The organism is Dyella flagellata (assembly GCF_030160275.1).
GTDB classification, from domain to species: Bacteria; Pseudomonadota; Gammaproteobacteria; order Xanthomonadales; family Rhodanobacteraceae; genus Dyella_B; species Dyella_B flagellata.
Map to the genome: position 1 here is coordinate 1 of NZ_BSOA01000050.1, position 56,439 is coordinate 56,439.

The 56,439-nt window shown below is 60.8% G+C and carries 55 protein-coding genes and 1 pseudogene (1 of these 56 only partly in view); 40 read left to right on the plus strand and 16 right to left on the minus strand.

The window, feature by feature from the left end:
* The first annotated feature begins 359 nt into the window (after positions 1–359).
* Positions 360–1,844, plus strand: a complete 1,485-nt coding sequence (locus QQJ96_RS21345) for a RimK family protein (RefSeq protein WP_284334057.1) — start codon at positions 360–362, stop codon at positions 1,842–1,844.
* Between the two features lie 162 nt (positions 1,845–2,006).
* Here QQJ96_RS21345 and QQJ96_RS21350 read toward each other — a convergent pair whose 3' ends face one another.
* Positions 2,007–2,264 carry a hypothetical protein gene (locus tag QQJ96_RS21350; RefSeq protein ID WP_284334058.1) on the minus strand — a complete coding sequence of 86 codons (258 nt, stop codon included), beginning with the start codon at positions 2,262–2,264 and terminating at the stop codon, positions 2,007–2,009.
* 355 nt (positions 2,265–2,619) lie between these two features.
* Between QQJ96_RS21350 and QQJ96_RS21355 the strand changes: the two genes are divergently transcribed.
* From QQJ96_RS21355 to QQJ96_RS21370, 4 genes and pseudogenes are all read left to right on the plus strand, one after another.
* On the plus strand, positions 2,620–5,079 hold the full coding sequence (locus QQJ96_RS21355; protein ID WP_284334059.1) for a TonB-dependent receptor plug domain-containing protein: 2,460 nt from the start codon (positions 2,620–2,622) through the stop codon (positions 5,077–5,079).
* An 83-nt stretch (positions 5,080–5,162) separates the two neighbouring features.
* Entirely contained in the window at positions 5,163–5,999 is an 837-nt protein-coding gene (gene aroE, locus QQJ96_RS21360) for a shikimate dehydrogenase (protein ID WP_284334060.1), read from the plus strand.
* Between the two features lie 8 nt (positions 6,000–6,007).
* A pseudogene (locus QQJ96_RS21365) lies at positions 6,008–6,097 on the plus strand (YkgJ family cysteine cluster protein); the annotation flags it as partial.
* 395 nt (positions 6,098–6,492) lie between these two features.
* Entirely contained in the window at positions 6,493–7,002 is a 510-nt protein-coding gene (locus tag QQJ96_RS21370; RefSeq protein WP_284334061.1) for a hypothetical protein, read from the plus strand.
* A gap of 375 nt (positions 7,003–7,377) precedes the next feature.
* On the opposite strand, the gene QQJ96_RS21375 is transcribed toward QQJ96_RS21370, so the two are convergent.
* Positions 7,378–7,692 carry a helix-turn-helix domain-containing protein gene (locus tag QQJ96_RS21375; protein WP_284334062.1) on the minus strand — a complete coding sequence of 105 codons (315 nt, stop codon included), beginning with the start codon at positions 7,690–7,692 and terminating at the stop codon, positions 7,378–7,380.
* A 175-nt stretch (positions 7,693–7,867) separates the two neighbouring features.
* Here QQJ96_RS21375 and QQJ96_RS21380 point away from each other — a divergent pair, with 175 nt between their 5' ends.
* Complete coding sequence (locus QQJ96_RS21380) at positions 7,868–8,110, plus strand: hypothetical protein (protein WP_284334063.1); 243 nt, start codon at positions 7,868–7,870, stop codon at positions 8,108–8,110.
* A gap of 39 nt (positions 8,111–8,149) precedes the next feature.
* Entirely contained in the window at positions 8,150–8,683 is a 534-nt protein-coding gene (locus tag QQJ96_RS21385) for a hypothetical protein (protein ID WP_284334064.1), read from the plus strand.
* 159 nt (positions 8,684–8,842) lie between these two features.
* Here QQJ96_RS21385 and QQJ96_RS21390 read toward each other — a convergent pair whose 3' ends face one another.
* Complete coding sequence (locus QQJ96_RS21390) at positions 8,843–9,811, minus strand: toll/interleukin-1 receptor domain-containing protein (RefSeq protein WP_284334065.1); 969 nt, start codon at positions 9,809–9,811, stop codon at positions 8,843–8,845.
* Between the two features lie 120 nt (positions 9,812–9,931).
* Positions 9,932–10,498 carry a recombinase family protein gene (locus tag QQJ96_RS21395; protein WP_284334066.1) on the minus strand — a complete coding sequence of 189 codons (567 nt, stop codon included), beginning with the start codon at positions 10,496–10,498 and terminating at the stop codon, positions 9,932–9,934.
* A gap of 151 nt (positions 10,499–10,649) precedes the next feature.
* Here QQJ96_RS21395 and QQJ96_RS21400 point away from each other — a divergent pair, with 151 nt between their 5' ends.
* The 3 genes from QQJ96_RS21400 to QQJ96_RS21410 are packed head-to-tail and all read left to right on the plus strand — an operon-like array spanning position 10,650 to position 12,900.
* Entirely contained in the window at positions 10,650–11,447 is a 798-nt protein-coding gene (locus QQJ96_RS21400) for a TIGR04255 family protein (RefSeq protein ID WP_284334068.1), read from the plus strand.
* Entirely contained in the window at positions 11,399–12,025 is a 627-nt protein-coding gene (locus QQJ96_RS21405; RefSeq protein ID WP_284334069.1) for a hypothetical protein, read from the plus strand. Before QQJ96_RS21400 ends, QQJ96_RS21405 begins: the two co-directional genes overlap by 49 nt.
* Positions 12,022–12,900: a hypothetical protein gene (locus QQJ96_RS21410; protein ID WP_284334070.1), complete on the plus strand. Its 879-nt coding sequence runs from the start codon at positions 12,022–12,024 to the stop codon at positions 12,898–12,900. Before QQJ96_RS21405 ends, QQJ96_RS21410 begins: the two co-directional genes overlap by 4 nt.
* 28 nt (positions 12,901–12,928) lie before the next feature.
* On the opposite strand, the gene QQJ96_RS21415 is transcribed toward QQJ96_RS21410, so the two are convergent.
* Positions 12,929–14,674: a recombinase family protein gene (locus tag QQJ96_RS21415; RefSeq protein WP_284334071.1), complete on the minus strand. Its 1,746-nt coding sequence runs from the start codon at positions 14,672–14,674 to the stop codon at positions 12,929–12,931.
* Positions 14,675–15,004: 330 nt separating this feature from the next.
* On the opposite strand from QQJ96_RS21415, the gene QQJ96_RS21420 reads away from it, so the two are divergent.
* The 3 genes from QQJ96_RS21420 (at position 15,005) to QQJ96_RS21430 (ending at position 17,856) form a co-directional block, all read left to right on the plus strand.
* Entirely contained in the window at positions 15,005–16,777 is a 1,773-nt protein-coding gene (locus QQJ96_RS21420) for a peptide-N4-asparagine amidase (protein ID WP_284334072.1), read from the plus strand.
* 105 nt (positions 16,778–16,882) lie between these two features.
* The gene (locus tag QQJ96_RS21425) at positions 16,883–17,167 is read left to right on the plus strand and encodes a hypothetical protein (protein ID WP_284334073.1); all 285 of its coding nucleotides are present in this window, start codon (positions 16,883–16,885) and stop codon (positions 17,165–17,167) included.
* Between the two features lie 173 nt (positions 17,168–17,340).
* Complete coding sequence (locus QQJ96_RS21430) at positions 17,341–17,856, plus strand: hypothetical protein (protein ID WP_284334074.1); 516 nt, start codon at positions 17,341–17,343, stop codon at positions 17,854–17,856.
* Positions 17,857–17,890: 34 nt separating this feature from the next.
* Here the strand turns inward: QQJ96_RS21430 and QQJ96_RS21435 are convergent, their stop codons facing one another.
* Together QQJ96_RS21435 and QQJ96_RS21440 are read right to left on the minus strand one after the other, a co-directional pair.
* The gene (locus QQJ96_RS21435) at positions 17,891–18,427 is read right to left on the minus strand and encodes a gamma carbonic anhydrase family protein (RefSeq protein WP_284334075.1); all 537 of its coding nucleotides are present in this window, start codon (positions 18,425–18,427) and stop codon (positions 17,891–17,893) included.
* Between the two features lie 10 nt (positions 18,428–18,437).
* Complete coding sequence (locus QQJ96_RS21440) at positions 18,438–20,249, minus strand: patatin-like phospholipase family protein (protein ID WP_284334076.1); 1,812 nt, start codon at positions 20,247–20,249, stop codon at positions 18,438–18,440.
* Positions 20,250–20,306: 57 nt separating this feature from the next.
* On the opposite strand from QQJ96_RS21440, the gene QQJ96_RS21445 reads away from it, so the two are divergent.
* Both QQJ96_RS21445 and QQJ96_RS21450 read left to right on the plus strand, forming a co-directional pair.
* Positions 20,307–22,364 (plus strand): M3 family metallopeptidase, encoded by a 2,058-nt coding sequence (locus QQJ96_RS21445; RefSeq protein ID WP_284334077.1) that lies wholly within the window; start codon positions 20,307–20,309, stop codon positions 22,362–22,364.
* Between the two features lie 156 nt (positions 22,365–22,520).
* Positions 22,521–23,393, plus strand: a complete 873-nt coding sequence (locus QQJ96_RS21450; protein WP_284334078.1) for a 2OG-Fe(II) oxygenase — start codon at positions 22,521–22,523, stop codon at positions 23,391–23,393.
* A gap of 26 nt (positions 23,394–23,419) precedes the next feature.
* Here the strand turns inward: QQJ96_RS21450 and QQJ96_RS21455 are convergent, their stop codons facing one another.
* A complete protein-coding gene (locus tag QQJ96_RS21455; protein ID WP_284334079.1) occupies positions 23,420–24,436 on the minus strand; it encodes a class 1 fructose-bisphosphatase in 1,017 nt (338 codons plus the stop codon).
* Between the two features lie 149 nt (positions 24,437–24,585).
* Here QQJ96_RS21455 and QQJ96_RS21460 point away from each other — a divergent pair, with 149 nt between their 5' ends.
* The 11 genes from QQJ96_RS21460 to QQJ96_RS21510 all read left to right on the plus strand — a co-directional run bounded on the left by QQJ96_RS21460 (position 24,586) and on the right by QQJ96_RS21510 (position 33,374).
* Complete coding sequence (locus tag QQJ96_RS21460) at positions 24,586–25,221, plus strand: DJ-1/PfpI family protein (protein ID WP_284334080.1); 636 nt, start codon at positions 24,586–24,588, stop codon at positions 25,219–25,221.
* Positions 25,218–25,466, plus strand: a complete 249-nt coding sequence (locus QQJ96_RS21465; protein ID WP_284334081.1) for a hypothetical protein — start codon at positions 25,218–25,220, stop codon at positions 25,464–25,466. The genes QQJ96_RS21460 and QQJ96_RS21465 overlap by 4 nt, the downstream gene beginning before the upstream one ends.
* A gap of 21 nt (positions 25,467–25,487) precedes the next feature.
* The gene (locus QQJ96_RS21470; protein ID WP_284334082.1) at positions 25,488–25,895 is read left to right on the plus strand and encodes a GFA family protein; all 408 of its coding nucleotides are present in this window, start codon (positions 25,488–25,490) and stop codon (positions 25,893–25,895) included.
* Between the two features lie 21 nt (positions 25,896–25,916).
* Positions 25,917–26,543 carry a glutathione S-transferase family protein gene (locus QQJ96_RS21475; RefSeq protein WP_284334083.1) on the plus strand — a complete coding sequence of 209 codons (627 nt, stop codon included), beginning with the start codon at positions 25,917–25,919 and terminating at the stop codon, positions 26,541–26,543.
* 74 nt (positions 26,544–26,617) lie between these two features.
* Positions 26,618–27,322, plus strand: a complete 705-nt coding sequence (locus QQJ96_RS21480) for a helix-turn-helix transcriptional regulator (protein ID WP_284334084.1) — start codon at positions 26,618–26,620, stop codon at positions 27,320–27,322.
* A 68-nt stretch (positions 27,323–27,390) separates the two neighbouring features.
* On the plus strand, positions 27,391–28,005 hold the full coding sequence (locus QQJ96_RS21485; protein WP_284334085.1) for a ParB-like protein: 615 nt from the start codon (positions 27,391–27,393) through the stop codon (positions 28,003–28,005).
* On the plus strand, positions 28,002–29,648 hold the full coding sequence (locus tag QQJ96_RS21490) for a SulP family inorganic anion transporter (RefSeq protein ID WP_284334086.1): 1,647 nt from the start codon (positions 28,002–28,004) through the stop codon (positions 29,646–29,648). Before QQJ96_RS21485 ends, QQJ96_RS21490 begins: the two co-directional genes overlap by 4 nt.
* A gap of 5 nt (positions 29,649–29,653) precedes the next feature.
* Complete coding sequence (locus tag QQJ96_RS21495) at positions 29,654–31,387, plus strand: DUF885 domain-containing protein (RefSeq protein WP_404649095.1); 1,734 nt, start codon at positions 29,654–29,656, stop codon at positions 31,385–31,387.
* A 95-nt stretch (positions 31,388–31,482) separates the two neighbouring features.
* On the plus strand, positions 31,483–31,878 hold the full coding sequence (locus tag QQJ96_RS21500; RefSeq protein WP_284334087.1) for an MbcA/ParS/Xre antitoxin family protein: 396 nt from the start codon (positions 31,483–31,485) through the stop codon (positions 31,876–31,878).
* A gap of 104 nt (positions 31,879–31,982) precedes the next feature.
* Positions 31,983–32,669 (plus strand): RES family NAD+ phosphorylase, encoded by a 687-nt coding sequence (locus QQJ96_RS21505; protein WP_284334221.1) that lies wholly within the window; start codon positions 31,983–31,985, stop codon positions 32,667–32,669.
* 42 nt (positions 32,670–32,711) lie between these two features.
* A complete protein-coding gene (locus QQJ96_RS21510; RefSeq protein WP_284334088.1) occupies positions 32,712–33,374 on the plus strand; it encodes an SGNH/GDSL hydrolase family protein in 663 nt (220 codons plus the stop codon).
* Positions 33,375–33,442: 68 nt separating this feature from the next.
* Here the strand turns inward: QQJ96_RS21510 and phhA are convergent, their stop codons facing one another.
* Positions 33,443–34,339: a phenylalanine 4-monooxygenase gene (gene phhA / locus QQJ96_RS21515; RefSeq protein WP_284334089.1), complete on the minus strand. Its 897-nt coding sequence runs from the start codon at positions 34,337–34,339 to the stop codon at positions 33,443–33,445.
* A gap of 137 nt (positions 34,340–34,476) precedes the next feature.
* Between phhA and QQJ96_RS21520 the strand changes: the two genes are divergently transcribed.
* A complete protein-coding gene (locus QQJ96_RS21520) occupies positions 34,477–34,956 on the plus strand; it encodes an Lrp/AsnC family transcriptional regulator (protein WP_284334090.1) in 480 nt (159 codons plus the stop codon).
* Between the two features lie 65 nt (positions 34,957–35,021).
* Here QQJ96_RS21520 and QQJ96_RS21525 read toward each other — a convergent pair whose 3' ends face one another.
* Positions 35,022–36,311: an MFS transporter gene (locus QQJ96_RS21525; RefSeq protein ID WP_284334091.1), complete on the minus strand. Its 1,290-nt coding sequence runs from the start codon at positions 36,309–36,311 to the stop codon at positions 35,022–35,024.
* 77 nt (positions 36,312–36,388) lie between these two features.
* Here QQJ96_RS21525 and QQJ96_RS21530 point away from each other — a divergent pair, with 77 nt between their 5' ends.
* From QQJ96_RS21530 to QQJ96_RS21545, 4 genes are all read left to right on the plus strand, one after another.
* Positions 36,389–36,985: a TetR/AcrR family transcriptional regulator gene (locus tag QQJ96_RS21530; RefSeq protein WP_284334092.1), complete on the plus strand. Its 597-nt coding sequence runs from the start codon at positions 36,389–36,391 to the stop codon at positions 36,983–36,985.
* Positions 36,986–37,070: 85 nt separating this feature from the next.
* Entirely contained in the window at positions 37,071–37,871 is an 801-nt protein-coding gene (locus tag QQJ96_RS21535) for a lysophospholipid acyltransferase family protein (protein ID WP_284334093.1), read from the plus strand.
* Positions 37,868–38,887 carry a YheT family hydrolase gene (locus QQJ96_RS21540; protein ID WP_284334094.1) on the plus strand — a complete coding sequence of 340 codons (1,020 nt, stop codon included), beginning with the start codon at positions 37,868–37,870 and terminating at the stop codon, positions 38,885–38,887. Before QQJ96_RS21535 ends, QQJ96_RS21540 begins: the two co-directional genes overlap by 4 nt.
* A gap of 103 nt (positions 38,888–38,990) precedes the next feature.
* Positions 38,991–40,559 carry an MBL fold metallo-hydrolase gene (locus QQJ96_RS21545; protein ID WP_284334095.1) on the plus strand — a complete coding sequence of 523 codons (1,569 nt, stop codon included), beginning with the start codon at positions 38,991–38,993 and terminating at the stop codon, positions 40,557–40,559.
* 69 nt (positions 40,560–40,628) lie between these two features.
* Here the strand turns inward: QQJ96_RS21545 and QQJ96_RS21550 are convergent, their stop codons facing one another.
* On the minus strand, positions 40,629–42,101 hold the full coding sequence (locus tag QQJ96_RS21550; RefSeq protein WP_284334096.1) for an AAA family ATPase: 1,473 nt from the start codon (positions 42,099–42,101) through the stop codon (positions 40,629–40,631).
* Between the two features lie 212 nt (positions 42,102–42,313).
* On the opposite strand from QQJ96_RS21550, the gene QQJ96_RS21555 reads away from it, so the two are divergent.
* The 5 genes from QQJ96_RS21555 (at position 42,314) to QQJ96_RS21575 (ending at position 44,851) form a co-directional block, all read left to right on the plus strand.
* Positions 42,314–42,469, plus strand: coding sequence for a DUF1328 domain-containing protein (locus QQJ96_RS21555; protein ID WP_284334097.1), 156 nt, complete (start codon positions 42,314–42,316; stop codon positions 42,467–42,469).
* Positions 42,470–42,545: 76 nt separating this feature from the next.
* Complete coding sequence (locus tag QQJ96_RS21560; protein ID WP_284334098.1) at positions 42,546–42,908, plus strand: ElaB/YgaM/YqjD family protein; 363 nt, start codon at positions 42,546–42,548, stop codon at positions 42,906–42,908.
* Between the two features lie 26 nt (positions 42,909–42,934).
* On the plus strand, positions 42,935–43,396 hold the full coding sequence (locus tag QQJ96_RS21565; RefSeq protein ID WP_284334099.1) for an ABC transporter ATP-binding protein: 462 nt from the start codon (positions 42,935–42,937) through the stop codon (positions 43,394–43,396).
* 1 nt (position 43,397) lies between these two features.
* Complete coding sequence (locus QQJ96_RS21570; RefSeq protein WP_284334100.1) at positions 43,398–43,706, plus strand: hypothetical protein; 309 nt, start codon at positions 43,398–43,400, stop codon at positions 43,704–43,706.
* On the plus strand, positions 43,703–44,851 hold the full coding sequence (locus QQJ96_RS21575; RefSeq protein WP_284334101.1) for an AI-2E family transporter: 1,149 nt from the start codon (positions 43,703–43,705) through the stop codon (positions 44,849–44,851). Before QQJ96_RS21570 ends, QQJ96_RS21575 begins: the two co-directional genes overlap by 4 nt.
* 106 nt (positions 44,852–44,957) lie before the next feature.
* Here the strand turns inward: QQJ96_RS21575 and QQJ96_RS21580 are convergent, their stop codons facing one another.
* The 4 genes from QQJ96_RS21580 to QQJ96_RS21595 all read right to left on the minus strand — a co-directional run bounded on the left by QQJ96_RS21580 (position 44,958) and on the right by QQJ96_RS21595 (position 52,381).
* Positions 44,958–45,908, minus strand: a complete 951-nt coding sequence (locus QQJ96_RS21580) for a zinc metalloprotease (RefSeq protein ID WP_284334102.1) — start codon at positions 45,906–45,908, stop codon at positions 44,958–44,960.
* Positions 45,909–46,294: 386 nt separating this feature from the next.
* The gene (locus QQJ96_RS21585; protein WP_284334103.1) at positions 46,295–47,731 is read right to left on the minus strand and encodes an efflux transporter outer membrane subunit; all 1,437 of its coding nucleotides are present in this window, start codon (positions 47,729–47,731) and stop codon (positions 46,295–46,297) included.
* 1 nt (position 47,732) lies between these two features.
* Positions 47,733–50,918 (minus strand): efflux RND transporter permease subunit, encoded by a 3,186-nt coding sequence (locus QQJ96_RS21590; RefSeq protein ID WP_284334104.1) that lies wholly within the window; start codon positions 50,916–50,918, stop codon positions 47,733–47,735.
* A 200-nt stretch (positions 50,919–51,118) separates the two neighbouring features.
* Positions 51,119–52,381 carry an efflux RND transporter periplasmic adaptor subunit gene (locus QQJ96_RS21595; protein WP_284334105.1) on the minus strand — a complete coding sequence of 421 codons (1,263 nt, stop codon included), beginning with the start codon at positions 52,379–52,381 and terminating at the stop codon, positions 51,119–51,121.
* Between the two features lie 324 nt (positions 52,382–52,705).
* Here QQJ96_RS21595 and QQJ96_RS21600 point away from each other — a divergent pair, with 324 nt between their 5' ends.
* Positions 52,706–53,686, plus strand: a complete 981-nt coding sequence (locus QQJ96_RS21600) for a LysR family transcriptional regulator (protein WP_284334106.1) — start codon at positions 52,706–52,708, stop codon at positions 53,684–53,686.
* A gap of 83 nt (positions 53,687–53,769) precedes the next feature.
* On the opposite strand, the gene QQJ96_RS21605 is transcribed toward QQJ96_RS21600, so the two are convergent.
* The gene (locus QQJ96_RS21605; RefSeq protein WP_284334107.1) at positions 53,770–54,567 is read right to left on the minus strand and encodes an undecaprenyl-diphosphate phosphatase; all 798 of its coding nucleotides are present in this window, start codon (positions 54,565–54,567) and stop codon (positions 53,770–53,772) included.
* A gap of 123 nt (positions 54,568–54,690) precedes the next feature.
* On the opposite strand from QQJ96_RS21605, the gene QQJ96_RS21610 reads away from it, so the two are divergent.
* The 3 genes from QQJ96_RS21610 to glnA all read left to right on the plus strand — a co-directional run.
* Positions 54,691–55,146 (plus strand): helix-turn-helix transcriptional regulator, encoded by a 456-nt coding sequence (locus QQJ96_RS21610; protein ID WP_284334108.1) that lies wholly within the window; start codon positions 54,691–54,693, stop codon positions 55,144–55,146.
* A gap of 27 nt (positions 55,147–55,173) precedes the next feature.
* A complete protein-coding gene (locus QQJ96_RS21615; protein ID WP_284334109.1) occupies positions 55,174–55,584 on the plus strand; it encodes a VOC family protein in 411 nt (136 codons plus the stop codon).
* Between the two features lie 270 nt (positions 55,585–55,854).
* Positions 55,855–56,439 carry the 5' end (the start) of a type I glutamate--ammonia ligase gene (glnA, locus tag QQJ96_RS21620; RefSeq protein WP_284334110.1) on the plus strand. It continues 825 nt past the right edge of the window, so only the first 585 of its 1,410 coding nucleotides appear in the window; the start codon lies at positions 55,855–55,857; its stop codon lies off the right edge, out of view.

The window sequence follows — 56,439 nt, forward strand, 5'->3', positions numbered from 1 at the left end:
GCGTCTGGCGGAGCGTAGGCTGGGATGGCAATCCCAGCACCGGGATGCCGTATGGAAGCTGGGATTATCATCCCAGCCTACGCTCCGCCAGACGCGCATACAGTGCGGTGACGGGTACTGCAGTGAGATTAGAGACTCCTTAAGCAAGCGCGGCACTCTAGTGCAGTACGGTCCGGAAATCATCCTGTTTTTCCCCCTCCGCATCCGGCCCCTGGCAGGAGCGAGCCGACGGCGCATTTAGGCCAGCTTCATCGCTCGCTCTTGTGTGCTTCGCCAAGCTGAAAGACACTGCCGCCTTGCGCTGCGCCGCCTCGTTCCCCCAACGCGACGACGTTGCTCCTGCTTCTCCTTGAGGTGTCATGACCCGACTCGTCATCGTCGTCGAGAAAGCTTCCGACTGGGGCTCCTACTACCCGTCCGTCGACGTCGTCAGCGCCATGGATTACCTGCGCGAGCCGGTGGGCGGCGACGAGGAGCGCACCCACGTAATCAACCTGTGCCGCAACTACAAGTACCTGGGCACGGGCTACTACGTCTCGCTGCTGGCCGAAGCGCGCGGGCACCGCGTGATGCCGTCCGTGCGCACCGTAAACGACTTGCGCCGCCGCTCGCTGTACGGCATCGCCATCGACGACCTCAACGCCAAGCTCACCCACTTCCTGCCCGCCGGCGGGCGTGACACCACCGACTTCGGCATCCTGGTCTATTTCGGCGAAACCGCCTACCCCGCGCTGCAGGATCTGGCGCGGCAGGTGTTCGAAATGTTCCCCTGCCCGCTGCTGCGCATCGAGTTCGAGCGCGAGCGCGTGTGGCAGATCTCGTCGGTGAAGCCGGTGGGCCTGCATACGCTGGACGACGCGCAGGAAGACGCCTTTGCGGCGGAACTCGACCGCTTCTCCAAGAAATTATGGCGTAAGCCTCGCGCAAGGCGCTTGTACCGCTACGACCTGGCCATGCTGGTCGATCCGAACGAAGGCATGCCGCCATCGAATAGGAAGGCGTTGAAGTCGTTCATTGCGGCCGGCAAGGAGCTGGGCATAGAAGTCGACCCGATCGGCAAGAACGACTACCAGCGCCTGGCCGAATACGACGGCTTGTTCATTCGCGAGACTACCGCCAGCGACAACCATACCTACAGCTTCGCACACCGTGCCGAACGCGAAGGCATGGTGGTGATCGACGACCCCAGTTCGATCCTTCGCTGCACGAACAAGATCTTCCTCAACGACCTGATGGTGTCGCGCAAACTCGCGGTGCCACGCACCGAGATCCTGTATCGCGACGATGTGAAGGGTCTGCGAGAAGTCGCCGAAAAGCTCGGTGTTCCGCTGGTCCTGAAAATTCCCGATGGCTCGTTCTCGCGCGGCGTGGTCAAGGTGGAAAGCGAAGCGCATCTGGAAAAGGCCGCCGCCGAGTTGTTCCAGCACAGCGCGCTGTTGCTGGCGCAGGAATTCGTCTATACCGATTTCGACTGGCGCATCGGCGTACTCAATCGCGAGCCGCTGTATGCATGCAAGTACTACATGTCGCGCGGACACTGGCAGATCTACAACCACGGCGCCAAAGGCACCGCGAAATCCGGTGGCTTCGAGACCATACCGGTACGCGATGCGCCGGCCGAAGTGGTGAAACTCGCGCTCAAGGCTACCAGCGCCGTCGGTGACGGGCTGTATGGTGTGGACCTGAAGCAGGTCGGCGACAAGGTGGTGGTGATCGAGGTGAACGACAATCCTTCGATCGATGCCGGCGTGGAGGATCAGTACCTGGGCGAAGATCTTTATCGCCGCATCATGCAGGAACTGCTGCGGCGCATGGAGCGCAAGCGCATGGGCATCATTACATAGGGCCATTCCGGCCACCCTTCCCTGGGCGAACCGGAATCGCTGGCGCGTTCCTTCGCGCTGACCGCCGGGCCGCGACCACTCCCTTCCAGCCGGCGATCATCCTCTTTAAATGCGGCCCTCCGGCCGCAATGGCTCCACTGCCAAGCGGAATTCGGTCTGGCGTTAGTTCCAGATCAATGTCGATGGCTGGCGACGACGCTGCCGGCCCAAGCTCAACAACTGCGACGGCAGGCGGGGCTCCAGGGTGAGCGCCACGGCGAGCGGCGCGACGAACAGCCAGAAAAACGGCGTCCATCCGAGCAAGGCGGTATGCGCCGGCACCAAGGTCGTGGCAAGCAACAAGCTGCCGCTGAGCAGCCACAGCAAGGCCGTGGCAAGAAGACGGGGATGACGGCTGGTATCGACGGGCTTGCTACGCATGGATGAACTCCGAAGCTGCACGATGGATGCAGCTTGCCCCGTCCCCGTCTCATAGGTTGCGATGGACCGGGGGTCTGTTCGATGGGGCATGCGCGGCGCCGCACACGTCAATGCAGTGTGAAATGAGGGCGTCGCCACTGGCCTGAAGCTGACGAGGCGCATGCATCACTGAACGTCAGGTGTGCACCGGATCGCAAAGCACGCGATCCAAATGCCATTGTCTTGACCGCCATGTGACTTTCGGCCTACTTTCCCAACAGCCACACCGGGGAGGGTGTGGCGACGTGTCGGGGAGACACGCAGTTCCATTCTTAAAATCATTTATTTCATCTCACATGGCGGGGAGGGGTAGCTCATGCCTTTTGATTTGCATAAGCCGTCGTTTCGGCGGCATGCGCTGTGGCTGTCGGTAGTATCCGCACTGCTTTGCGCATCATCGATCCATGCACAGGACACCAGCAGTACCACGCAAGACAACCAGAACACCAAGCAACTGCAGCAGGTCGTTGTTACCGGTACGCGCAGCACCACCCGTACCGTGAGTGAATCATTGGCACCCATCGACGTATTGAGCCCCAAGGATCTGACCGCGACCGGTGCGGGAGACTTGGCGAGCGCGCTCAATATGCTCTTGCCCTCCCTGGATTTCCCCAAGCCGGCGATCAACGACGGCAACGACGCGTTGCGTCCGGCTACCTTGCGCGGTCTTTCACCCGATGACGTGCTGGTGCTGGTCAACGGCAAGCGCTATCACACCTCCGCGCTGGTCAATTACAACGAAAGCGTTGGCCGTGGCTCGGCACCGGTGGATCTGAACTCGATTCCGATCTCCGCGATCGACCACGTCGAAGTGCTGCGTGACGGCGCCTCGGCGCAATACGGTTCGGATGCTATCGCCGGCGTGATCAACATCATCCTCAAAGGCGCGCCTGGACCCGGCAAGAACAGCGTCGATATCTATGGCGGCGTGATGGATGTTGGCGATGGCGAAAACAATGGCGTGGAAGGTTCGGTAGCGATTCCTTTAGGCGGCCAGTTGGGCAAGGCGCCCGGTTGGGCGCGCTTCTCCTGGAACTACCAAAGCGTGATGAACACCAATCGCGCCGAGAACACCGACCCCACCTTCAACTATCCGCCGCGCGACTTCATCAACAATCCCTATCCGCCACCGACGCCCTACCAGCGCTATGGCGAACCTGCCGAGAAGATCCTTCAGGGCGTAATCAACATGGATTACCACCTTGGCGGCACCGTCGAGCTGTACGGCAATCTGATCATGGGCAAGCGTGATGTAACCTCCAATGGTTACTGGCGCATGTGGAACAACCCCGACCGCAACGTCACCGCGGTTTATCCCAACGGCTTCCTGCCGCACATCGTCAACCCAACGCGGGATTACCAGGGCACGCTTGGACTGAAGGGCCAGGCCTGGGGCTGGAACTGGGATTTGTCCGGCACCTATGGCGAAAACGACCTGATCTTCGACATCACCAACTCGCTCAACACCAATCTTTATCATTCCACCGGCTCCTCGCCGACCTCCTTCTTCTCCGGCCGCTATGCCACCAAGCTGGGCGTGCTGGATCTGGAAGCGGCCCGCGAGTTCGGTCCAAGCTTCCTCAAGAACCCGCTGACGGTGGCGTGGGGCGTGGAATACAAAAAAGACGAATACGATGTAGGCGCGGGCGAACCGTCCTCCTGGTATTTCAATCCCAACACATTGGACCCTAGCGGCAACGTCTACCCGGGCGGCTCGCAGGTGTGGCCAGGCATTACGCCGGATCTTGCCGGTAACTTCAGCCGGCATAACTACGCCGCCTACCTCGATCTGGAAAACGACATCACCGACAAACTTTCCGCCGGTGCCGCCGTTCGCTACGAGAAGTACTCCGGCAACGTCGGCTCGGTGGTTTCCGGCAAGCTATCCGGGCGCTACCAGCTCACCGACAACTTTGCGCTGCGCGCCACCGCTTCCAATGGCTTCCGCGCACCGTCGATGGCGCAGGTCAACTACAGTTCCACCGTTACGCTGGTGTCGAACGGGCAGCTGGTGCAGGTGGGCACGCTAAGGCCAAACAATCCGTTGGCCATTGCCTATGGCGCCAAGCCGCTGACGCCGGAGAAATCGTCGAACTTCTCGCTGGGTGCGGTGTTCTCGCCGTCGGATCGACTCAACGCCACCCTGGACGTGTACCAGATCCGCATCTGGCACCAGATCCTGTACAGCGATCCGCTCACCAACACCAACCCCAACTTCCCGCAGATCTCGCAGCTGCAGTTCTTCGTCAACGGCGGCGACACGCGCACACGCGGCGCGGACCTGGTGGTGAACTACAACCAGGAACTCGGCAACTGGGGGCGTCTCAATAACGGGGTCAGCGCAAACTACAACCAGGTCCATATCGAGTCGATCAGCAATCCCGCGCTGCTGGGTCCCTACAACCAGGGCCTGCTGACCAAGGGCACGCCGCGCACCAAGTACTCGCTATACAGCGATTGGCTGAAGGATGGATGGGACGTGCACGCGGACCTGGTCCGCTACGGCTCGGTCACCGACATCTCTGATCCGGCCATCGGTCTGGTGGGCCAGAAATTCTCGGCGCGCTGGCTGTTGAACCTGGCCGTCAATTACAACCTGCAGAGCTGGACCTTCGCTGCCGGCGTCGACAACGTCACCAACCAGTACCCGACCAAGGTGACGCTGTCCAACAACGGCGGTTATGAAGATCGTGCGAACGGCTTGCAGTATTCGGCGCTGTCGCCGTTTGGTTTCGATGGCCGTTACTACTACGGAAAGGTGACTTACCACTGGTAAGCACTTGCTTGCCCTGATGCCGAACCCTCCCCTGCTTGCAGGGGAGGGTCGGATACAATGGGAGGACACGCAGGAGCACCCGCATGTCCCGACCCTTGAATTTCGCCGTCTTCGGCCATCCGATCGCCCACAGCCTGTCGCCGCAAATCCATCAGGCCTTCGCACGGCAGTTCGGCATTGAGCTTCAGTACCGTGCCATCGATGCGGCACCGGGAGAGTTCGCCGATGCGGTGCGGCGTTTTTTCCGCGACGAAGACAGCCGCGGTGCAAACTTTACCTTGCCGCACAAATCCGCCGCATTCGCGCTGGCCGACGAGTGCACGCAAGCTGCCACACGCGCAGGCACTGCCAACGTGATTACGCATCTTGCAAATGGACGTCTATCCGCCCATAACACGGATGGCGCCGCCCTGGTGCGTGATCTTACCGACCGTCACGACCTCGACTTGCGCGGTCATGACGCGCTGCTGCTGGGCGCGGGTGGAGCGGCCCGCGCGGCAGCCTGGTCGCTGTTCGACGCGGGCGTGCAATCGCTGACCATCGTCAACCGCTCGCCCGAGGCGGCCGACGCAATTGCCGATGCCATCGGCGAACCGTCGCGCGTGCATACGCGCTACTGGGAAGATCTCGCCAACATCGGCAGCTTCGACCTGATCGTCAACGCCACCTCGGCCGGCACCCTGGGCCAGTCGCTCAGCCTGCCGTTTTCGCTGCTGGGATCGCGCGCCACCTGCTATGACCTGGGCTACGGCAAATCCGCATTCGGCTTTGTGGCCTGGGCGCGCGCAGCCGGTGCCCGTTATGCCTATGACGGCCTGGGCATGTTGGTGGAACAGGCAGCCGACGCGTTCGAATTGTGGCATGGCAAGCGCCCCGATACGGAGCCGGTCTATCAATCGCTGCGCGTGCAGGCTTCGTGAACGTGAGCATGCAATGCCGTGCGGGCTGCGGCGCATGCTGCATCGCGCCGTCAATCACTTCACCGATTCCCGGCATGCCGAACGGCAAGCTGTACGGCAATATTTAACCCCGAAGATTCGGTCTGCGAACGGGATTCCTTGGCTTCGCTTTGCCGGACGTGTAGCGCTTCATGATTCTGGAAATTTGCCTGCCCGTGAGAAATTTCCCTCGCCTTGTCCGATAGCCTTGGCCGTTTAGCAATTTTGCGTATCGGCCATAGCTCATTCCGCCGCCGGTAACGTTTTGCAGTTCGATCACTGCTTTCACGATCGTTTCCGCGTGCTCGTCGGTCAACCTAGCTCGTTCAAGGTTGGCCGCCGTTACGTCATTGTTCCTGACCTCATCCAGCCGAGGGTTGCCGCGCTTCTTTTGTGTCATCTGAATTAGCGAAATGTCCGGGTACTCTACAAATACGTGTAGGAGCATCGAATTGCAACGCTCCGAAGCGAAACCATGGATACACAAGAGTACGAACAGAGACAGACAACTTTGCAAAAAGCTATGAGGGACTGGCTGCTTCGCGGGCAGGCCAACGCCTTTATCACACTAACATTCCGTTCCGAAGACGGAGTTAGTTTCAGCTATGGAGAGAAAGCCTTCGGAGCTTTCATCCACGACCTGAAGTGTAAGTTGTTTGGAGAAAAATCAAAAAAACGTCTGTTCGTTGTGCCAGTAATTGAAGGGTATGTTTTGGCCAAACACGAACCCAACAGAACGCACATCCATATTCTGGTGAAATTTCCCGGTGACCCTTTGAACTACAAGGAAGTAGTGAGAAGGAGTTGGATGGCATCCAGCCGCTTAAGTGGAGACCCACTTGTCTATGATCCAAGCAATAAACAGTGGTTCAAAGATATCAGTGACCAAGAGCTGTGCCGCATAGAGACGAACTATGTGCTTAAGACTTGCGCCATCGATACCGAAGCAATTCTTTGGAAATACGTACCGAAATTGGACGCATGATTTAAGGGCAAGACCCACTTCGTGTTGAGAGTACAAACATACAACGGCAAGAAGGCGGTTGAGCCCCGCCTTGATTTTTATTTCCAAGAAAAATAATTAAAAACATATACAACTGTAAATTTTTCTGAAGTACTGATGAGCATCATTGAACACCCTACCTAATGCTATCAAATAGGTATCCTATAAATTTGCTCACTGTAAAATTTGGAAAGCTACGGATAGGACGGAATCTCGCATCTCTTCCAGCACAGATAATTCTACAACTGTCAAACTTGTCAGGGGTGCCTCACGCATCCCAGTGCTTATTAAAATTTCCCTGCCTTTATTAAAATTTGAAGAAGGCATCTGCGGTATATACGTGGCACGATGTATGAATCACGCACCAGTGCCTTCTACATTTGCCAATAGGGCAAGTTCGCGTGTGGGCGGAAAGAACTCGCCAACCTCACATTGCAAGGCCAGTGCAATTTTGACAAGCGTTGGAATGGTGGCAGCGCGCTTACCATTTTCAATCATGCCAATGTGCGCCCTATCCAGAGGAATGCTGTAGGCGAGTTTGTCTTGGCTGAACCCTTTGGCCTGCCGTACCTCACGTATCCGTTTACCAACGGCAGATAGCAGTGCAGAAGGTGGTCCAGACCTCGTCTTCGATGCTTGGGTATTTGTCTTTCGTGGTTGTTTGGCTGCCATCCCCAAACACTAGGTATTAGTTGCTTTTTCTACCTCTGGCGGCATATCCTCTGGCGGAACAACACATAACCGCTAAGCCACTAACAATATTGAGTAAAAAGCGGCTATCCATCCCGGCAATGCAGCGGATGGCCGAATGCCGGCGAGCATATATCACGCAGCAGGGGACGAGGAAATGAGCTCGCTTTTTGGTCGACTGATGACGCTGTGGGCTCTTTACAGGCTGAGCGGTCCGGGCGTCGTGCTGATCTTGCTGGCACTTATTGGCTGGTACATCGAAGGAACGTTCGGTTGGATCAGTCTGGGGTTGTACATCGCACTGGTCATCACTCTCGCGTTCATTGCAATGCATGTGCTGATCGAACTGATAAACCGAAATTCAAAGTTTTTTGGCCGCAAGCCGCTTGATTCCGATTGAGTCGAAGTTGGTATACGAATACGAACAGGGGATTCCGAAATGCGTAAGCCGTTCAAAATTATGCTTGGCACGATTGTAGGATTGATGTGCCTTGGTGCCGTCCTTCGAGTAACCGGTGTTACCACCGATACGCCCAGCACTCAGGAAACCTCCTCTGGCGAATCGGATGTCCATCCGGCAGCCTCTGGATGGGCATCAAGTGCAGAAGTGTTCGTTCAACGTTGGAACAGCGATATCCAAGACGCTTATCGGATAACTGACCTGCATACCGTAAAAGGCGGAAAAAATGCCAGCCTTCTTGGCGCAACTGTCTCTGCGATCGATGGTCAGATGTATATGCTGTCCACGCACAATGAAGAAAAATTCGGGCCAATGTGCGTCGCCACTGTAAAAGCAGCATTAGGGGTGTCGGCAGATGAGGCAACGGCGCTTGTCAGCCAAGCTCACAGTAATATGCAAAATGGGCCGATGCCGGCATACGGCTTGGTCGAGTACGATGGATATAACGTCAGCATGCAAGAGTTTGCTTCAAGCGGAGAAATGGATTGCACCGTCATGAAGAAAGGAAGCTGATGGCGAGCGGAAGAAACGTCTCTTCCCACGGCCTGTAGGAAAACGTGTTGACGGAAAACAAGTTTGGCGATTCTTAAGACCCCTTTTTTTACTTCACACCCAGTCAGAACAAGGCTTTGTTTGACTGGGCGTGTGCATCATCGTGATACCCAACTGGTCTTAAGTTCGGTTATCTGGATTGGGCTCTATAGCTTTCTCAGCTTTACGGTCGTCGTTGTCGAATTCTTCATGTAGCAGGAATTCAATGTCTCGGAACAGCGTTGGTCGAAACATCTTATCGTCGAATTCCAATTCATCGATAAACGGGGTGTGTCGAACAACTTCAATCGCATGCAGAAATTTGCGAACGGCCTTAGTAGCAGCGTTGCGATTGCCGCCAGAAGCCTGCCGGTAAGCATCAACTCCAAGCTCGTACAGCCACGGAATATCGTCCCGAAAGATGCTCGCAGCCATCAAAATTGCGACTGGATCACCTCGTTTTTCAGAGAACATATGAGAAAACTCACGGAGCATCATGGGATGCATCCGCTTGCGTCTTCGAAGCTGCCTTGGTTCGTCCGGAGTCTCTCTCAAGCGTGACTCCATTGTCCTGACGGTACCTACTAATTCTTCCAGCACCTCAGATTGCGATCTAGTCCGAGTGACGGGATCAGTTGGCTTGGGTATATCGGATATCTTTTTTTCTAGGTCCGGCCACAGGGCATCGAAAAGCTGCTTATAGCGAACATCAGCCGGATTTGCCGCGCTTTGATTGATGGATTGTATGGTTTCAAGCAAACCATTCTTTTCGCATTTCTTTGCTTGAAACTGCGCAAGCGGACCACTTATTTCACGGAAGTCCAGATCCAAAAGGAGAGGTATGACGCGGCTACCCTCTAAAGATTTCGCCAGCGCACCTGCTTCAAAAAGTACCCACGGAGAATTTAAATTCTCCCGTGTGACGCAGAGAATTCCAAAGTTACAAGTCTCCAACTCTTTGGCGACCGCATCAGCCCATCTTTGCCCAGCTTCAATGTCCGCCTCAGAAAGCCAAGGATCAGCGTAATGTAAGACGAGTGGAAACCAATCCTTTAGCGCAAGCGCTAAAGCCTTGCTTCTTTCACCACTCCAACTGATGAAGAGTTTCATACGTCCCCTGTGATTGTGATCAATGCATAGAGTTTTGTTGAAACAGACCACCTGAAGTTGTCCGCCAACAAATATTACGTCTTGGCTTCATCGATGCGCCTGTCACCAAACGATACAATGCTAAGGCAGCTTCAAAGCACGGTACACGGTAGCCACGCCAACATTGAAGCGTTCGGCAATCTGCGGAACCGAAAAGCTCTCTTCTTCGCGCAGTGTCTTAATCCGCCCGATCTGCTCAGCCGTAAGGGCTTGCTTCCGGCCAAATTGCACGCCCTTCATCCGGGCCTTTGCGATCCCATCCATTTGCCGCTCTGCCCGGATATCGTTTTCGAACTCCGCGAAGCTGGCTAGCAAGCTGAACATCAGCTTCCCTTCGGACGTGCTTGTATCGATGGCCTGATCCAAAACCTTGAGGGTCACACCCTTCTGGCGAAGCTGGTCAGCAATCTTGGCCAGATCGAGCACAGAACGCGCCATACGGTCCAGCTTGGTGATGACTAGCGTATCCCCCTCCCGAAGGAAGGTAAGGCATGCCTGAAGCTCTGGACGGCTGTCTGCTTGCCGGCCAGAACGCTTTTCGGCAAAGACCTTAGTACAGCCATATGCGTTCAGCTTATCGAGCTGGACATCCAAGCTTTGGCCGGTGGAACTGACACGGGCGTACCCAACTGTAGTGACGGACATCATCAAATCTCCTAAGATGATTTGATAATATCATTATGACATGAGATTTGATAAGCCTTTTCAGGGATTCCGGAACGTATACCTTTTGATCGTCTTCACTTGCCCTATGTAATCCGAAGTGTAAACTGCTCCACCCAGAGCGAGGAGAATTTTCATGGGGCAACCACTGACGCGTGCGCCGGTATATTTCGCTGCGGCACAAGTCCGGCATAACCCAATAGCCGCTCTGAACGATGATGCTAGGCGTACGGCGATCAAAGAGAGGCTCCGGAAGCTAGGCTACCCGGACCAGCGAGAGATGCCGCCCAACTTGTTTTCGGTAGTGTTGAACGCCCAAAACATCGAGCTTCCTACGCCTAGGCAGCTAACTTGTCTCAACCTTGCAAGAGACTGGGCGGTTGTGATCCAAAATGACCGCTTCTGGATCCAGACAACAAACTATCCGGAATACTCGACCTTCAAAGAACGCTTTTTGGCGGCTCTGTCCGAACTGCATGCTGAGGTATCTTTGGATTACACCGAATCGGTGAGCATGCGGATGCTGGACGCTATCGTCCCTGATCAAGAATCCGGTAAGACCCTTGCTGACTATTTGCCCCCATCTTTACTTGGGCTGGATTCTTGGGCTAAGGAACGAGACTGGCAGCTTGAGGAACAATCGGCAGAGCATATTTTCATTACTGCCGCAGGGAATAAAGTGGTTCTTAGATGTGTACGAAGGCCCGGAGAGATTGGTTTCCCTCCAGACTTTATCCCTCTTGGCATGGAGTTGCTTCCACGTCACAAGGGAATAAAAAGTGCCCACGCGGTTCTAGATAGTGACGCAGGGCATGAAAAACGCGAGCCCTTAAACATGGACGCTGTTGGTCGATATCTTACAAGTGTGAAAGGAGATCTCTCGCAATGTTTCAAACACTTGGTGACTCCCGAAGCCCTAAAACAGTGGGCTTGAATACTGCGGCAGCAGTAATGTTTCTGGCTCTACCGCATTCCGCAATGACTAATGTGCGGTGGGGTTCGTCATATGGCTTAGACGATTGGCGAACTGCAAACGCGGTATTCGCACCTGCCTTGCCCAACGCTAACGCTACGGCATCTCTGGCACCTCAAGTTGTTCAACCCTCAATAGGGAGTGAACCATCTTGGGGTTTACATATAGCGACACTGCGGTCTTCGCTTCATGCGACCACGGAACAATTGGCCGCTGCGTTTGGTGTTTCAAGGCAGGCTTTGCATTCGTGGCAAAGTGGAAAGAAGGTTCCGCTTAAAGAAAACAAGCAAAAAATCGGTCAGCTTGTGGCCGCCGCAAAAAGTTTGAATGATCGTCTTGGCTACTTGGTGCCGATCTATCTTGATTATCCAGTTGGGCCATCCGATGAGACTTTCTGGCAAATGATCAATGAAGGCGCCAATCCGCAAAGTGTTGTCGACTTGGTGGTGAAGGTCGCGCTCGAAAGCGAGCAACGCAAGATGTCGTTGGGTTCGTTGGATGACCTGCTTCCGGAGGATCCTCTGGATAATCACATGTGAGCACGGAAGCATCTCGAAAACTTCATCCTTGGAGGCAGGGTTCGCTTGTCGAGCCCAGTCACGCGCTTGCTAAAGGGTGGGTGAATTCGAGCGAAGATGGTGCATTACTCTTTGTCGCAACACATGATTGTGATTTGCAGACAACCGCGGAGGGTGCCCAGTTCGTTGAGCTTATCGAGTGCACTAAGCTACAAACAGGGAAAATGTCTGGAAAGCATGTATCAGGACAACATGCCCGTATCTTGCACATAGAGCAAGAGATCGACGGTGAGAACCATGCCATCAGCATGGATCAGACCAAGAAAATCGTAATAAAAAAAGAAGATCTTTTAGATCACGCGCCAAAGCTCATTTTAAGTGACCAGAACCTTCGTACGTTTGGTCGCTGGTTAGCATCACGCTATTCGCGATCTGCTCTTCCGGATAGCTTCGAGCAGCGCCTGAAGTCTGCCCGCACTATTCCTCCTGATAAGATCGATAACAAGCACGTCGACAAAGTAAAGAAAGACAGAAAGCTTTCCAACGCACTGCTTTCAGTGATTACCGAACTAGGTAATCCGATAGAGGGGATTTATCTCACCCTTGCAGGAAACGAAAGCGTTGAACTGAAGCCCGAGCAGCCCTACAGCTTAGGATTGGCTGTGGTCGCGTATAGCAAGAAGGGGCAGTCGGCAGAGCAGCAAATTAGTGAGGCAACGAAGCTCGCTGACAAGATAAAAGCACTGTTCGACCACAGTGTCTGGGACGACAGTGTTGGTAGTATCACTGTAAAATCTTGTGTGCCAACGACGGAAAGAGACTTTTCTTTGTATCAGGCTAAGCGAACTATTCGATGGAACTACGATTATCTTAGCGTGAACGACGCCGCCGAATAATCTTTGTATGTAATGACGAACTTTCCAATCAGGAATCACCCTTGATATCGACTGTCAAGGTCACATTTTGCCCGTTGAGCGCGAAGGGAAAATCGTCATCCTTGTCCAAAACGTAGACCAACTTTCGGTGGCTAAAAAACAGTAGCTTTTCAATACCGACTTGAAAGGCTACAACACATACACGGTTGATAGTTGGGATATCCTTGCCAAACGTGTTCCTCCATTCCGCTTGATGCTCGGGTGGCGACCTAAAGAGTTCCATCTTGGTGACGGCTGATCGAATGATTCTTTGAAGGCCAGCGCGCAAGCGCAACTTTTCAGGGGTGGAGGCGGATTCAAGCTGAGACATCACATTACCGAACATGTCCTTGAAGCTCTTTCTTTCGCGCAAGCGTTCTTCTTCCTGAGCAAGCTCTAGCTCTGTGCTTTTCAGTTCTTCCGTAAGATTTTCCAGTTTATCTTCAGCCTTGAGCAAGTAGGTCTGAACAGCTTTGGGCATCACGCCACCATTTTTTCCCACATCGGCCATCAGTCGCTCGATGACGCCGGCTTCAGTAACCTTGCTTCCTCTTAACGCAAGAACCTTCTTGCGAAGTTGAACCAATTTGTTGTTCGGTGATCCTTCATATGTAATTTCGGAAAGATCAATGTTTTGGCAGTAATTGAGGAATGCTTCTTCGAGCGGATCATATGGCCAACTGTAATAGGCACATCCAGCGCCTCTCCTTGCAATGGAACAAACGAGATATTTTTCCGCTCCATGCGCTGGGCCTTTTTGTACCAAGACCATGTTGTTGCCACAGCTTCCGCAAGTTGCCACATGGCTAAACAAGTTTCGGATGGCTTTGCCTTTCCTTCCGGAAGCATGCTTTGCTCTGGAAGCTTTTTGAACTTGGACACGGTTGAAAAGATCAACATCAATTATTGCTGGATAGTAGTTTTCTATAGGAACCCCTTCGTGGGCCACTCTCCTCCGGAGGCCATCATCTGTCTGAACGTGCGTAATTGAGCCGGGTTGGAACGTTCCGATGACGGCAGGGCTCAGCAGTATTTTTACGATACGCGAAGACTGCCAACCTTTCGATCTTGGGGAGAACGGACGGACACCTGTTTCATTAAGATATCGTGCTATTGACTGATAACCCATCGATTCAGCGCAAGCAAATATCTTCCGCACGACTTCTGCACGTTCCTCATTGACGATAAAGTGAGTGCCGTCTGGGCTTACCGTAAGCCACTGCGGGCATACTCTTGTAATGATGGCTTTATCGCGTGCCTTGTCGCGCTTCCTGTCCCATGCAGCCTTAACCCGTTTCGACTTTAGTGCCGACTCGGCATGAGCCCGCTCCATATGCGTGAGCATGACGATCAAGTCGATCAACCCAGCTTTGCTGTCATAGACACGGACTTCAACTGGAGAAGTGGTGGCAACGGTGATGCCGCGATTGAGAATATTCAAAAATACTCGCTGCGCGGGAGCGATTTCCTGCCTTGAAAGTCTGTCCAAGGATTCCACCAGCAAGAATGATCCCGACAAAATCTCTCCACGATCAACCGCAGCCAAAAATTGTCCAAGTGCTTTGTCGGCGGCGAGATTGTCACCGGTAAAGGATGAAACGCCGCGATCGATGAACGTCACGTCTTCGTCAATTTCAATATGGAGATCGGTGCGAGATTCCGCGAACTGTCTGGCGAGACGCAATTGCCGCTCTACGCTGTCACCTTGGCCTTGTTCAACCGTTGAATAGCGGACGTAAACATATCCCTTCGGCATCCGGAAGATTCCACTCTATCGATGGGTTATATAGTACCTTCCATCAAACCCGCCGGTGTGCGATGCGTGCAACTTACTGCCGACAATCGTTGCATGATCTTTGGTGATCCACGTCGCCCCGCGGTGTGCGCCCGTCTGCAAGCGGAACCTGTCATGTGTGGCAAAGATCGGCAGCATGCCATGCAGTGGCTCGCCGATTTGGAAGCTGCGACACGCGCCGCATGAGGTGTGTTGCAACGCACACGGTGCTTCCTGTCATTTGGCCTTTTTAAATGGGCGCCCATGCTAGCTTGGGCGGACAGGGGGCATCACTGTGGGGAGAGCTGCACCATGTTGTTGCCGAGAGGGTGTTTCAGCCGCTGTCTGGCGGTAGCCGGGGTTTCCTTGCTGTTGGGTGGCGTTGCGCAAGCGGCGCCGGATAGTAGTCCCATTGGTTCGGCCAATGTCACCGTCGCCGATCCCACCGTACCGCGTCCGCCGGGTCAGCCGTGCGTGGTGCAGCTTTTCAGCGATGACACGTTCAATGATTTCGGCACGCGTCCCTACGGCTACGCGCCACCTACCGGCTGCGGTACGCATTGGGCGAAAGTGGTGCTGGAGGCGGATTTCTCGGTGACGGCCGGCGTGCAGTTCGACCGCACGGCCTCGATCTGGCTGGGCGGCGTGAACCTCTATTTCGGTACCACGCAGGAGCCAAGGTCCAACTTGGCGCCGAACTGGCACGTCGAGCGCGACCTGACCGATTACAGCGCTTTGTTCCGCAACTCGGGCCAAGGCCAGGCGGTGCTCTACAACCTGGTCGACAGTACCTACACCGGCGTGATCCACGGCAGCGCTCGCTTGTTGTTCTATCCCGCTTCGGTCGTCGCGCCCGCGCCACGGGTGCCGGATGCGGTCTATCCGCTGGGCAGCGATCCGGTCGGCAATACCGTGACCTTGAACAATTCCAGCAGCCAGATGGCCGCAACGCTGACGTTGCCGGCCAACGTGGAACGGGCCTATCTGGACGTCTTCACGCAAAGCCAGAGCAACGATGAATTCTGGTACACCTGCGTGCCGGATCAGTACGCGGCGGAAACGCAGGAGTGCGGCGGCGGCAATTTCCGCGAAGCGGAGATCAGCATCGACGGCCAGCCGGCCGGCGTGGCGCCGGTGTATCCATGGATCTATACCGGTGGCATCGACTTGTTCATCTGGAAGCCCACACCCGGCGTACAAGCGCTGAACTTCATGCCTTATCGCGTGGACCTGACGCCGTTCGCCGGCATGCTGAGCAATGGTTCGCCGCATACGGTGGCGGTTAGCGTGCAAGGTGCGAATAGCTACTTCTCGGCCACGGCCAGCCTGTTGGTCTACCAGGATCACGGCGCGAAGCAAGTAAGCGGCGCCTTGTTGCGCAATACGCTCGCGGGCCAATCGCCCACGCCGACCATCGGCAGCACGCTGCAGCAGGATTCGTCCGGTAACGTCACCGGGGCGGTTACCACCGATCTCAGCCGTCACTTCGTGATCGAAGGCTACGTCGATACCTCCCATGGCCGGGTCACCACCACGGTGGACCAGACCGTAGGCTTTGCCGACACGCAAACTTTCGGCATCACTGCCACCGACTTTCACCAAATCACCGACCAGCTGACCAGCGTCGAAGGGGTGAGCCGCAGCAGGATCGGCAATTTCCTGAGCGGCGAATTCGAAGCGCGCTTCCGCTATCCGCTGCATGTGGACGTCAACCAGGCCACCGAGTCGAACGGGGATTATTCGATCCTCACCTCGATCAAGCAGGGTTACGACCAGCACACCGGTATGAGTCTTGGCGGCTTCCCGCTGTATTGGGCCGACGTGCACAACAATGTGGCCGGTTCCGACACCTTGGTGCTGGACAGCGGCTTCCACATCGTCAGCCATAGCGGCCAGCAGGCCACGCAAAACTTTGCGTTCCACGACTCGCTGGGTGGTTGCTACAGCGGCAGCGTGAGCTCGGCCAACAATCTGGTAACGGCCTACAGCACGGGCCAGGATTGCGCCGGCGAACAGAACCGGGTCTTGTGGTTTGCGCATCCGGATGGTTCGCCCTATCTGGGCGACAGCCTGTTGCCCTGGTAAGGCGTAGGTAAACGCGGCGCCTCCTCCCATGGCCGGAGGGGGCGCCGGCATGCTAGGTTTGCCGGCATCTCACCTGAGCCAGAGTGCTCGCTGGAGCCCTTACCGATGCGTATCCGTCTGCTTGCCCTTTCCGTTCTTGGCGTGGCCGTGGCCCTCGCCGGCTGCCACCGCGGCACGCGGCCGGACGGTAAGCGCGGCGTCAACGACATGGCTTCGTTCGAGAGCTTCATCGGCACGCATCCGACGCAGCAAGAGTTCAAGAAGGAGTATCCGGGCGTGCAGCTGATGCTGCCGGGTACCATCAGCACGATGGAAATCCGTTACGACAACTCGCGCTTCTTCCCCAACCTGGATCCGCAAGGGCACATCATCGGCGGCGATTTCCACTAATCACCGACGCGTAGGCTGGGATGGCCATCCCAGTCTGCACTTTGTAGCCGGGCTGTCATATTCGACAGCCCGAGTCATTTAGCTGACACGTTGCCGCGCTACCCTGGTCGCAACAGGGCGCCGCCATTTCTGCTAGGCGGCCGTTTTACTTTAGATTCAAAGCGCGGGTCGGCATGTCTTCTACCGTTTCCATCGACGCCAACCGGCGCGGTCTGTTGTTTGGCGCGCTCGCCGGAGTGTTGCTGCTGTTGATCGGCGGGGGGGTTTGGTATGCGCGCACGTCAGTCAGCGACAAACCCTCTGCCGTAGAGCACACCGCCAATGACGGCAGCGAAGTGGGCGTGATGCTGGGCCTGGCCGACCAGGCATACAAGGAAAAACGCCTGGTGGCGCCGATCGGCAGCAACGTCTACGAATTCTATTTCAGCGTGCTGCAGCTCGATCCGAACAATGCCATCGCGCAGAGTCGGCTACGCGACGCCTTCAAGCCGGCCTGCGACGTGGTGGAGAACACCATCAACAATGGCGACCTGGATGAGGCGCAGCGCGAACTCAGTTTGCTGCGGCAGTACGACGTGCACAACTACAAGCTAGCCCTGCTTGGCAGCGTGCTCGATGCGCAGCGGGTGATCGAGCGGCGCAGGCACGAAGCGGAAGCAGCGCGCATCCAGGCCCAGCAAGGACAGTAGGCTGGGATGTAATCCCAGCATCGCCGGCCACACGTCAGCTGTTGGCCAGATACGCATCCTTCAGCCGTACATAGTGGTCGGCCGAATAGTGCAATTGCTCGATCTGCTTGTCGGTGAGCAGGCGCACGCATTTGGCCGGATTCCCCAGCCACAGCTCACCCTCGCCGACCACCTTGCCCGGCGGCACCACGCTGCCGGCGCCGACGAAGCCGTGCTTCTTGATGACCGCGCCATCCAGCACGATGGCGTGCATGCCGATCAGGCAGTAGTCCTCGATGATGCAGGCGTGGATGACGGCGGCATGGCCGACGGTGACGCCTTCGCCGATGATCGTGGCAAAGCCGCCGGGCGAATACGGGCCATCGTGCGTCACGTGCACAATGCTGCCGTCCTGGATGTTGCTGCGCGCGCCGACGCGGATATAGTTCACGTCGCCGCGCAAGACTGCGCCGGGCCAGATGGAAACGTCGTCACCCAGCACAACGTCACCGATGACGGTGGAAGCCGGGTCGACATAGGCGCGGGCGCCGAGGGTGGGCAGGATGCCCTTGAAGGGACGTAGGCAATTCATTCCAGGGATTTTAGCCTTCAAGTGACAGACGTGCCGCATCATCCACGCCAGGCGGTTTGTGCTGCTGTACCTCAAGCACCCGCATGGTTTCCTCGTAACCGGCGTCCACCGCGAGCTGCCAGTCACGCCAATCGAGCATGCCGACGTGTTCCAGCGGCGGTGTGATCAGCAAGTCCGCCTGCTCGCGGCAACGCTCGCTGGTCTCCTCGCTGTTGACCATGGCGGCACGGGTCAACGTGGAGACCAGGCGCGGCCAGCCGGCCCCGCGCCGTTGCCGAATCCACAGGCGCCACCAGGGCGGGGTGGCGAATTCCTCGGTTTGCGCGCGCAGCTCGATGTCCGCGCGAATGCTTACCGCGGTGATGTGGGCGATGCCGTCCTCGGCCATCACGTCGGTCGGCAGGTTGTCGACCAGGGCGCCGTCCACGTACACCTGCCCGTGGTGCAGCACCGGCGGCAGGATGCCGGGGATCGAACTGCTGGCGCGTAGCCACAACCATAGCGGGCCATGGCGATGCACCACCTTGCCCTGGCCGGAGAGACTGGTGGAGACGCAGAAGAAAGGCCGCTCCAGATCCTCGATGTCGATCGCTCCGAACGCGCGCCGCAGCATGATCGCCGCGCGGCGTCCGCGCGTGAGCGCTACCAGCGGCACGGTCCAGTCCGACAGCGGCTTGCCGCGCACGAAGGCCTCGTAATACACGCGCATCATCTCCTCGATGCTCCACATATTAGCGACCCCCGCGCCGATGATGGCGCCGATGCTGGTACCGCCGATGGCATCGAAGTCGTGGCCGGCCTCGCGCAACGCGCGCAACGCACCCAGATGAGCAAGACCGCGCGCACCGCCGCCCGCCAGCACCAGCCCGCGTGCGTGGCCGCTGATCAGGCGCGCGATGCGCGGAATGTCGCTTTCGCCGCAGATGTGGTGATGCTGCAGCTCGCCACTGAACTGAGCGCGCCAGCGCCGCGCCGCGCCCTGCTGCACACGCCGCCCGGGGTGGACCAGCAACAGATGGCGCGGACGATGCCGCACGCGTGCCGGATGCCCCGGCGCTGCTTCCGGCCACAGTTTCGCCGGCTGCGCCGCCAATGCGGGCAGCAACAGCACGTCGGCCTGGCGCAGGCAGCGCAGGCGCCAGGAAGCATCCCCGGTGCTGTCCAGATAGATCACGAAGCGCGCCTGCGCTTCGCGCTCGGCGAACCAGTCGCTGCCGCGGTTCGCCCCGAGTTCGGCATCGATCACCAGGCAGCTGCCGAACTTTTCCAGGGCCTGCGCCAGTTGCATCGCCAGGCCACGCACAGGCACGGCCTGGTCCACCGGCAGGATCGCAAAGGTGCGCGGCTTGTCCGGCGGGTCCACGTGGCGTTCACGCCGGATCATCCGATCCATGGCCTGCCGCGCCATGCCGATCATGGCGCGTGGATGATGTTCGATCAGCAGCTCGAAATGGTGGCGGTCGAGCCGCAGCAGTTCACAATCGCGCAGTGCGCGCACGTTGTAACGCAAAGCTTCGCCGCTCAGCAGGCTGACCTCGCCCAGGCAGTCGTCGGCCGCAATCTGCCGGATCAATCCGGTCGGGCCGTCGAACACGCCCAGGCTGCCGCTGCGCAGCAGGTACAGCGCCTCGGCCACCTCGCCCTCCCGGTACAGGTATTGGCCGCCTGGGAGGCACATCCACTGCAGGTGGGTGGCAAGCGTCGACCGCTGCGCTTCGGTCAGATGCGCGAACAGCGGGACGCGACCGATCAGGGCATGGACGTCGGCAGGTAGCATGCGCGCGATGGTACGACGGGCGCGATGACACAGTATGCGTTCCATCGGCTTGATTTCGATCCGCAACGCACGCACCCTTCGAAGCCTGTAAGGAGCGAAACCATGAGCCAAGACAATCCCCTGCTGGCCGACCCTACGCTGCCCGCGTTTTCCCGTATCCAGCCCGAGCACGTGCTGCCGGCCGTCGAAGCCCTGCTGGCCGAAAGCCGCGCCGGCATCGCCGCGCTGACCACCCCTGGCGCGCCCAACGATTTCAAATCGGTGATGTTGCCGCAGGAGCGCTTGGAGCAGCGCATCTCGCACGCCTGGTCACCGGTTTCCCATCTGCATTCGGTGGCCGATAGCGAAGCGCTGCGCAAGGCCTATGGACCGGCCGAAGAACTGCTTACCGACTACTCCATCGAAGTCGGGCAGAACCGCGATCTGTATGCCGCTGTGCAGGCGGTGGCCGATGCGCCGGATTTCACCAGGCTATCGCGCGCGCAGCGCGCGCTGGTCGAACATGCCCTGCGCGATTTCAAGCTTTCCGGCGTGGCGCTGGAAGAACCCGCGCGCTCGCGTTTCCGCGACATCGGCGTGGAGCTGTCCAAGCTTTCCACCGAATTCTCCAACGCCGTGCTGGATGCGACGGATGCGTGGCAGGAGCACATCACCGACGAACGCGACCTGGCCGGCATCCCCGAATCGGGCCGCGCCGTACTGCGCCAGTACGCCAAGGAAAAAGGCCTGGAAGGCTACCTGGTGACGCTCAAGCAGCCCAGCGTGCAAGCGGTGATGACCTATGCCGACAAGCGCGAGTTGCGCGAACGGGTGTACTGGGCATACCAGACGCGCGCCTCCGACCAGGGACCGCATGCCGGCAAGTACGACAACACCGCGCGCATCGAAAAGATCATGGCGCTGCGCCACGAAGCCGCCCAGCTGCTGGGCTTCGCCAATGCCGCGGAAGAATCACTGGCTACCAAGATGGCCGGCACGCCGGCCGAAGTGCTGGACTTCCTGCGCGATCTCGCCTCGCGCGCCAAGCCGGTGGCGCAAAAGGAATTGGCCGCGCTGCGCGATTTCGCCGCCACCGAACTGAAGCTCGACAACCTCGAATCCTGGGATGTCGCCTATGCCGCTGAAAAACTGCGCCAGCAGCAGTACGCGCTGGACGAAGAACAGCTCAAGCCGTACTTCCCCTTGCCGGCCGTGCTCGATGGCTTGTTCGGCCTGGTGCAAAGGCTGTACGGCGTAAGCCTGAAGCCGCGCGATGGCATCGACGTGTGGCACCCCGATGTGCGCTATTACGATGTCGTCGATGCCGATGGGCATATCTTTGCCGGCGCCTATGTCGATCTCTATGCGCGTACCGGCAAGCGTGGTGGCGCCTGGATGGACGTATGCCGCGCACGCTTCGACGACGGCGCGCAGCTGGAGTTGCCGGTGGCCTACCTCACCTGCAATTTCGCGCCACCGACCGAAAGCCGTCCCGCGCTGCTCACCCACGACGACGTGCTCACGCTGTTTCATGAATTCGGTCATGGCTTCCATCTTCTTCTGACCGAAGTGCCGCTGCCCTCCGTCGGCGGCATCGAGGGCGTGGAGTGGGATGCGGTGGAGCTGCCCAGCCAGTTCATGGAGAACTTCGGCTGGAACCGCGAAGCGCTGGATCTGTTCGCCAGGCATTGGGAAACCGGCGAACGCCTGCCGGATGAGCTGTTCGAGCGCATGCTGGCGGCACGGCATTTCCACGCCGCCATGTTCCTGGTGCGCCAGCTCGAATTTGCCCTGTTCGATTTCCAGCTGCATTTGCAGTACGACCCGGTCAACGGCGCACGCACGCTCGAAGTGCTGGCGCAGACGCGCCACGAAGTGGCCGTGCTGCATCCGCCGGCCTGGCAGCGCTTTGCGCATGCCTTCACCCATATTTTCGCGGGCGGCTACGCGGCCGGTTACTACAGCTACCTATGGGCCGAGCTGTTGAGCGCGGATGCCTTTGGCGCCTTCGAGGAGCACGCGCGCGATGGGCATAGCGTGATCGACCCGGCTACCGGCGAGCGCTTTCGCCGCGAGATCCTGGCGGTGGGCGCTAGCCGGCCCGCCCTGGAGAGCTTCATCGCGTTCCGGGGCCGCAAGCCGGAACCGGAAGCCTTGCTGCGCAGCCACGGCCTGGTGTGATTGATTCGCCGCTCCTCACCCTGGCGGGGGAGGAGCAGGCAGAGGGCTCGCCGTTCCCCGCCCAACAGGTTCACAATCGCCTGCGCGCCGCCCTGTCACGCTTAGCGGTGCGAGCCGGTACCGAATCGACTGCGCTGTGGACCCAAGGAATCTGCGATGAATGCGATCACGCACCTGCCGCCCGAGTGGCACAACTGGATCCAGGAAAACCTCGCACGCGGCTGCGCTCCGCAATCGCTGATCGACGACATGGTGCGCAATCACTTCGATCCGGTGTTCGCGCGAGCCGCGGTCAACGGTGTCATGCAAGGGCCCTTCGTCGCCCCCACGCAGACGCAGGCCAAGTCCGCGCATGGTTACGCTTATGAAACACCGCGACTGCATGCCGGCAACCTGATCCGCACCTTCGATCGCGAGGTGCGCGTGGTCACGCGTATGCATCGCCCGATGATCGCTGTGCTCGATGGTGTGTTGAGTGCTGAAGAATGCGACGAGCTGATCCGCCGCTCCTCCGATAAGATGCGCCGTTCCACCACCGTGGACCCGATGACCGGCAAGCATGAAGTGATTGCCGACCGCAGTAGCGAAGGCACCTTCTTCACCCTCAACGCGGATCCCTTCATCGCCCGTCTGGATCGGCGCATTTCCGAGGTGATGAACTGGCCGGTGGAAAACGGCGAAGGCCTGCAGATCCTGCACTATGGCATCGGCGGTGAATACAAGCCGCATTACGATTATTTCCCGCCGGAAGACCCCGGCAGCCAGGTGCAGATGACCATCGGTGGTCAACGCGTCTCCACCATGGTGATGTACTTGAATGAGGTGGAAGAAGGCGGCACCACCATCTTCCCCGAGATCGGCCTTGAAGTCGTGCCGAAGCAGGGCTCGGCCGTCTATTTCGAATACACCAATAGCAACGACCAGCTGGACAAGCTCACCCTGCACGGCGGCTCGCCGGTGACGCGCGGCGAGAAATGGATCGTGACCAAGTGGATGCGGCAGCGCCGTTACGGCGAAGCTGCCGCGTAATCGCAGGCTGGGATGGTCCGCCGATATCAGGCCTGGGCGCTGTCCGCTTCGACGTGATAATGCGTCGCGACTTCCACTTCGTGCTTCGAACCCAGGAACACCGGCACGCGCTGGTGCAAGCCGGTCGGCTGTAGTTCGAGCAGGCGCTGGCGACCGGTGGTGGCCGCGCCACCGGCCTGCTCGATGATGAAGGCCATCGGATTGGCCTCGTACATCAGGCGCAGCTTGCCGCCCTTGGCTCTGATCTTCGCATCCAGCGGATAGAAGAACACGCCGCCGCGGGTGATGATGCGGTGCACGTCGGCCACCATCGAGGCGACCCAGCGCATGTTGAAGTCGCGGCCGCGCGGGCCGTCCTTGCCGGCGAGCAATTCACCGACATAGCGTTGCATCGGCGCTTCCCAATGGCGCTGGTTGGACATGTTGATGGCGAATTCGCCGGTTTCCTCCGGAATGCGGATATCGCGGCGGCTGAGGATGAAGCTGCCCACTTCGCGATCGAGCGTGAACTCGTGTGTGCCGTGGCCGAAGGTCAGCACCAGTACGGTAGCGGGGCCGTACACCACGTAGCCTGCGGCGAGCTGGGTGGTGCCGGCTTGCAGGAAGTGTTCGGCCTTCGGGTTGGTGATGCCATCTGGGCAGCGCAGCACGGAGAAGATGGTGCCGACCGAAATGTTCACGTCGATATTCGAGCTGCCGTCCAGCGGATCGAACAGCAGCAGGTGATTGCCCTTCGGATACATGTCGGGAATCGGCTGCGGGTCTTCCATCTCCTCGGAGGCGCAGGCGGCGAGCTGGCCGCCCCAGGCGTTGGCTTCCAGCAGGATCTCGTTGGAGATCACGTCCAGCTTCTTCTGTGCTTCACCTTGGATGTTGCCGGTGCCTGCCTCGCCCAGCACGCCGCCGATGGCGCCCTTGTTGGTGGCGACGGCGATGCGCTTGCAGGCGCGCGCGACCACTTCGATCAGCAAGCTGAGCTCGGCGTTGACGTGGCCGGCGCGGCGTTCTTCGATCAGGAACTGGATCAGCGAGATGGGCTTCATGACGGCTCGGCAGGCTAAGGGGCCGCCATTGTCCCGGGTCAGCCGCAAGGAAGCCAGTCGAGCGCCTGAACCGTCGCGCATCTTGCTGCTGACAACACGCTGGCAGTAGCGGTAGCGCAAGCTCTCACCATCGAAGCGGAGGGACGGACATGCGCGATACGGTCTATGTGCTGGTGTTCGAAGGGTTTGCGGATTGGCAGGTGGCCTTGGCCCTGGCTGAAATCCGTCGCCCGGGGGAATGGGAGGTACGCAGCGCCGGTTTCACGCGCGAGCCGGTCACTTCGATGAGCGGGTTGCGGGTATTGCCCGATATAAGCGTGGATGAGCTGGACCTGGAGGCAGCCGCCTTGCTGATCGTCCCGGGCGGGCATCTTTGGTTGTCCACGCAAGTGGAACGGACGGCGGCAGCTGCGCGGCGTGTGTATGAGGCCGGCGCGCCAGTTGCCGCCATCGATCAGGGCGTGCTGGCCCTGGCGCGTGCCGGCTTGCTGGAGCATTGCCGGCATACCGGCAACTGGCCGGGACAGCTCGGCCGTGAAGTGGCGGCGTACGCCGGGCACGACCAATACGACGCCAATGTGCTTGCGGTGGCCGATGGCGGCGTCATCACCGCCAGCCACCTGGGCAGCATCGAATTTGCGCGGGAAATCATCCACACGCTGGATCTGTACAACGCCAGCGATCGCGAACACTGGTACCGCTTGTTCAAGCACGCCTTGCCGCCGCCGTGGTTGGCCGGCGAGCCGGTCGAAGTGATTCGCGCAGCTGAGGTATCTACGACATGAGTAGCTTCTTCGATCGCGTTCTGGCCGCTTATCGGCCGCTGTATCTGCGGGGCTTGTTGATGGATGGGCAATACCGCCTGCCCGCCCAGCCAGAGGAAAAACCGCAAAAAGGCAACCGGGTGGTGCAAGTCACGCCGGTGTTCGAGCCCGGACGCAAGCGGGTGCTGCTCGCTCCGGCCCTCGCTTCCACCAGCTTGTGCGCGCGCTCGACCGATGAGGCGTCGGGCGGCTTGAGCGGCGCTTGAATCCATTACCAGGAACTGATCATGCAAAAGACCTATCACGGCAGTTGCCATTGCGGTGCGGTGCGCTTTGAAGCGGACATCGACCTGGCGACGCAAGGTACGGGACGTTGCAATTGCTCTATCTGCGCCAAGGCGCGGCAGTGGGGCACGGTGGTGAAGCCTGGAGCATTCCGGCTCATCGACGGCGAAACGGAGCTTAGCGATTACCAGTTCGGAACCCACAGCATGCATCACCTGTTCTGCAAGCACTGCGGCATCCGGCCGTTCGGCAAGGGCAATCTGGACGTGCTGGGCGGCGAATTCTATTTCGTCAACGTGTTCTGCCTGGATGACGCCGAACCGGCGGAGTTGATCGAGGCGCCGCTGCGTTTTTCGGATGGGCGCCACAACAACTGGCAGAACGTACCAGCCGAAACGCGGCATCTGTAACCCAACCTCATAGGTGACGACATGGACCGGAAGATTGTCTTTTATCACGCGCCGAACAGCCGCTCGGGCGGCACGCTGACGTTGTTGGAAGAACTGGGAGCCGAGTACGAGCTCCATGTGCTCAATCTCAGGGCCGGCGAGCTGCGTGGTCCTGACTATCGGGCCATCAATCCGATGGGCAAGGTGCCGGCGATTCGGCATGGCGATGCCTTGATCACCGAACAGCCGGCCATCTTCATGTACCTGGCCGACCTGTATGCCGAAGCTGGGCTTGCCCCGGCCGGCAACGATCCATTGCGCGGTCCTTATTTGCGCTGGATGGTCTTCTACGGGTCCTGCTTCGAGCCGGCGCTGGTTGACCGTTCGTTGAACCGCGATCCGGCGCCCCCGTCGACCTCGCCCTATGGCACCTGGGAAGACGTCATGAACACCTTACAGCTGCAGCTGGCCAAGGGCCCGTACATGCTCGGCGAACGATTCACCGCGCTGGACGTACTGTGGGGCGGCGCCTTGCACTGGGCGACACTGTTCAAGCTGGTACCGGAAACGCCGCTGATCCGCGCCTACATCGATCGCGTGATCACGCGCCCCGCGATACAGCGTGCTGCGGCCAGGGACGCCGAGTTTGTCGCGCGGCATGTGGCGTGAGATCAGCCGATGGCAACGGTCATGCATGACTTCGGACGCTGTTCCGTAAGCGCGACCTGGGCGATGATGGGTGGATGCGTCGCGCCGATCGCCTCTTCCTCATCATCAACGCCCTGCGTGGACGCCGTACCGCGTTGCAGGCGCGCCAGCTCGCCGAAATGCTGGGGGTATCGCTGCGCACGGTCTACCGTGATGTGGCGGACCTCCAGCTCTCGGGCGTACCGATCGAAGGCGAAGCCGGCGTCGGTTACGTGCTGCGCAAGGGCTCGGACATTCCGCCGCTGATGTTTACCGCCGAGGAGCTCGAATCGCTGGTGGTCGGCACGCGCTTCGTACGCGCCTTTGCGGGCGAGAAGCTGGCGGCCGGCGCGCAGGCCGCACTGATGAAGATCGAGGCGGTGCTGCCGCCGGAGTTGCGCGAACGCTCCTCTCGCACGCGAATCTATGCACCGATCTGGCGCGACGAAAATTCCACTGCGTTCGCCGAACGCATTGACCAGCTACATGCGGCGATCGAAGCCCAGAACGTCCTGAAGCTGTTCTACCGGGACGAGCTGGGCCGCGAAAGCGAGCGCGACGTGGAACCGCTGTGCCTGGCGTTCTGGGGCGGCAAATGGACACTCGGCACCTGGTGCCGCTTGCGCAAGGATTTCCGCAACTTCCGTCCTGACCGCATCGCTCGCATGCAGCACACCGGCGAAATATTCCAGAGTGCCGCCAATCGTGACCTGGCTTCTTATCTGCAGGCGATGCGCGGCTACTTCTCGGGGCTGGAATAAGCCGAGCAACCTTTGCCGGCGCTCTTACGCTACCCTGCGCCCACCAGGGCCTTTGCAGGAGTCATCTCATGTCGTCAGGCGTGCGTCATCCCTTGTTGTCGATTGCTCCGGCCAAGCTGCGCCCCACCCAGATGACCGTGGGCAAGGCTGAAGTGGCTCAAAAGCGGGCGCAATGGGAAAAGCTCGGCAAGAAGAAGCGCAAGGAGCTGCTGGCCGCGCACTGGTTCCCCGGCGTGCTGGGACCCAAGCACCAGGTCTACATCGTCGATCACCACCATCTCGGACTGGCCCTGTGCGAGGAAGCGGTCAAGGAAGTACCGGTGATGATCCAGCGCGATTTTTCCTGGCTGGAGCCGGAGGTGTTCTGGCGCACCATGGAATTCAACCGCTGGGCGCATCCCTACGACGAGCATGGCCAACGGCAGGAATACGACGCGATTCCCCGCAACCTGACCGACATGGTCGACGATCCTTATCGCACCCTGGCAGCGCGCGTGCGCACGGCCGGCGGTTTCTCCAAGGACGCCACGCCCTATTCGGAATTCCTGTGGGCGGAATTCTACCGGCGCAACCTCAAGCTCAAGGGCGATCGAGTTACCTCCAAGCAGTTGCAGGATGCGCTACTGCTCGCGCACTCGCATGAAGCGGGCTACCTGCCCGGCTGGAGCGGGCAAATCCAATGAGCACGGCCGTTTCGCCGGCCCGTATCACCGACGTACTGGCGGGCCTGGGCATAGCAGGCTTGCTGTTGCCTGAAGCGGTCGCATATTCGGGTATCGCCGGCATGCCACCGCAGGCGGGCGTAGTGGCTCTGTTCGTCGGGCTGATCTGTTACGGGCTCTTGGGCACCAGCCGTTTCGCGATCGTCTCATCTACTTCGTCATCGGCGGCGGTGCTGGCGGCGGGCACGTTGCTGCTGGCTGGCGGCGGGGCAAATCGCGCGGCTGTCGCCGCTACGCTCGTGTTGCTTGGCGGCATCTGCTTTCTCATCGCAGGCTCGGCTCGGCTCGGTGGGTTGTCGCATCTGATCGCACGCCCCGTGCTGCGCGGCTATACCTTCGGGCTGGCGATCGTGATCGCGCTCAAGCAGCTGCCGCACCTGGGTGGCTGGCCGGATCTGCACGGCGACTTCGTGCCGCTACTGGTAGCGGACCTGGTGCGTACATCGGGACAGGTGCATGCGATTACGCTACTCACCGGTGTGCTGGCACTGGCGGTGTTGTACGCCTGCGAGCGTTTGCGCCGCTTGCCGGGCAGCCTGCTGGTGATCGCGCTGGGCGTGGCGGCCTCCCAATGGCTGGCAGCGCATGGCGTGCCGCTCACCGGTGCGATCCGCTTGCAGTTGAGCATCGGCATGCCGGTGTGGCCGTCCAGCGGCCAATGGCTGCCGAGCGTGGAACTGGCTGCGGCGCTGCTGCTGATCCTGTATGCCGAGTCTTACAGCTCGATCCGTGGTTTCGCCTTGAAGCACAACGATCCGGTGGCACCGAATCGCGACCTGCTGGTGCTTGGCGTGGCCAACGTACTCAGCGGCTTGTGCCAGGGCATGCCGGTGGGCGCCGGTTATTCCGCCACTTCCGCCAACGAGGCCGGGGGAGCGCAATCACGGCTGGCAGGACTGATCGCAGCGGCCACGGTCTTGCTGATGGTCTTGCTGCTGCTGCGCTGGATCGAACGCATTCCGCTTGCCGTGCTGGCAGCCATCGTGATTCACGCGGTGAGCAAGTCGTGGCGGCTGTCGGTCTTTCGTCCCTACCTGCAATGGCGGCGCGATCGCTTGCTCGCACTCGCCGCGGTAGTGGCGGTGCTTTCGGTGGGCATTCTCAACGGCCTGCTGTTTGCCATCGGCTTCAGTCTGGTCCTGTTGCTGCGCCAACTCGCCTCGGCGCGCGTGAGCGTGCTCGGCCGTCTCGCCGGCAGCCACGATTTCGTGGACATCGCGCAGCACAAGGATGCGGTGCCGCCGCCGGGCATGCTGATCCTGCGCCCGGAAGAGCCTTTGTTCTTCGCCAATGCCGAAGCGGTCATGACGCTGGCGCGCAAGCAGGTGGAAGAGCATGCCGGCGTGAAACAGCTGGTGTTGAGCCTGGAGGCATCGCCGGATCTGGACAGCACCGCGCTGGAGTCGCTGGGTGATTTTGCCGCGTGGCTTGAGGCGCGAGGAATCGGTCTGCGCATGGCGCGCCTGAAGGATGAAACCCGCAACCTGCTGCTGCGTGCTGCCCTACCCCAGCTTTCGTCACAGGCATTGGATAATTGGAGCGTGGAAGATGCCGTGTCGGCATCCCTAGCCACGACGTCATCCACAGGGAATCAAGCTCAGTGAAAAATATCACTCGGATCGGCTGCCTGGCCGCAGGCCTGCTGCTGACCATACCGGCCTTCGCGCAGCAAAGCGCGGATGCACGCTTCAAGCAGGTTTACGAAAAAGAATGGGCCTGGCGCACCGGCCAGGCCGGCGTCAGCGCCTCCGGCGAAGCCCAGCCGAACAACGGCCGCCTCGACCAGGTCGACGCCAAGCGCCAGCAGCAGCGGCTGGATGATTGGCGCAAGGTGATGAGCCAGCTGGATGCGATCGATCCGAAGCAGCTTTCCGCCGCCGAGCAGGTGAACTACGCGATCTACCGCGAGCAGATCCGCAACTTCATCGCCGACCAGCAGTTCAAGCAATGGCAGATGCCGTTCAACAGCGATTCGGCGTTCTGGAGCGAGCTGGACAACGATCTGGGCAGCGATTCGCTGCATAACGAATCGGACTATCGCCGCTACGTGGATCGCCTGGGCCAGGTACCGGCGTATTTCGACCAGGAAATCGCCAACATGCGTGCCGGCCTCAAGCGCGGTTTCAGCGTGCCGCAGGCGGTGCTGGCGGGGCGTGACGTGTCCATCGCTGCTATCGCGGACGTGAAGGACCCCACGCAAACCTCGTTCTACGAACCGCTGCAGCACATGCCTTCGAACATCCCGACGGTGACGGCCGCAGCCATCCAGGCCGACGCGCGCGCGAAGATCAGCCGCGACGTGATTCCCGCTTACGCCAAACTGCTCGCTTTCTTCCGCACGGAATATGTGCCGCAAGCACGTACTACGCTGGCCGCCGAAGCGCTGCCGGATGGCAAGAACTACTACCGCCAGCAGATCCGTGAATACACCACGCTCGATCTCGATCCTGACGCCATTCACCGCATCGGGTTGGAGCAAGTCGAGAAAATTCACGCGCAGATGCTCGAGGTGATGCAGCAAACCGGCTTCAAGGGCAGTTTTGCCGACTTCCTGCATTTCCTGCGCAGCGACCCGCAGTTCTACGCCAAGACCCCGCAGGAGTTGCTCGACAAGACCGCGTGGGTGGCAAAGGAGGTGGATGGCCAGCTCGGCAAGTTCTTTGGCCACTTGCCGCGGGCGCGCTTCACCATCGAGCCGGTGCCCGATGCCATCGCGCCGTACTACACCTCCGGACGTGGCGGCCCGGATGTCTACCTGGTCAACACCTACGATCTGCCCGCGCGCCCGCTCTACAACATGCCCGCGCTGACCCTGCACGAATCCTATCCCGGCCATGCCTTGCAACTGGAGCTGGCTGCAGAGCAGCGCGACCAGCCGGCGTTCCGCCGCAATAGCTACATTTCGGCCTACGGCGAGGGTTGGGCGCTGTACTCCGAATACCTCGGCAACGAGATGGGCATCTACAAGACGCCCTACCAGCGCTTCGGCTATCTCACCTACCAGATGTGGCGCGCCTGCCGCCTGGTGGTCGATACCGGCATCCATCATCTGGGCTGGACGCGCCAGCAGGCGATCGACTTCATGACCGAGAACACCGCCCTGTCCGATCGCGAAATCGCCAACGAAGTGGATCGCTACATCAGCTGGCCCGGCCAGGCTCTGTCCTACGAGCTGGGCTACCTGAAGATCCTGGAGCTGCGCGCGAAGGCCGAGAAAGCGCTGGGACCGAAGTTCGACCTGCGCGCCTTCCATGACACGGTGCTTGCCGTGGGTTCGGTGCCGCTGCCGCTGCTGGAACAGCGGATCGACCGGTTCATCGCGGAGGGTGGTCGTGAACCGTAGGCTGGGATTGTCATCCCAGCCGGCGCCGCCGGAGCCTTGGCAAAAACTTCACCAATAAAGTAGTATTGACCCAAGCTCTATTGGGAGAGTTCGTCGTGACAGCCCATGCCTTGACCCGGCCAAGCCCCGCCGAAGAACTGAGCGGCCCTGCCTTGCGGGCCTTCTTCAACATGGCCGAGCGCTGGCACTTGCGCATCGCCGAACAGCGTACGCTGCTCGGCGAGCCGCCCGAATCCACCTTCTACAAGTGGAAGCGCCACCAGGACGGCGCGCTGGGGCGCGACACGCTGGAGCGCATCAGTTATCTGCTCGGCATCTACAAGGCACTGCAGATCCTGTTTCCCAACGCCGAGCAGGCCGATGCCTGGCTGCATAAACCCAATCGCTCGCCGCTGTTCGGTGGGCAGTCGGCGCTCGATCGCATGCTTTCGGGCAACGTGGGCGATCTGTACGTAGTGCGGCAATACCTGGACGCGCAGCGCGGCTGGTAAGCAACCCGTCGCAGCCGGCGAGAAGCCGCTCCGGCATCATTCCCCATCGAACAGGGACAGACCAACGATGCGGTGAAGTGCCGCCGCGGACTTAAGCCATGTCTATGTCTACCGACACGCCCCCTACTCGCCGCATCCGCTGGACCCACGCCTATCGCATCGTGCCGAGCCGCTTTCCGCCGGCCGGGTTGTTCGACCGCATTGCCAATCCGGCCGACCTGGATGCGATTTTTGCGCTGGAAGCGATGACCAATCCGCGCCTGCGCGAGGAAGCCGACGCCTTGCGCCTGGTGCCGAAGGAGCACCGCATCAGTGGACCGGGCTCGACACCGGTGATGGCCGCGTTCACCCATCTGAATCCGGAAGGCAGCCGTTTTTCCGACGGTACCTGGGGTGTGTTCTACGCGGCGCGCAACGTGATCACCGCGGTCGAAGAAACGGTGTACCACCGCGAGCGATTCCTGGCGGCTACGGCGGAACCGGCCTGCGATATCGAGATGCGTTGTTATCGCACCAGTGTCGACTGCAAGCTGCACGATATTCGCGGCGGCTGGATTCAAGCGCACGATCCGGACAGCTATGCCGATAGCGTCAAGCTGGCGCGTAGGCTGCGCGAAGCAGACTCCAACGGCATCGTGTACGACAGTGTGCGCCATCGCGGCGGTGAATGCCTGGCGGCCTTCCATCCCGACGCCGTTGCGCCCTGCGTGCAGGCGCAACACCTGACCTATCGATGGGACGGCGAACGCATCGCGAACGTGTTCGAGGTAAGCGAGCTAAAGCGTGGCTGAGTGGGTTTTCCCGATGCCGGGATCGTACGCACTGGAGAGTTCATGAAGATTCTATTCGCATGGTTGCTGGCCCTGGTTTCCGGCCTCGCTTACGCCCAAAACACCCACACGCATTGGAACGGCGCAATCGAAGCTTTCGAGACCTCCGATCGCGCCCACCCGCCGCCGCAGCATGCAGTGTTGTTCATTGGCAGTTCGTCGATCGAGCATTGGAAGTCGGTGGCGGCAGATTTCCCCGAGGTGAAAGTGATCAACCGCGGCTTCGGCGGCTCGGAGCTGGGCGATTCCACCTATTTCGCCGATCGCATCATCAAGCCCTACCAGCCACGCGCCATCGTGCTGTATGCAGGCGACAACGATCTGTACGACGGCCGCACGCCACAACAGGTGCGCGATGATTTCGCCGCGTTCGTGCGCAAGGTGCGTTCGTTCGACCGAGGCGTGGCGATCGCCTTCATTTCGATCAAGCCGAGCGTGGCGCGCGCAGCGCTGCTGCCGAAGATCGAGCAGGCGAATGAACTGGTGCGCGAATACGCGGCGACGCAGAAGCAGGTGACGTACGTGGACGTGTTCACGCCGATGCTAGGGGCGGACAGCAAGCCACAGCCGCGATGGTTCATCGAGGATGGGCTGCATATGAACCGCACGGGCTATGCGTTGTGGATCAGCAAGCTCAAGCCATGGGTGGATGCGCACGGGCGCTAATCGCCGGCGTAGGCTGGGATGAAATCCCAGCACCGCCTTCCGCATGAAAGCTGGGATTTCATCCCAGCCTACGTATCGGCGCCGGTTGCAAACCCTTCGCGGGTGCCGTGATTGAACACGCGGTCGCTATCGAGCACATCCGCCGCGGCATGCGCGGTGTGCTGCTTCAGCTCGGCGTAGATCGGGGTGAAATCCGGCCGTGTCGCTTCGAACAGCTGCTCGAAGCTGTCGATCACGAAATAGGTCTGCTGGTAGGTGTCGATGCGATAGCGGGTGTTCATCACGCGCTCCAAACCGAAGCCGATGCGGTTTGGCGCGGTCGCGTCCAGGCAGTAGATCGACTCGCCCTTGGAGCTGACGATGCCGGCGCCGTAGATGCGCATGCCTTCGTCGGTGTTGATGAGCCCGAACTCCACCGTGTACCAGTACAGGCGCGTCAGGTTCATCAGTGCCTCCGGACCGATGCCGAACGCCTTCATGCCGCCACGGCCATAGGCCTGCATGTAGTCGGCAAAGATCGGGTTGAGCAGCAGCGGCACGTGGCCGAACAGGTCATGGAACAGGTCCGGCTCGCTCAGGTAGTCGAGCTGTTCGGGCTTGCGTATCCACCAGCTCACCGGGAAACGCCGGTTGGCCAGGTGATCGAAGAAAACTTCATCCGGTAGCAAGCCTTCCACCGCGACCAGCTCCCAGCCGGTGGCCTTGCCCAGTACCTGGTTGAGCTCGGCGAACTTGGGGATGCCGCCTTCGCCCATGCCGAAGCGCTCCAGGCCATCCAGAAATTCGCGGCAGGCGCGGCCGGGCAGCAATTCCCGCTGGCGCTTGTACAGCGTGTCCCATACCTCATGGTCGGTGCGGCTGTAGCTGGACCAGGGCTGCTCCACCACGCCGGTGGCGTAGACCGGAACGTAGCCGCGGTCGGTCTGCTGGTGTTCGACGCGGCGCGGGTTGCGGGAGGTATCCATGGACGGCTCCGGAAAAGCTTGCGGGATGGTCAATAGAATACGTCCCGTCCTGCGCATTTTGTTTGTTTTGTTGTGCATTGTAGCGCCATTCGCGCAATAATCATGCGTCACAGCGTCATTTAATCGAGGTATCGTGCATGGTGAACCTGGATCGTACCGACTTGCGCATGCTTGGCGTGCTGCAGGCCGAAGGGCGCATTACCAATGCCGACCTGGCTGAGCGGGTCAATCTGTCCCCTTCCGCTTGCCTGCGCCGCTTGCAACGGATGGAAAGCGAGGGCGTGCTTGCCGGCTACAGCGCGCAGGTGGATCCGGAGGCGGTAGGGCTGGGCCTGCAGGCGTTCGTGCGGGTGCAGCTCACCCGTCACGAAAGCGATGTGATCGAGCGCTTTGTGGAACGGGTGAACGGTTGGGACGAGGTAGTGGCCTGCTACGCGCTCACCGGCGACATGGACTACCTCATGCACATTTATGTCGCCGACCTGCAGCATTTCTCGCGCTTCCTGCTCGACCGCCTGCTCAACGCCTCCGGCGTGGCGGATGTGAATTCCAGCTTCGTGCTACGCACGGTAAAACGCTCGGCGGCCCTGCCGCTGACCCAACTGGAACGCCCGTAGGCTGGGATGACAATCCCAGCATCGGAAAGCCGTGTGTAAGCTGGGATTGTCATCCCAGCCTACGCTTAGCCGCTTTCGCCTACCAGTTCCAGCGGCTTTGAACCGAGACGGCGTTGAATGCGCAAAGCCAGGAATGCGGCGATCACGCCGGTCGCGCCGGCGATCACGAACGGCGTGAGATAGCTGCCTAATTGCACCCGCAACACACCCGCCATGAAGGCCGCCGCCGCCGCACCCACCTGATGCCCCGCCACGACCCAGCCGAACACCACCGGTGCATCGCGGTCGCCGAACGCGTCGGTGGTGAGACGCAGGGTGGGCGGCACCGTGGCAATCCAGTCCAGGCCATAGAACACGCCGAACAAGGCCAGGCTGGAGAGCGAGAAATCCGAGTAGGGCAGGTACATCAGCGACAGGCCGCGTAGTCCGTAGTACGCAAACAGCAGCTTGCGCGGATCGAAACGGTCGGTCAGCCAGCCGGATGCGGTGGTGCCGAACAGATCGCAAATGCCCATCATCGCCAGCACGCCGGCGGCGCGTACCTCCGGAATGCCATGATCGCCGCACAGCGCGATGAAATGCGTACCGATCAGCCCGTTGGTGGTGAAGCCGCACACGAAGAAGGTGGCGAACAGCAGCCAGAACACGCCGCGCTTGCTGGCGCGATGCAGGGTGCCCAGGGTCAGTACGAACAGATTTCCCGCCGGCCCACCGGCATCCACCGGCTCATTCGCTGCGGCGCCGTAGCGGGTCAGGCCAATGTCGGCAGGACGTTCCGGCATCAGCCATAGCACCAGCGGCAGCAACAGCGCGCAAACCGCGGCGATGGTCAGCACCACCGGCCGCCAGCCGGCGTATTCGGCAATGAAGGCCAGGCCGGGCAGGAAGATCAGTGTGCCGGTGGCGGTGCTGGCGGTCAGCAAGCCCATCATCAGGCCGCGGTGCGTGCTGAACCAGCGAGACACCACGGTCGCACCCAGCACCACCGCCACGCAGCCGGTGCCGGCGCCGGACAGCACCCCCCAGGTCAGCAACAGATGCCAGGGGCGTGTCATGAAAGCGCTGGATGCTGCCGCCAGCGCCATCACCGCCAAGGCAATCAGCAGCACCCGCTTGATGCCGAAGCGCTGCATCAGCGCGGCGGCGAACGGACCCATCAGGCCGTAGAGCAGGATACCGACGGCTGCGGCGGAAGAAATGTCGTCCCGGCTCCAGCCGAAGGCGTGGCCCAGCGGCAACATCAGTACGCCAGGGGTGGCGCGCATGCCGGCCGAAGCCAACAGAGCCAGGAACACCACGGCGATCACCACGAAAGCGTACTTTTGGCCGAATGGCCGTTGCTGCGGTATAGTCATGTCATGTTACCGATCGGTACGGGTTCGGTGCAGCATACGTACCGATCGGTAACACTGTCAACCCTGCGCTGATCGCCATGCCTACCAAACCCAAACCCCAATCCGCCACCGAAGCCCCGCGCCGTGCGGCGGACCGTATCCGCGACACCGCCTTCGACCTGTTTTATCGCGAGGGCATCCGCGCCGTCGGCGTGGAGGAAATCGTCTCGCAGGCCGGTGTCACCAAGCCCAGCCTGTATCGCGCGTTCGAATCCAAAGACGAACTCATCGCCGCCTACCTGCGCGACTACAACCACCGCTTCTGCGAGCGCTTCGAGGCGCCGGCCGCCGAGCATCCGGATGATCCCAAGCAGCACCTGCTCGCCTACCTCGACCGACTGGCCCAACGAGCGAGCCACGATGGATATCGGGGCTGCGGCCTTACCAATGCGTTGATCGAGTATCCCGAGCCTGAACATCCCGCGCACCGGGTGGCACAAGAAAGCAAGCAACAGCTGCGCGAACGGCTGCGCGAAATGTGCCGAGGCATGGGCGCGCGCGATCCGGATGAATTGGCCGACGGACTGTTGTTACTGCTTGAGGGAACTTACGTTTCGGGCCAGGCTTTCGGCGAAGGCGGCCCTGCGCATGTGCTGGGCGTGATAGCGCGGCGGCTGATCGAGGCGTCGATGTAGGCGGATGCCCGCAGCTCCTCGCTGGCCGGGACGAGGATGCTGCACTGCCGATAAGGCATCGATTAACGCTAAACTAACTGCACTGATGAGCATCGAAGCCGTTTCTACCCCCGACCGAGACCTGTTGCGCCCGCTGCGTTACTTGTGGCGCGTCCCACTGCTGCTCGTGCACATAGTGCTAGGCATCCTGCTGTGCGGACTGATCCTGACCTGGAACCGCGGCGCGGTAATGAAGGACGGGCGCGAGCCGTTCACCCATCGGATGATTCGTGCGTGGTCTGCTGGGCTGATGCACATCTTCGGCTTGCGTTCCGTACGCGTCGGGCAGCCGTTGCGTGACGCGGTACTGTTCGTCGCCAACCACACTTCCTGGATCGACATCGAGCTGTTGCACAGCCAGCGCGCAGCCTGCTTCGTGGCCAAGGCGGAAATCGCCCGCTGGCCGCTGGTCGGCTGGTTGGCCGCCAGCGGCGGCACGATTTTCCACCGGCGCGGTAGCAACCATTCGCTGGCGGCAGTGATGGGAGTGATGGTGGAGCGCCTGCGCAGCGGACGCTCCGTGGCGGTTTTTCCCGAGGGCGGCACCGGCCATAACGGTGTGCTGAGAGTATTCCATGCGCGCATCTTCCAGGCCGCGCTGGACGCCGAGGTGCCGGTGCAGCCGGTGGCCTTGCGCTTCGTGCGTGACGGCAAGCGGCAGATCGATGCCGGTTTTCGCGACCACGAGAACTTCATGCAGAACTTCTTGCGCATGCTTGGCGGTCCGGCGATGGATGCGGAAGTGCATTTCCTCGAAGCGGTGCCCGCGAGCCCCGAAGGCCGCCGCCGCATGGCGGATCTCGCGCGCGAACGCATTGCCGCCGCGTTGGAGGACCGTCCGGCATGAGCTTGCCGCAGGGACGCGACTTCCAGCCGCGTTGGCCGCTGACCAGCGGGCATATCCAAACCATGCTCTCCTCCAGCGGTGTACGGCGCTCACTGCTGCCGCGCCGCGCGTACCGCGTGCTGCAAGATGCGCAGGAAGTGCTAGTGGACGGTGGCGACGGCATCCGCCTGACCGGCTCCTACACCGCGCAAACAGCCCAGGCGTCGTCGCGTGGCCTGGCTGTGCTGTTCCATGGCTGGGAAGGCAGCGTCGACTCTACCTACGTCTTGCAAACCGGCAGCCGGCTGCTTGAAGACGGCTGGGACATTTTTCGCCTCAACTTCCGTGATCATGGCGAAAGCCACGGACTCAACGAGGCACTGTTCCACTCCTGCCGGCTGGATGAAGTGGTGCATGCGCTGGGTGACATCGCACGGCGCTGGCCGGCGCCGGTCATGGCGCTGGCAGGGTTTTCGCTCGGCGGCAATTTCGCGCTGCGAGTGGCGATGCAGGCGCCGGCGCAGGGCATCGCGCTTCACTACGCGCTTGCCGTATGTCCGATCATCGATCCCAGCGAAGGCCTGTTTTCGCTGGAAGCATCCGCGCCATGGTTCTACCAGGCGTACTTCATGAACAAATGGCGGCATTCGTTGCGCGCCAAGCAGAAGGCGTTTCCGGAAGTCCAATACTTCGAATTGCAGGAGCTGAAGCAGAACCTGCGCGGCCTTACCGAAGCGCTGGTGTTGCGCCACACCGATTTCGGTTCGCTCGAAGCCTATCTGGACGGCTATTCCGTGGCCGGCCGCGCGCTGGCGAACATGCAGATTCCGGCCACGATTCTTACCGCGCGCGACGATCCGGTGATTCCTGTCACCGCGTTCGAAAAACTGGAACTGCCGAGCAACGTCGAACTGGATATCGCCACCTATGGCGGGCACTGCGGCTTTATCCGCGGCTGGGACATGACCAGCTTCTGCGACGATTACATCGCGGCACGCTTCAACGCGGTGGCCGAAGGGCATTCCCACGGCAGTTGAGGGCGAGTGACTTTTTGCACGGTGACTTCCCGCAGGGGAAGTCACCGGCGTGCGTGCGTAAGCTTCGGCCTCACCTTCACCCGAGCGCCGCCGGAACCCCGCCATGAAATTCCGCATCGCTGTGTTGCCCGCGCTGTTGTCACTGATTCTGCCAACGATCAGCTTTGCCGCGAATCCACCGCAGGACGGCGAGCTGGTGCAGGCTGGCGGACATCCAGGTTGTGAACTCGTCGATGCAAAAAGCTGCGTTGATGAGGCCATCGCCGCCATGGGCGGCAGACAGCGGCTCGAAGCCATCCACAGCCTCCGCTACGATCATTACGGACATGCTGTGGCGGCCGAACAGTCCTATCGTCAGCAGCCGTTCCTCACTTCCTACGAACGCGACAAAGTCACCATCGACTTCGACCGGCAGCGCTGGATAAGCGATGAGGAGTTCATCTGGCCGGAAGCCGATCCGCATGCCGAAACCATCAAATCGATGCTGGTCGCGACGCCGCAAGCCGCTGTTCGCCGCGGGCAGCAGGGCATTTCGCCAGGCTCGCTGACCGATCTGGACATTACCCGAGATACCCTGGAATTGGGCCCGGAACGCCTGTTGCTGCATGCGGCGGCCGCGGGAGACCTGCATTACGCCGCATCGCAGTGGCTACGCGCTACGCCGCACAGCGTAGTTGAATTCAACTGGCAAGGCAGGCCGGTGCGAGTGCTGCTCAATGCCCACAACCACTTGCCGGATGCGTTGGAGCGCACCACCACCTTCAATGACTATTGGTTCGCATGGGGCGACGTCGATCAGCGTATCTATTTCGATGATTGGCATCTGGCGCAAGGCGTGCTCCTTTCGACCAATCGCATCGACCAGCGCAACGGCATATGGCTGGCGTCTTCCCAGTTGCTCAATCCAGAGCTGAACGTCGATCTGGACGACAAGGCATTCAGCATGGATCCGGCCATGGCTGCCAAGAGCAGCCAATCCCGAGGCTGGAATCGCGTCTTCAGCGACCGGCAGCACGTGCAGCTGGCACCCGGCATCGAGCTTTATCAGGGCGCATGGAACACCACGCTGATCAAGCAGGATGACGGCGTGCTCGTGCTGGAAGCGCCGATTTCACCGAGCTACGTGAAAGGCATACTCGCCAAAGTACATAGCCAATATCCGGGCGTGCCGATCAAGGGTGTGCTCAGCACCTCCGATTCATGGCCGCATATCGCCGGCGTCAGGCAGGCCGTCGCCGAGGGCGTAACGGTCTATGCGTTGGACCTTAATCGGCCCTTGCTGGATCGCCTGGTGAACGCGCCGCATCGCTTGCAGCCGGACGATCTGGCGATGCATCCAAAGCCACCGCACTGGGTAAGCGTGAGTGATCGCCTGGTATTGGGGGATGGTGCGAATCAAGCCGTGCTGTATCCGCTGCGGGGCGCGTCGACCGAACGCCAGTACATGGTTTACTTCCCGCGATACAAGCTGCTGTATGCCAGTGACACGTTGGCGATGACTGCCAACAACACACTGTACGACCCGGAACTGATGTACGAAGTGGCGCGGGCCGTGGCACGCGAACATCTGCAGGTCGACACGGTGTATGCCATGCACGAGGGGCCTACACCGTGGAAAAAGGTACAGCAGTGGCTCGCTCAAGCCATGCAGACCGTAGAGCCCGCAAGCTAACGTAGGCTGGGATGACAATCCCAGCATCACCAGGCTGCCGCAAAGCTGGGATTGCCATCCCAGCCTACCTCAATCGGCCAGCACGCAACGCCCCTGCGCCCACGCGCGCAATGCCTCCACTTGTTCGTGCATCAACACCGACAAGGGTCTTGTGGTCTGCAAAGCGTGCAACAGCGTCGCCTGGTCGAGCACGCCGCCATTGCCGCCGGCATCGTAAAGCGCACTGACGACGGCCTGCTCGATCTCCGCGCCCGAAAAACCATCGCTCGCCTGCGCCAACGCATCCAGGTCGAACTCGTTCGTATCCAGCTTGCGCCGCTTCAAATGCATGGCGAAGATCGCCGCGCGCACTTCCGGCTTGGGCAGGTCGACGAAGAAGATTTCATCGAAGCGCCCCTTGCGCAGCAGTTCCGCCGGCAGCTCGTGCACTGCGTTCGCGGTGGCGACCACGAACACTTTGGCCTTGCGTTCCGCCATCCAGGTCAGCAGATAGCCAAGCACACGCCGTGACACGCCGCCGTCTTCGCCGCCGCTGGCCAGGCCTTTTTCGATCTCGTCGATCCACAATACGCACGGCGCCAGCACTTCGCAGCTTGCCAGCGCCTCACGCAGGTTCTTCTCGGTTTCGCCCTGGTATTTGTCGTACAGCGAGCCGAAATCCATGCGTACCAGCGGCACGCCGAAACCACCGGCAATCGCCTTGGACACCAAGCTCTTGCCGCAGCCCTGCACACCGAGCAGCAGCACGCCCTTGGGCGGGTCCAGCGCAGGGCTTGGATCGAGAAACACCGCGCGCCGCCGCTGCACCCAGTCGCGCACATGGCTTACGCCAGCCACGTCGGCGAAGCTGGCCGTGGCGTATTCGTAATGCAGCAGGCCGGAGCGGTTGAGCAGCTCGAACTTGGCCTTCATCAATTCGGGCAAGTCGCTCGCATTGAGCGCACCGTCGTTGTAGATCAGTTTGCGTACGATGCGTCGCGCATCCGGTGCGCTGAGCCCGACCAGGTTACGCACGATGGTGCGGGCCGCTTCATTGTCCACCACCAGCTTGCGGTTGTTCTCCCGTTGCCAGGCGGTGGCTTCGCCGCGCAGGATGCCAGCCAGCTCCTTGATGTCGGGCAGCGCCAGCGGCACGCGGGTGGCCAGCGCGTCGAGTTCTTGCGGCAGCTCCACCTTCGCGCCCACCAGCACCAGCGTATGCGCCGCCGAGCGCTGCCGTTGCACGATCTCGCGCATCTGCCGCAAGGTCCCGGCGTATTGCAGCAAGGGCTGGAAATCGAACAGCAGATAGATACTGCGCTCTGGCGTCTCGCGGATCGTGCTGAGCGTCGAGGTAGCGTCGGGCGCGATCCCGGTCTCGCTCGACCCGCTGAAATCCAGCCGCTCCAGGCCATTGGTGAGCGTCCATTGCCACAACGGGTGCAGCACCTGGGCGATGACATGGCGAAAGCAATCGATCACCCGTTGTTCGTCGATCGTTTCGATCACCAGCAAGGGGGTTGCGGCACGTACCAGCGTGCTGAGGTCTTCCAATTCGCTCATGCCGGGCACGCGGGAATAGATCAGGGGGCCCTCTAAGTTAGCAGAGCTGTCACGATCGGATCATGGCCCGCCCGCTAGGATCAGCGAGGACAGGGGGCGTGGGTTCGGTGTAACCGGCCCCGGGCTGACGGCCTTCACGCCGGGACAGCACGCCCTATGGCACATGGATAGGGGGCGCGGCAGGATGCCCTGGAATCGGAGGAAGCATTGCCATGCTGCACTACGCTCTGGTCTTCCTGGTCATCGCCGTAATTGCCGCCCTCCTTGGGTTTACCGGCATCGCCGGTACCGCCGCGTGGATCGCCAAAGTGCTGTTCGTGCTATTCCTGATCCTGGCGGTGATCGCCTTCTTCAGGCGAACCGGCTGAACAGTGCGAGCACCGGTTCAGCCAACCACGCGGCAAACCGTTAGAGTGACCATCCTTGATCTCACGGAGCAACTTCATGAACAACGAAGTCCAGGCGAACGAAAGCAACCTCCATGGACGCATCGACCAAGGCGCCGAGCGTATCAAGCAAGCTACCTCCGACGTCGTGGCCACCAGCAAGGAAAAATTCGATCGCGCGGCCGACCGCGTGGAAGAACGCGTGCATCACGCTACCGACAAGGCCGCGGGTGCGGCCAATCGCGCTACCGACAAAGTCAACGAGGCCACCGAGCGCGGGCGGCAGGCTTATGACGACGCCAGGGAACGTGCCGACGAGTGGCTGGAGGAAGTGCGAGAGTACGTGCGTCAAAAGCCGGTACAGGCGGTGGCCATTGCCCTGGGCGCCGGCTGGCTGCTCGGCCGCATCCTGCGTCGTTGAACTCCAACTAGGCACGGAGGCGGGCAATGCACGATTCCGTGCGCGACAACGAAACGGCGGCGGCGCCGGAACCCGGCGATGAGGCAGATTCGAGCAGTCTGTTGAACGATTTGGGCCGGCTTGGGCGCGCCGTGCGCAGCCTGTTCGGCGCGCAACTGAGCCTGCTCGCGGCGGAACTGGGGCTGGCGCGCAGCGCCGTCACCTGGCTGCTCGCGGCGGGCCTGGCCGCCACCATCGCCGGCGTGGGCCTGGGGCTCACCCTGCTTGGCCTGATCGGCCTGATGCTGGCCAAATGGCTGGCTTCCTGGATCTGGGCCTTTGTGGCGCTGGCGGTGCTGGAAGCCTTGGGCCTGTTCGGCGCGATCGTACTGTTCCGCCGTTGCATGCACTGGATGAGCCTGCCCGGTACCCGGCAGGAATGGCATGCGATCATGCGCGATACGTTGCATCGGGCCGAACAGGACATCGGCACCGAAAAGGGGGAATGACATGGGCTTGTTCAAGCAACTGGAAAGGGTGGACCTCGCGCGCCAGCGCGTGGCGCGCCACCGCGACGAAATGGCCGCCCCGGCGGCTGCCCTGCTGGAGCGCGGCTACCGCCATCCGCTGGCCACGGTAGGCGCTGCCGCGGGTGCGGGTTTTGTGCTCGGCAGCCTTGGCGTAGGTCCCTTGCGTGTGCCGGGCCTGATCACGGGCTTGAGCACAGGGCTGGCGGAAATCGTGGCCTATGGCACCCGCCTGATCGCCGAGCTGGGCCTTGACGCGGGCGAGCCCGCTGGCGACAGCGATGAAACATGACCGTCGTTCCGCCGGTGGCTGAAACATCGTCGCCCAAGCCAGCTGTGAGGGCTCCCGTTGGCGTGGAAAAACAAATGCAGCAGGCGACACGCGGCGTCTATCGCCTGCATGGCCATCTGCGCGCCATCCGCGTAGCGCTCAATGCGTTGCTGATCCTCGCCCTGCTCTACACCGTCACCCTGGTCAAGGCGCTGATCATCCCGCTGGTGCTGGCCGCCTTCATTGGCCTTGCCCTGAACCCGATCGTGGCGCGCGGTACCCGCCATCACATACCGCGTTGGCTAGGTGCGAGCGTGCTGATGGGCACGCTGATCACCGGCATCGTCGCCGGCATCAGCATGCTGACCCAGCCGGCGCTGGGCTGGCTGCATAGCGCGCCTTCGCAGATCCGCAGCTTCGTTCCCAAGCTGCAGCACTTCACGCGCCCGCTGGAAGCGGCCGGCCGCGCCACGCAGGCATTGGTCAATGGCCATCCGACCTTGTCTTCGGCACAGAATCCCGGTGATGTCGCGATCAGCGTGTGGGATGTGCTGGCGGGCGCACCCAAGGTTTTGGCGGCCGTGCTCACCGTGCTGCTGCTGGTGTATTTCTTCCTGGTCTACGGCGACCTCATCCTGCGCCGTCTGGTCGAGATCGCGCCCAACTTCGGCTACAAGCGCCATGCCGTAAGCATCGTGCGCGGCATCCAGACCGAAGTGTCGCGCTACATCCTCACCACGATCGTGATCAACGCAACGCTCGGCATCACCACCGCCGGCATGCTGTACCTGCTGCACATGCCCGACCCGTTGCTGTGGGGCACGGTGGCGATGTTCGCCAATTTCATTCCGTATGTCGGGGCGATCGTGACCACCACGACCTTGTTGTTCGTGGGGCTGATCCATTTCGAAGTGCTGGCAAATGCTTTGCTGCCAGCCTTGTGCTTCGCCGGCCTCACGGCGGTGGAAGGCAACTTGATTACGCCGATGATTCTGGGCCGGCGCATGCGCGTGAGCCCGATCGCCATCCTGATCTGGCTGCTGATCTGGGGCTGGCTGTGGGGTGTGCCCGGTGCCTTGCTGGCGGTGCCGATGCTGACCAGCGCGAAGCTGATTGCCGAACGCGTGCGCGGTTGGGAGTGGTTCGCGCGGATGGTGCAGCGCTGAAACAGCTACCGCTGGGATGCAATCCCAGCTTCCATGACTTACCAGTTGTCGAGCAAGCTGGGATTGGCATCCCAGCCTACCCAAAACCAAAGCAAGCGAACCCTCTTCATTGCAATAACAGGTTGACCATCGCCGGTAAGCCAAGCCAAGCAGGACGGTTCAAGCAACGAGATGAAGAAATCGGCAGCGAAACCGCCGTGTTAGTGGTTACATCGGACACCGGGCATACCCAGTCGTGTACAAGGTAAAACCTTATTGCTTGATTTTCTGCTTCGGTAGGCCTGATGTCATCGCGAACAACGGTATGCCCAAGGTGCTGCTCAAGTTCCAACAAATAGCCGAAGGTATCGGACATCATGATATGAGGTCGCGCCCATTCAGCCTCCGCTAGATCGCCTGCCAGAAAAAAAATCCTGTCTTGATTTGGCGCAGGGTTGGGAAGGACATCGTGACTCGCCTCAAACCCGGGATGATCCAAGCCCAGGGCATGACCCGTTAGATGTAGTAGGCGAGCAGTCAGATAGTTATCAATATAAACCTGCGCTGGGGTGTCACCAAAAAGGGGAAGCCTATTCCGAAGCTCGGCAGATATCCTCCTTGGAATGACGCTAATGGTATTGCGAGCTTCGCCAGCACCTGATCGATACGAATCGATTTGCCCTTCCCCGAGAACTTCAGGGGGAAAATTGGTGCTTCTAGCCTCAAAAACCAGGTCAGCCTGCGTTGACAGGTTAACCCGCTCGAACGAACACGTAGCCGGTTGTCCAGGTAGGACCGTAGCTGACCGCCATTGCTCCAATGCTCTTTGCACAAGAGCATCGCCATTTACAAAACGAACTGCGCCGCCTGCTGTTAGCTGGATGGGAATAGTGCTGAAGCCGGGCTCCACATAATAGCGGATCGGTATGGCGTGAAGTACGCAAATGCGATAATAAAGCGGCCCAACATCGGCATTTGATGCGGAAACCAAATTGCCATTGTGGGCGACGCAAGTTTCTGAAATTAAAAGAAAAATAGAAGCGACAAGGGTATAAAAAACGGTTTTACAAGAAATCATGAGACATGATTCGTGACAAATATGGGCTATAGATTAAGGCCAACATATTCATGGGGTATTTCATGCCGCACGATTGCGCTACAAATTCTTACCGGAATCGGCGTCTTAGTCCGTGAGGCAATTCCAACTCGATGAATCGTTCTATTTCCCACGGCGAGACTAGGCATGGGGAGAACAGCTGGGTGCTCGTAGGGCTCGGCGAAAATTTCCTTGGACGGCCGAAGGTCTATGCCAGGACGACGGCTAGTTTTGGGGCAGCACCAGTGACGCCGATTTTTGCTGGACAGGCGGCAGCAAGAAGGTGAGGAGAAACCTCAGGAAGAGAAGCCCCGTGAATTGGGAGCTGAAGCAAACCCTCCCCTGCATGCGGCAGGGGAGGGTGAGGCTTACGGTGTTTGGGCTACGTTCGCACACTTCGCGTCGTCGCAAGCTTGCCAACCGCCACCCAGTGCTTTGTACAAGGCCACCGCCCGCGTATCGATCGCGCTTTCCGACTGCGCCAGCGCATCCTCGGCGGCCAGCTGCACGCGTTCGGCGTCAAGCAATTCCAGGTAGCCGGTAGCGCCTTCCTGATAGCGCACACGCGCCAGCTCCGCCGCACGCCGGCTTTGCTGCGCCTGGGCGATCAACTGCTCCACCCGCCCATGCTCGGCGTTGTAGTTGCTGACGGCGTTGTCCACGTCCTCGATCGCTTGCAGCACGGTGCGTTGGTAATTCGCCTCGGCCGCATCGGCGCGCGCCTCAGTGGCGTGCAGTCTGGAGCGCACGCGTTCCACGTTCAGGCCGTTCCAGGTGATGCTAGGCATGTACGACCAGGCGCGTGAAGCCGGGCCGCCGAAGTCATTGCTGCGACCGGCCAGGAAGCCGACGAAGCCACCCAGGGTGATATGCGGAAAGAAATCCGCCTTGGCCACACCGATACGTGCGGTGGCCGCGGCATATTCCCGTTCCGCGATGCGCACGTCGGGACGGCGTGCGAGCACATCACCGTCTTCGCCAATCGGCAACACGGTGGCGATCGGCTTGAAGGTGGTGGGCGACACATCGACTTCCAGCTCGCCCGGGCGTTCGCCCAGCAGCACCGCCAAGCGGTACTCGTACGCGCGGGTTTGCGCGTCCAGTACCGGCAACTGCGCCTTGGCCGCGCTGAGCTGCGCGCTGGCGCTCGCCACATCCTGCTCCGAGGCCGTGCCGATCTGCGCTCGCGCGCCGATCAGCTTGAGCGAGTCCGCCTGGTTGGCGATATTGCGCTGGGCAATTGCCAGGCGCTGTTGCGTGCCGCGCAATTCAAAATAATTGCGCGCCACTTCCGCAAACAGGCTTACCTGCGCATCGTGCATCGAGGCTTCGCTGGCGCCCAGGTCGCCACGCGCGGCTTCCACCGAGCGGCGGATGCCGCCGAACAGGTCCACTTCCCACGAGGCATCGAAGCCGGCCTGATAGCTATCGACGGATAGACGCTGTGCCGTGCCAAAGCCGGGTTGCTGCTCGCGTGAGCGCTGGAAATCGATGGTCGTATCGATGGTCGGAATCTGGTCCGACTTCGCCGTGCCGAGCAGCGCGCGCGACTCGGCCAGCCGTGCCCGCGCAATACGCAGATCAAGGCTACCCTTGGCCGCGCGCTGGATCAGCCCATCCAGCACCGGATCATTGAATTGCTTCCACCAGGCGGCCTGGAACTGCGTGTGGCTTTCGCGCGCCGCATCGATGTTCTGCACGTTGGCCGGCTGGGTGTTCGGGGTTTTGTAATCCGGCCCCACGCTGACGCAACCGGCCAGCGCGAGTGCCGCAAACAACGTGGTATTACGCAGAAAACTTATCATCTCAATGCCCCTCCAAGGCGGGCAAGTTGGATGCATGCTGCTTCTTGCGCGCTTCACGGCGTTCCACCATGGCGCGGATCAGCACGTAGAACAGCGGGGTATAGATCAGGCCGAAGATGGTCACGCCCAGCATGCCGGAGAACACCGCCACGCCCATCGCATGACGCATTTCCGCACCGGCGCCGTGCGAGGTCACCAGCGGCACCACGCCCATGATGAAGGCGATCGAGGTCATCAGGATCGGACGCAAGCGCAGGCGAGCTGCTTCAAGTACTGCGTCATAGCGCGTCATGCCTTCATGCTGGCGCTCGCGAGCGAATTCCACGATCAGGATCGCGTTCTTGCACGCCAGCCCCACCAGCACGATCAGGCCGATCTGGGTGAAGATGTTGTTGTCGCCGCCCGACAGCCACACACCGGCGATCGCGGACAGCAGCACCATCGGCACGATCAGGATCACCGCCAGCGGCAGCGACCAGCTCTCGTACAGCGAGGACAGCACGAAGAACACCAGCAGCACGCACAACGGGAACACGAGGATGGCGGTGTTGCCGGCCAGGATCTGCTGGTAGGTCAGCTCGGTCCACTCAAAGCTCATGCCGTTTGGCAGGTTATCCTTTGCCAGTTTCTCCATCGCCGCCTGCGCCTGGCCCGAGCTGAAGCCAGGGGCCGGACCGCCGTTGATTTCCGCGGTGATGTAGCCGTTGTAATGCTGCACACGCTCCAGGCCGGCCGTATGACGCACCGTCACGAACGAACCCAGCGGCACCATCTCGCCTTTGTTGTTGCGCGTCTTCAGTTGCAGGATGTCCTCCGCCTGGTGGCGGAAGGCCGGCTCGGCCGAGACGTTGACCTGGTACACGCGGCCGAAACGGTTGAAGTCGTTCACGTACAGCGAGCCGAGGTAGGCCTGCAGGGTTTCGTTGGCATCGCTCAGGTCGATGCCTTCGGCCTTCGCCTTCTCGCGATTCACGTCCGCGTCGACCTGCGGCACGCTCACCTGGTAGCTGGAGAACAGCCCCGCCAAGGCCGGCACTTTGCGGCTCTGCATCACCAGGTTCTGCGTCTGCTTGTACAGCTCGTCGAAACCGAGCTGGCCACGATCCTCGATCTGGATGCGGAAACCGCCGATGGTGCCCAGGCCCTGCACGGGCGGCGGCGGGAAGATGGCGATGTAGGCGTCCTGGATGCCGGCGAACTTCTGGTTCAAGGCCATGGCGATCGCGCCGGCGGAGAGCGACGGATCACGGCGCTCCTCGAACGGCTTGAGCGGCACGAACACGATGCCCGCGTTGGTGGCATTGGTGAAGCCGTTGATCGACAGGCCCGGGAACGCCACCGCGTTCTGCACGCCGGGTTGTTTTAGCGCGATCGCCGACATGCGGCGGATCACGTCTTCCGTGCGATCCAGCGAAGAAGCATCCGGCAGCTGTGCGAACGCCACCAGGTATTGCTTGTCCTGCTGCGGCACGAAGCCGGTTGGCACGTGATAGAAACCGAAGCCTGCCAGCGCGATCAGGCCGACATACAGCACTAACGCCACCGGTCCCGTGCCCACGATGCGGCGCACACCACCGACGTAGCGGTCCGCACTGCGTTTGAAGAAACGATTGAACGGACGGAACAGCCAGCCCAGCGCCTTTTCCATCAGGATGGAGACGCGGTCCTTCGGCGCATCGTGACCCTTCAGCAGCACCGCGGCGAGCGCCGGGCTCAGGCTGAGCGAATTGAAGGCCGAGATCACCGTGGAGATGGCGATGGTCAACGCGAACTGGCGGTAGAACTGGCCGGTGAGGCCGCTGATGAAGGCGGTCGGGATGAACACCGCGCACAGCACCAGGGCGGTGGCGATGATCGGTCCGGTCACCTCGTTCATGGCGCGGCGCGTGGCTTCGCGTGGCGTATGGCCCAGCTCGATGTTGCGCTCGACGTTCTCCACCACCACGATCGCATCGTCCACCACGATGCCGATCGCCAGCACCAGGCCGAACAGTGACAGCGCGTTGAGCGAGAAGCCGGCCACATACATGACCGCGAATGTGCCGATCAGGGAGACCGGCACGGCGACCAGCGGGATCACCGAGGCGCGCCAGGTCTGCAGGAACAGGATCACCACCAGCACGACCAGGAAGATCGCTTCCACCAGTGTATGCGCCACCGCTTCGATCGAGCCGCGCACGAACACCGTGGGGTCGTACACGATCTGGTAGCCGACGCCCTGCGGGAACTCCTTGCTCAGCTCCTTCATCGTGGCGCGCACTTCGTTGGAGATCTGGATGGCGTTGGAGCCAGGGCGCGCAAAGATCGGAATCGCCACCGCCGGCTGGTTATCCAACAAGCTGCGCAGCGCGTACTGATTGGAGCCCAGCTCGATGCGGGCGACATCGCGCAGATGCACCACGCTGCCGTCCGAATCGGTGCGTACGATGATGTTGCCGAATTCCTCGGTGGTGCTGAGGCGGCCCTGCGTGTGGATATTGAGCTGGAAGTCCGTGTTGCCCGGCACCGGCGGCGCATTCAAAGCGCCTGCGGCCACGGCGACGTTCTGCTCCTGGATCGCATGCACGATGTCGCCGGTGGTCATGTTGCGCTGGGCCAGTTTGTTGGGGTCCAGCCACACACGCATGCTGTATTCGCCGGCGCCGAACAACTGCACGTCGCCCACGCCATCGAGGCGCAGCAGGGTGTCCCTGATGTGCAAACGCGCGTAGTTCGACAGGTAGAGCATGTCGTAACGGTTATCCGGCGAAGTCAGGTGCACGACCATGGTCAGGTCGGGCGAACTCTTCTGCGTGGTGACACCCAGGCGCTGCACTTCTTCGGGCAGGCGTGGCAGGGCTTGTGACACGCGGTTCTGCACTTCCACCTGCGCATTGTTCAGGTCGGTGCCTAGTGCGAAAGTAACGGTCAGCGTCATCTGGCCGTCGCTGGTCGCCTGCGAGGACGAATACAGCATGCCCTCCACGCCGTTGATCTGTTCTTCCAGCGGGGTGGCCACGGTTTCGCCGATCACCTCCGGGCTGGCGCCCGGATAGTTGGCGTGCACCACCACCGTGGGCGGCACCACTTCGGGGTATTCGCTGATCGGCAGCTTGAACACCGCAATGCTGCCCGCGATCACGAAGATCAGCGAGAGCACCGCGGCCATGATCGGCCGGTCGACGAAAAACTGTGCGATGTTTTTCATGTCAGTTCTCGAATTCATTTGCATGACGCATGCGCCAAACAGTTGGCAGATGCGCGAACCTACTGCTCCCTCCCCTACGTGCAGTAGGGAAGGGTTGGGGTGGGTGTAGCCCACCATCTCGCGGTGAACTCATGGTGTGCGGCAAGCGCAGGCAACCCCACCCCGACCTTCCCCTGCTCACAGGGGAGGGAGCAAGGGCGTCAGCCCTGCGAGTGCTTCTGCACGTGCTTGTTATCCGCTTGCGCGGTACGCGCATCCTTGCCATCCGGATTCGTCTCGGCGGCATCCACCAGCGCCTTGTCCTGCGCATCCAGGCGGTAATCCATCACGACCTGCTGCGGATTCACTTCCGCACCCGGGCGCACATGCTGCAAGCCGTTCACCACCACCACGTCGCCGGCGTTGAGGCCGTCATCGATTACACGCAGGCCATGGAACAGCGGACCAACGTCAACCTTGCGGTACTGCACCTTGTGCTGACCATCCACCACGTAGACGAACTGGTTGCTCAGGTCCGTGCCCACGGCGCGATCGTCGATCAGTACGCGCGGACGCGGCTGGCCAGCCTGCAAGTGCATGCGCGCATACAAGCCGGGCGTGAGCAGGCCGTTTTCCTCGTCGAACACGGCGCGCAAACGCATCGTGCCTGAGCCGGGGCGTACCTGGTTGTCGACGAAGTCGATGCGGCCCTCATGCGGATAGCCCTGCTCGTCGGCCAAGCCCATGGCCGCTTCGATGCGTGGCGCGCGGCCGTTCTTGATCGCGTCGCGACGCAGGCGATCGAGCTTGAGCCAGGTCTGCTCATCCACGTCGAAATACGCGTAGATGGGATTGACCGAGACCACGCTGGTCAGCACGTCGGAGCTGGATACCAGGTTGCCCGGTTGAATGCGCGCGTTGCTTACGTGGCCGTCGATCGGTGCACGCACCTGGGTCCAGTCGAGATTGAGCTTGGCCGTGGCCAGCGCCGCGATGGAAGCTTCCAGCGTGGCCTTGGCGCTTTGCTCGGCGGTGTTCTGGCTGTCAGCTTCCTCTTGCGAAACCGCATGCTGCGCGAGCAGGCGGCGCGCACGGTCCGCGTTGGCCTGGGCCAGCGCGAGTTGCGCTTTGGACTGTGCGGCGTTGGCTGTCAGCCGATCGACTTCGGCCTGGAACGGACGCGGGTCGATCACGAACAGTACGTCGCCCTTGCGCACCTCGGTGCCTTCCTTGAAGTGCACGGAGTCCACATAGCCGCTTACGCGCGGACGCACGTCGACGGTATCGACGGCCTGCAACTGACCGGTGAAGTCGGCGCTGTCGCTGACCGGGCGTACCATCACCGGGGCCACGGTTACTTCAGGCGGGCCCCCCTGTCCGTTGGCGGCCTGGGCATGGGCGCTGCCGCCATGGCTGCCCAGCAGTGCCCAACTGCCGGCAATAGCTGCTACGACCAGGCTGGCCAGGATTGCTTTCTTCAACATCACTCGCTCCCATTTTTGTCAGATGCCGGGGAAAGGGCTCTCCTGCGCTTTCCAAAGCGCCATGCCGCGCGGATGCGCGGGCACGACCACAGCGAAATCAAGCATTTACACGACCTGGGTTCGCTTCAGGCCATCCCGGGCCAGGCTGACAGGTAAAGCCGATGCCATGTCAGGCTTCTCTTGTCGCAGTGCAGCAAGATAGCGACGGAACGAATAATGGGTATACCGTACAGTTTAGAAAATCCGTTTCTTGCGCAAGCCACTCGTGACTTGGAGTCACGAGTGAGCACATAATGAGCAACAGTCTGTCGTTTGGATCGTGCTATGGAAGACTTTTCCGCTATTGCCGCTTTCGTCCGGGTCGTGGAAGCGAAGAGTTTTGCGTCCGCCGCCGCCCAGCTGGGCATGACCCCTTCCGGGGTCAGCCGGGCGGTGTCCCGCCTGGAAGAACAGCTCAGCGTGCGGCTGCTGTTTCGCTCCACCCGCTCGCTGCGCCTCACCGACGATGGGGCCTCGTTCTATACCCGTTGCAAGGAGATCCTTGCCGATCTGGCCGAGGCCACCGAGGCGCTGGGCTATGCCCACCACAAGCCGCAGGGCAAGCTGCGGGTGGGCATGTCGGCCTCGATCGGCCGCACCGCGATCGTGCCCAAGCTGAGCGAATTCCAGCAACGCTACCCGGAGATCCGCCTGGAACTGATGATGTGCGACTTCCCCTACGATCTGAACGAGGAAGGGGTCGATTGCGCCATCCGCATGGGCGAGTTGGAGGATTCCAGCCTGATCGCCCGCAAGATCGGCTACCTGCGCAATGTGTTGCTGGCCTCGCCGGAATACCTTGAACGCTATGGCACGCCGGGGAGCATCGATGATCTGAAGAACCATCGCTGCATCAATTACGTCTACCCGAACGGCAAGCCGCGGCAGTGGTCATTCGATACGCCCGGCGGCCGCATGGAAGTGGACGTCAACGCGCATTTGCTGATCAACGACGGCGAATCGGTGATCCAGGCGGCCATGGCGGGCTTGGGCATCATCCAGGCACCGCACGTAATGGCGACCTGTGCGCTGGAGGTCGGCAAGCTCGAACCGATCCTTACCGACACTGTTTCCACCGGCAAGAACGTGTGGATCGTCTATCCGCAGAAAAAGCATCTTTCCGCCCGCGTCCAGGCCTTCATCGAATGGGCGCGCGAATTGTTCGAGCGCCCGTTCGAATCGGTGTGTCCGATAGCGCCGGTGGTGGAAGCTTTCCGTCCGCCGCTGCCGTCGGTGAGGAAGGAAAAGCCGCTGCGCGCGCAATGACGGCGCGTAGGCTGGGATGACAATCCCAGCACTGCCATGCATGCGGCACAAGCGATGCTGGGATTGCCATCCCAGCCTACGAATCAGGCTCCGGCGGGTACCAACAACAGCAACGCCGCACCCAGCGCAATGCGATACCAAGCAAACCAGGTAAAGCGATGCGTGCGGATATAGCCGAGCAGCCATTTCACCGCCACGAACGCCACCACCAGCGAGACCGCGAAGCCAATGATCAGCGCGCCCCAGTCTTCCTGGGCGGCGCCACCTGCCTTGAGCACTTTCAGCAGCTCATAGCCGGTCGCCGCATACATGGTCGGGATGCCGACCAGGAACGAAAACTCGGTGGCGGCGGGGCGATTGCTGGTGCCGGCGAGCATCGCGGTGAAGATCGTCGCGCCCGAGCGCGAAGTACCCGGAAACACGCCGGCGATGATCTGCGCGACGCCGACCAGGATGGCTACCCGCCAGCTCACCTCACTACGATCCACCTGGCGGGCGGCGACGGCTTCCGCACCCAGGATCCAGAACCCGCCGATCAACAGGGCCCAGGCGATCGGCGTGATCGTTTCGGGCAGCTTGAAGCCGTAGTGCGTGACGACGAGGCCGAGCACGCAGGTAATCAGAAAGGCCACCAGCAGCTTGAGCAGATAAGCGCGGTTGGCCGGTTCTTGCCAGTGGATGAGCAAGTCCCAGATGCGTTTCCAGTAGATCAGCGTGATGGCAAGGATGGCGCCGGCCTGGATGCCCACGTTGAACAGGTCCGATCGCGCGCCGAGCCCGAAGCTCTCGGCGATCAGCAGGTGTCCGGTACTGGAGACCGGCAGGAATTCGGTAATGCCCTCGATGATGCCGAGCAGGATCACATGGATGAGGTCGTGCACGCGGAAACTCCTGGTGGAGAGATGCGACGGCACACGGCCGGCATGAAAACGATATAGCCTAAGGCTTAGTTCTGCCTTGCCGGATGGTTAACGTGGCGGGCAGCCCACGTGCGACACGACACGATGACGACCAGCAAACCTACCGATACCGAGCAGTATTTGCGCGAGCTGGCGAAGCTGCGCCGCGTGCGCGACCGGATCGACCGCCAATACTCCCAGCCGCTGGACGTGGAGGCGCTCGCCCGGGGCGTTCATATGTCCGCCGGGCACCTCAGTCGCCAGTTCCGCCTCGCCTACGGCGAATCGCCTTACTCTTATCTGATGACGCGGCGCATTGAGCGTGCGATGGCGCTGCTGCGCCGGGGCGACCTCAGCGTCACCGACGTGTGCTTCGAGGTCGGCTGCTCTTCGCTAGGTACCTTCAGCACCCGCTTCACCGAGCTGGTCGGCATTTCTCCCAGCACCTATCGGCGACAGCAGGCGCAGGCGACCGAGGGCATGCCCTCGTGCGTGTCCAAACAAATCACGCGACCGATCAGGAATCGAGAAGCGCCAGTACCGGAGCCGTCGTTAGAGTGATCGCACTTTCAACCCAGGACCGATCACATGAACATCAGCATCCACTCCACCTTCCTCCCGCAGACCAACCCGGAAGCTTCGCTGGCCTTTTACCGCGATACCCTGGGCTTTGAAGTCCGCAATGACGTCGCCTACGGCGGAATGCGCTGGATCACTGTCGGCCCCAGCGGCCAGCCCGGCGTGTCCATCGTGCTGACGCCACCGGCCGTCACCCCTGGCCTTACCGAGGACGAGCGCCGCACCATCACCGAGATGATGGCCAAGGGCACCTACGGCATGATCATCCTCGCCACCCAGGACCTGGACCGTACCTTCGAGCGGATCCAGGCCACCGGTGCTGAGGTGATCCAGGAGCCGACCGCGCAGCCGTACGGGGTTCGCGATTGCGCCTTCCGGGACCCGGCCGGTAACCATGTCCGCATTAACGAGGTGCGCTGAACTTGTTCGGCGATGCCATGTAGGCCGGGATGACAATCCCAGCCAGGCGAAACCAGAAAAGCAGCTGGGATTGGCATCCCAGCCGACGTCGCCCCGGCTATTTCTGATAGCACCATATGGGTGCAATATTGCACCCATATGGTGCGCAAGGGGTTCGCGCCAACCGCCCGTTTTTGTGCAATCATTTGAAGTTCCGGGGCTTTTGAAGTTGGTACGGTGCTTGCCTAGAAGCACGCGCGATCCCCCTTTCACGAATCATCGAGGTTTTACATGTCTGCCAAGCAAGTTCTCGACCTGATCCAGGAAAAAGAGGTCGAGTTCGTCGACCTGCGTTTCGCCGACATGCTCGGCAAGCACCATCATGTGACCTTCCCGGCCCACCAGATCGACGAATCCACCTTCGAAGACGGCAAGATGTTCGACGGCTCCTCGATCTCCGGCTGGAAGGGCATCAACGAATCGGACATGGTGCTGCTGCCCGACCCGACCACCGCCTACCTCGATCCGTTCAGCGCGCACACCCAGCTGGTCTTGCATTGCGACGTGCTGGAGCCCAGCACCATGCAGGCCTATGGCCGCGACCCGCGTTCGATCGCCAAGCGTGGCGAGGCCTTCCTCAAGTCCACCGGCCTGGCCGACACCGCCTACTTCGGTCCGGAGCCGGAATTCTTCATCTTCGATTCCGTGCGCTGGCAGAACGACATGGGCCGCGTGTTCTACGAAATCGAATCGCAGGAAGCAGCGTGGAGTTCGCGCTTCAAGTACGACGAAGGCAACAGCGGCCATCGTCCGGGCGTGAAGGGCGGCTACTTCCCGGTCAGCCCGGTCGACTCGCTGGGTGACCTGCGCGCCGAC

Coding starts and splice junctions, on each gene's coding strand:
- QQJ96_RS21345 (WP_284334057.1), top strand. CDS start 360: ATGACCCGACTCGTCATCGTCGTCGAGAAAGCTTCCGACTGGGGCTCC.
- QQJ96_RS21350 (WP_284334058.1), bottom strand. CDS start 2,264: ATGCGTAGCAAGCCCGTCGATACCAGCCGTCATCCCCGTCTTCTTGCC.
- QQJ96_RS21355 (WP_284334059.1), top strand. CDS start 2,620: ATGCCTTTTGATTTGCATAAGCCGTCGTTTCGGCGGCATGCGCTGTGG.
- aroE (WP_284334060.1), top strand. CDS start 5,163: ATGTCCCGACCCTTGAATTTCGCCGTCTTCGGCCATCCGATCGCCCAC.
- QQJ96_RS21370 (WP_284334061.1), top strand. CDS start 6,493: ATGGATACACAAGAGTACGAACAGAGACAGACAACTTTGCAAAAAGCT.
- QQJ96_RS21375 (WP_284334062.1), bottom strand. CDS start 7,692: ATGGCAGCCAAACAACCACGAAAGACAAATACCCAAGCATCGAAGACG.
- QQJ96_RS21380 (WP_284334063.1), top strand. CDS start 7,868: ATGAGCTCGCTTTTTGGTCGACTGATGACGCTGTGGGCTCTTTACAGG.
- QQJ96_RS21385 (WP_284334064.1), top strand. CDS start 8,150: ATGCGTAAGCCGTTCAAAATTATGCTTGGCACGATTGTAGGATTGATG.
- QQJ96_RS21390 (WP_284334065.1), bottom strand. CDS start 9,811: ATGAAACTCTTCATCAGTTGGAGTGGTGAAAGAAGCAAGGCTTTAGCG.
- QQJ96_RS21395 (WP_284334066.1), bottom strand. CDS start 10,498: ATGATGTCCGTCACTACAGTTGGGTACGCCCGTGTCAGTTCCACCGGC.
- QQJ96_RS21400 (WP_284334068.1), top strand. CDS start 10,650: ATGGGGCAACCACTGACGCGTGCGCCGGTATATTTCGCTGCGGCACAA.
- QQJ96_RS21405 (WP_284334069.1), top strand. CDS start 11,399: ATGTTTCAAACACTTGGTGACTCCCGAAGCCCTAAAACAGTGGGCTTG.
- QQJ96_RS21415 (WP_284334071.1), bottom strand. CDS start 14,674: ATGCCGAAGGGATATGTTTACGTCCGCTATTCAACGGTTGAACAAGGC.
- QQJ96_RS21420 (WP_284334072.1), top strand. CDS start 15,005: ATGTTGTTGCCGAGAGGGTGTTTCAGCCGCTGTCTGGCGGTAGCCGGG.
- QQJ96_RS21425 (WP_284334073.1), top strand. CDS start 16,883: ATGCGTATCCGTCTGCTTGCCCTTTCCGTTCTTGGCGTGGCCGTGGCC.
- QQJ96_RS21430 (WP_284334074.1), top strand. CDS start 17,341: ATGTCTTCTACCGTTTCCATCGACGCCAACCGGCGCGGTCTGTTGTTT.
- QQJ96_RS21435 (WP_284334075.1), bottom strand. CDS start 18,427: ATGAATTGCCTACGTCCCTTCAAGGGCATCCTGCCCACCCTCGGCGCC.
- QQJ96_RS21440 (WP_284334076.1), bottom strand. CDS start 20,249: ATGGAACGCATACTGTGTCATCGCGCCCGTCGTACCATCGCGCGCATG.
- QQJ96_RS21445 (WP_284334077.1), top strand. CDS start 20,307: ATGAGCCAAGACAATCCCCTGCTGGCCGACCCTACGCTGCCCGCGTTT.
- QQJ96_RS21450 (WP_284334078.1), top strand. CDS start 22,521: ATGAATGCGATCACGCACCTGCCGCCCGAGTGGCACAACTGGATCCAG.
- QQJ96_RS21455 (WP_284334079.1), bottom strand. CDS start 24,436: ATGAAGCCCATCTCGCTGATCCAGTTCCTGATCGAAGAACGCCGCGCC.
- QQJ96_RS21460 (WP_284334080.1), top strand. CDS start 24,586: ATGCGCGATACGGTCTATGTGCTGGTGTTCGAAGGGTTTGCGGATTGG.
- QQJ96_RS21465 (WP_284334081.1), top strand. CDS start 25,218: ATGAGTAGCTTCTTCGATCGCGTTCTGGCCGCTTATCGGCCGCTGTAT.
- QQJ96_RS21470 (WP_284334082.1), top strand. CDS start 25,488: ATGCAAAAGACCTATCACGGCAGTTGCCATTGCGGTGCGGTGCGCTTT.
- QQJ96_RS21475 (WP_284334083.1), top strand. CDS start 25,917: ATGGACCGGAAGATTGTCTTTTATCACGCGCCGAACAGCCGCTCGGGC.
- QQJ96_RS21480 (WP_284334084.1), top strand. CDS start 26,618: ATGCGTCGCGCCGATCGCCTCTTCCTCATCATCAACGCCCTGCGTGGA.
- QQJ96_RS21485 (WP_284334085.1), top strand. CDS start 27,391: ATGTCGTCAGGCGTGCGTCATCCCTTGTTGTCGATTGCTCCGGCCAAG.
- QQJ96_RS21490 (WP_284334086.1), top strand. CDS start 28,002: ATGAGCACGGCCGTTTCGCCGGCCCGTATCACCGACGTACTGGCGGGC.
- QQJ96_RS21505 (WP_284334221.1), top strand. CDS start 31,983: ATGTCTACCGACACGCCCCCTACTCGCCGCATCCGCTGGACCCACGCC.
- QQJ96_RS21510 (WP_284334088.1), top strand. CDS start 32,712: ATGAAGATTCTATTCGCATGGTTGCTGGCCCTGGTTTCCGGCCTCGCT.
- phhA (WP_284334089.1), bottom strand. CDS start 34,339: ATGGATACCTCCCGCAACCCGCGCCGCGTCGAACACCAGCAGACCGAC.
- QQJ96_RS21520 (WP_284334090.1), top strand. CDS start 34,477: ATGGTGAACCTGGATCGTACCGACTTGCGCATGCTTGGCGTGCTGCAG.
- QQJ96_RS21525 (WP_284334091.1), bottom strand. CDS start 36,311: ATGACTATACCGCAGCAACGGCCATTCGGCCAAAAGTACGCTTTCGTG.
- QQJ96_RS21530 (WP_284334092.1), top strand. CDS start 36,389: ATGCCTACCAAACCCAAACCCCAATCCGCCACCGAAGCCCCGCGCCGT.
- QQJ96_RS21535 (WP_284334093.1), top strand. CDS start 37,071: ATGAGCATCGAAGCCGTTTCTACCCCCGACCGAGACCTGTTGCGCCCG.
- QQJ96_RS21540 (WP_284334094.1), top strand. CDS start 37,868: ATGAGCTTGCCGCAGGGACGCGACTTCCAGCCGCGTTGGCCGCTGACC.
- QQJ96_RS21545 (WP_284334095.1), top strand. CDS start 38,991: ATGAAATTCCGCATCGCTGTGTTGCCCGCGCTGTTGTCACTGATTCTG.
- QQJ96_RS21550 (WP_284334096.1), bottom strand. CDS start 42,101: ATGAGCGAATTGGAAGACCTCAGCACGCTGGTACGTGCCGCAACCCCC.
- QQJ96_RS21555 (WP_284334097.1), top strand. CDS start 42,314: ATGCTGCACTACGCTCTGGTCTTCCTGGTCATCGCCGTAATTGCCGCC.
- QQJ96_RS21560 (WP_284334098.1), top strand. CDS start 42,546: ATGAACAACGAAGTCCAGGCGAACGAAAGCAACCTCCATGGACGCATC.
- QQJ96_RS21565 (WP_284334099.1), top strand. CDS start 42,935: ATGCACGATTCCGTGCGCGACAACGAAACGGCGGCGGCGCCGGAACCC.
- QQJ96_RS21570 (WP_284334100.1), top strand. CDS start 43,398: ATGGGCTTGTTCAAGCAACTGGAAAGGGTGGACCTCGCGCGCCAGCGC.
- QQJ96_RS21575 (WP_284334101.1), top strand. CDS start 43,703: ATGACCGTCGTTCCGCCGGTGGCTGAAACATCGTCGCCCAAGCCAGCT.
- QQJ96_RS21580 (WP_284334102.1), bottom strand. CDS start 45,908: ATGATTTCTTGTAAAACCGTTTTTTATACCCTTGTCGCTTCTATTTTT.
- QQJ96_RS21585 (WP_284334103.1), bottom strand. CDS start 47,731: ATGATAAGTTTTCTGCGTAATACCACGTTGTTTGCGGCACTCGCGCTG.
- QQJ96_RS21590 (WP_284334104.1), bottom strand. CDS start 50,918: ATGAAAAACATCGCACAGTTTTTCGTCGACCGGCCGATCATGGCCGCG.
- QQJ96_RS21595 (WP_284334105.1), bottom strand. CDS start 52,381: ATGTTGAAGAAAGCAATCCTGGCCAGCCTGGTCGTAGCAGCTATTGCC.
- QQJ96_RS21600 (WP_284334106.1), top strand. CDS start 52,706: ATGGAAGACTTTTCCGCTATTGCCGCTTTCGTCCGGGTCGTGGAAGCG.
- QQJ96_RS21610 (WP_284334108.1), top strand. CDS start 54,691: ATGACGACCAGCAAACCTACCGATACCGAGCAGTATTTGCGCGAGCTG.
- QQJ96_RS21615 (WP_284334109.1), top strand. CDS start 55,174: ATGAACATCAGCATCCACTCCACCTTCCTCCCGCAGACCAACCCGGAA.